This is a genomic window from Calditrichota bacterium, from assembly GCA_013152715.1.
GTDB lineage: Bacteria > Zhuqueibacterota > Zhuqueibacteria > Thermofontimicrobiales > Thermofontimicrobiaceae > 4484-87.
The window spans coordinates 2,501-60,171 of record JAADFU010000147.1 but is presented as its reverse complement, the minus strand read 5'-3'; the positions used below and the strand labels follow the sequence as shown (position 1 = coordinate 60,171).

Here is a 57,671-nt window from a genome sequence, read left to right as displayed (position 1 = left end):
GCGCGCAGAATGTTCATTGGGAAATTTCCGGAGCCTATACCGGCGAAGTTTCCGCAGAAATGATCGAAAGCGCTGGCTGCCAGTATGTGATCATCGGTCATTCTGAACGGCGCCAATATTTCGGCGAAACCGATGATACCGTGAACAAAAAAATCAAACGCGTCTTGCAGACCTGCTGTCTGACTCCCATCGTCTGCGTCGGCGAGACCCTGGAACAACGGAAATCCGGCAAAATGCAGGATGTCGTTTCGACTCAAATCAAAAACGGGTTAGCCGGGCTGAACGCGTCGCAGATGGAGCGAATACTTATCGCTTATGAGCCAGTCTGGGCAATCGGCACCGGAATGACAGCGACTCCGGAGCAGGCAGAAGAAGTGCATGCATTTATTCGGCAATTGATCAAATCGATTTTTGATGAAAATACGGCGGAAAACGTAGCTATTTTGTACGGCGGTAGCGCGAAACCGAACAATATCGAATCTCTTTTGAAACAAAACAATATCGACGGCGGTTTAATTGGTGGCGCCAGTCTCAAAGTTGATTCTTTTGTTCAGATGATCGAGATCGCGGAGAATATGGGAAATTAATTTTCGAGGTAAAGATGGAAACTTTTTTAATTGTTATTCATTTTATTGTATCAGTGCTGCTCATGATCGTCATTTTGTTGCAATCCAGTAAAGGCGGCGGAATGGCCGGTGTGTTCGGCGGCGGGGGCGGTGGCATGGGAACGGTTTTCGGAGGCCGCGGCGCCGCATCTTTCTTACAAAAAGCGACAACTGTACTCGCAGCCGTCTTTTTAGGATTAGCCTTGTTAGTGAGCTACATGGATAAAGGCAAACCCGTGGATCAGAACGTTGTCGCCGAGGAAATGGAGCGTCAACGCGCTTCGTCTCCGGCAGCGATTTTACCGACAGTGACTAATCAAAATCCGGCAAACGCAACTTTGCCAATGCAGCCGCCGGTGAAACAGGATACAGGAAAATAAGCTATTTTGAACCTGGCTGCCGAAGTGGTGGAATTGGCAGACACGCTATCTTGAGGGGGTAGTGCCCACCGGGTGTGCGGGTTCGAATCCCGCCTTCGGCACAATTATTAGTAAACCACGTAGTACGAATAAACAAGGAGATTTTTTCCATGCAGAAAAAATTTTTCTGTGCGCTGGTCAGTTTTCTCTTCTCTCTGATGATTGTTTTATCTCTGCAAGCTCAGGACCCACAACTCCAGCGACAGTACGACCAAAAAGTCGCAAAAGCGAAACAAATTCGCGATCAAATGAATCAGGAGGGCATCAGCAAAGCCCAATACGATGATTTGAAAGTGGAATTTGATAAGCTGAATGCAGAGATAAAATCATTGCGCGAAAAACTTATGTCCCAGGCGGATGTCAAAAAGCAAAAAAATATTGCTAAACAGGCCTACAACAACGGGAACGCTTTTCTGAAACAAGGCGATGCCGGAAAAGCCCTTGTCGCCTATGATAAAGCCATCAAATATGATCCGGAATATGTGCAAGCATATTACGGAAAAGGAGTGGCATTGGTAAAATTGCGGCGCTACAATGAGGCTTTGGCCGCCTATAATAAGGCCGTCGAAACCAACCCGCTTTATTCCCACGCCTGGTTAGCACTGGCAAAATTATATCGCAATATGGATCGGTTCGACGAGGCATTGACCGCGTGCCTTCAAGCGATTGACGCGGATTCTTCTTCGTCAAAAAATTATTACGAACTGGGATTTATTTATAACAAACGCAAAGAATACCAGAAAGCAGCGGACGCCTTTGCCCGGGTCACAGAAATCAGCCCGAAAAATTATCGCGCTTACAATGCCATGGGCGTCGCTCTTGACAAAATCGGCAAAACCGATGAAGCAATAGCCTCGTTTAAAAAAGCAGCCGAGATCAAATCCAATTACTACGAAGCCTATTATCGCATGGCTTCTTTGTTTAACAAATTGGGACGCCACAAAGAAGCGCTGCAAGCCGCCAAAAGCTGTCTAAAGTACAAGAGAAACTATGCGCCTGCTGCCTTTGAAGCCGGTTGGGCTCTTGAAAAAATTGGCAATTTCGGCGAAGCGGTTAAATTTTATCGAATCGCCGCTAAAAGCCGCAACTGGAGAAAATCGGCGCAATATCAGATTGACATGATCAAGCGCAAACAGGGTAAATAACGCTTTATTTATTAATTCAGAAGCCCTTGCCTGAATTCAGTGTAAGGGCTTTTTTTGTATTTTTAAAGTCTTCAAATCATTTTGCTACTTACTCATATCAAACTTCAAACTGCCATGAAAGAGATGCTTGAAAAACTTTACCATCTGATTACGAAAAATATCTTCATTTCGGATATTTTTTTCTTTCTCTCATGGGCTGGTCTCAATTACTATCGTGAAAATTTTGCCAGGCTCGTCCGCTGGGCGATAATACTAGTTCACTTATGGGCGAACATAAAATTCCACATCACGATTCGCACGCACATTGCATCAATTTACTATTTCTTAAATACAGACAAATTTCTCATGAATTTATTTGAAAAAAACACAGAGTGGGTGCGCGGTTTCATGGGAGGACTTGCCTATTTAACATGGCTACTGTTTTTTTTGGCGCCACCAATTGTGGAATTTATGCTTGACAGACGAGATCAACGGTAGACTCACATTGGACAACAGGACATGGAATTGGACAAAAAAGATTATTTAGAATAAGGAATTCAGAATTATGACTGATCTCGAAATCTTTTTGAAGTGCATGGATTACGAACCCGCTGAAAGAAGACCCAACCACGAAGTTGGCGTCTGGGCGCAAACCAAACAACGTTGGTTAAAAGAAAATCCCGAACCGTTGAAAAAATTTAAATGGACGGACTGGCTCTACGAGGAAGAAGCCATCGGGCTGGATAAAAGAGATTACATTCCCGTGGATTACGGCTTCATTCCGCCATTTGAAAAAAAAATTCTGGAAAGCACAGCGGACTACGACATTGTTCAGGACAAATATGGTATTGTCACCAAACGTCTCAAAGAGGGCGAAGTTGACGGTTTTCGTATGAGCATGGATCAATTTTTGAAATTTCCGATAGAAAAGCCAGAGGATTTTGCTGACATCAAACGACGACTGGTGGCGGCGATTCCCGAGCGATACCCGGACGATCTTGACGAGAAAATTGCACGCTGGCAAAAACGAGATTATCCCCTCATTCTTGGCGAGAATTGTGCCGCCAATGGTTTTTATTGGCGGGCACGAGAATTCATGGGCACAGAAAATCTTTCGCTCGCATGGTACGATTACCCTGAGCTCCTACACGAGATGATGGAATTTTTCGCGGATTTTATCATCGAGACCAGCAGACCCGTACTGGAAAAAATCAACGTGGAATATTTCACGCTCAACGAAGACATGTCCATGAAAAACGGCCCGCTTTTGAGCCCGAATACTTTCAAAGAATTCATTTTCCCGCATCTCAAACGCATGGTGGAGTTTTTCAAATCACACGGCGTGCGTTATTTTGCCGTGGATACGGACGGCAATCCCACGCAACTCATTCCTCTGCTGCTGGACGCCGGAGTTGACGTGCTGTGGCCTGTGGAGCGGGCGGCAGATTTTAATCCGGTGGAGATTCGGAAACAATTCGGCAAATCGCTGCGCCTCTGGGGCGGCGTGGACAAGCGCGTTCTGACTCAAGGACCCGCCGCGATTCGCGCCCATCTTCGGGAACTGATTCCGCTCATCGAAGAAGGCGGCTACATTCCCAGCGTGGACCATCTCGTGCCGCCGGATGTGTCCTGGGATAATTTTCAATATTATCTGGAATACAAACATGCATTGCTGCATTTTGAATTTGGGAAGTTGGAAGATTAAATTGGGAAAAGTCGTAAAGTTACGACACCTTTTAGGTGCCGCACACTTTAGGAAAATAGTTTTGGAGAATAAAAATGACTGAGTTAGTTTACCAAACAAATAGCTACGTCAAAGAATTCGACGCAAAAATTACCGAAACAGACACCGAGCAAAACGCTGTTATTTTGAACAAAACGGCCTTTTACCCCGGCGGTGGCGGTCAGCCAAACGATACCGGCCGGCTTGAATTTGCCGGTAAATCCGTTCCCGTCACGAAAGTCAAATCCATCGGCGGAAAAATTTACCATTTCTTGGATGGCGAGTTGCCCGCTGCAGGAACGGTAGTCGCAGGAAAATTAGACTGGGACAGACGCTACAAACTGATGCGCACCCATTCGGCGTTACACGTTTTGTGCGGCGTTGTGTGGCGCGATTATCACGCGCAAGTTACCGGCGGCAACATGGAACCGCTCAAAGGCAGAATGGATTTTGAGTTTGCGTCGCTACAAAAAGAATTAGTCAGCGAGATCGAAGACAAAGTTAACTTTGAGATTCAGCAAAGCAGAGAAGTACGTGTGAAAATTCTGCCCCGAGAGGAAGCGTTCAAAATTCCCGACCTGATTCGTACTAAGATTAATTTGCTGCCCGAGCACATCAAAGAAGTGCGTACAGTGGAAATCGTTGGGCTGGATTTGCAGGCTGACGGCGGCACCCACGTGGCGGACATCGCTGAAATTGGCACGGTGCGCATCGTGGATTACAAAAGCAAAGGCAGCATCAACAAACGAATTTACATTGAAGTGGAAGATTAATTTCGAGGCAAAGATGAATCTGAAACTCTACCAAATTGACGCTTTCGCAAATCAAGTTTTTGCCGGAAATCCGGCTGCTGTTTGCCCGCTGACCGAATGGCTCGACGACAGGACTCTGCTTGCCATTGCCCGGGAAAATAATTTGTCCGAAACCGCATTTTTCATGCCCGACGGCGAGAATTACCATCTTCGCTGGTTCACACCAAAAGCTGAAGTCGATCTCTGCGGCCACGCGACGCTGGCGACGGCCTTTGTCATTTTTGACATTTTGAAATTGAAGAAAGAAAAAGTCACTTTCCGCACGAAAAGCGGAACCCTGTCTGTGAAAAAAAAAGATTCACTTCTGCTAATGAATTTTCCCAGTCGAGAGCCCGTCCCTTGCTCGGCTCCCGATGATTTGCTGCGCGCGCTGGAAGGGAAGCCCGTAGAAATTTTGAAATCGCGAGACTTTTTAGTACTTTTCGAGAACGAAAAGGCTATTCGTCGCTTATCTCCCAAAATGGGTCTACTGATGAATTTGGACGCCCTGGGCGTGATCGTCACGGCTCCCGGCGAGAATGTGGATTTTGTCTCTCGATTTTTCGCGCCCAAAGTTGGCGTGCCCGAAGATCCGGTGACCGGATCGGCGCACAGCACGCTCATTCCTTACTGGGCGAAAAAATTAGGGAAAACAAAACTCCGCGCGCATCAAATCAGCGAGCGCGGCGGAGAGTTATTCTGTGAATTCCATGGCGAGCGCGTAAAAATCTCCGGCAGAGCTGTGAAATATCTGGAAGGGGAAATTTTTTTCTGACAGCTCACCGCACGATTGCCATCTTCCGCGTCTCCGAGGAATTGGTGGCTTTCAGTCGGTAAAAATAGATTCCCGCCGGAAGACCGCTGCCGTCAAAAATTATTTGGTGCTCTCCGGCACTGATTTTGCCCAACTTCATTTCCCTGACATGTCTGCCTTGGATATCGAAAACTGACACAGCCACCTTTTCCGCTTGCGGGAGAGAGAAAGAAATCGCAGTCGTCGGATTGAACGGATTGGGATAGTTTTGCTCCAGCCGGAATCGCGCGGGGTGTGCGAACATCTTCTCCTCGACTGCCGAAACACCATTTTTAAATTTGACCTCCATGCTATCAATTGAGGAATTGCCATTGATGTCCCGCGCTTCCACAAAAATACGATATTGCCCGTCAACGAAATCAGCGGTGTGCAATGCTAAATTTTCTTCGGTAAGATCCAAAAATTCGTCGCCGTTGTTATTGGTAAGAACGCAATAAAAATTTCGGCGCTCGCTCATCCAAGACGGCGGCAAAAGTTGCTCGTCGCGCTTGTAAATCAACGGCGCGTAAGGGGTGTATTTGCCTGAGGCATAAAAATCAAATTTGTGGTTCAAGCGCTGACCCAGTGTTTTGGGCACAACTATTTGACCCTCCGGCAATTTTTTGATCCAATAAAATGTCTCGTACGCCGGCTGATCCCAGGGAGAATCGCCGATTTTGTCGGTAATTTTAGCCACAATATCCACATCGCCGTAAAGTGAATCCGGGTTCAGATAATAATCAGCATTATTTGCAGGAAACGCAAATTTTGACTCGGTAAAAACATTCTCGATCTCAGGAGCGGTCGTATCCGGGATCGGACGCAGCACCTGAAGCGGATTGAAATTTATGCCCCACTCATTATCGTCGTAGCGCCAGACTTCGCCCGAATCGCTGATTTGCACAAAATGGATGTGCCCCCAAGTGTCTGTCCAGTCCACGATATCACCGATGTAGTCGTGTTGTTTAATTGTATCTCCGACAGCGACATTGATCGTTTCGTAAATCAGATGCGCGTAAAGCCAGCCATTGCTCCAACCTGCCGACTGCTCTTTTGCGATTGCCACGCGCCAGTAGTGAAATCCGCCCAGCGTGAGCACGCATTTTACAATACCGCCTTCCACAGCATAGACTGGCTCCGCGATGGGGACGATGATGTCCAGTCCCTGATGCAAATAAGAGTCGGAAAAATTTCCCCAACCCATGTGTTGCTCGTAATAATTCCAGGCAGTGCGCATACTGTCAAACGGGAAGAACATCCAGGGAATCGAATCGCCGCTCGCTTCCTGCGTTTTGTTTGCCTTTTTACCGCTTTCAAAAATGGGAAACTCGCGTTTCTGACCGGGAATAGTTTCCAACCGTTGCCCCTGCAAATCGTAAATTTGCATTTCGCCGCGAGAGCTCCCGCTTCCGCGCGTTTGGACTCCCACAATAATTTTTTCATCCAGAATTTTCAAATCGCAAAATGATTTCCCAATATCCGCTGATTTGCTGAAAATCAATTCGCCCGAATCCAACGAAAAAACACGAAGTTGTTTCTTCCCGACTGCCGCTACTGACTTCCCCGCCGAACTCATCGCCATCTTGCGCACATAGCCCAGACCGTGCTCAATTTGCCGCTGCAATTTGTTATTCTCGTAAATTGTTATTCTCTCGCGATAAGCCAACGCCAGGATTCTGTCATCCTTCGAAATGGCAAATTGATCCGCGGCGGGAAATTTTTTTATTTCACCGTCAGTGAGATCGATCAACCAGAACTCTTTTCCATTTCCGACACCATACTGATATCCGCGCGGCGAAAAACCGAACAGACTACCGCCAACGATTTTTTTTGAAAACAATTCCATCCCCTGTTTCGAATAAAAATGTAAAGTCAATTCCTGGCGAAAATGACAGCGGTGATCAAAAAATACGGCGTAGCCCTGATTAGAAATTTCCACGTCAGAGCCAGGAGCCTGTCGTAGCGAATACAATTGCTCTTCACCGCGAAAAAACTGAAAATCCCGCAGCGTACGGATTTCATCAGAAACTTCGGACACGCGATATTTGCAAGCAAAAAGTCGGTTTGGCGATTGCGCCCGCAAATCAAATTTTGCATCGGCAGAAACAAGCATACCAGCAGAAGTCACGCTCAAATTATTTATTTCGGCGGAAAAAATTATCACCGGGACGGCAACAAACATTAGAATAACAATCAAGGTTAGCTTATTTTTTTTCATGAATCAGTTTCTCCCCAACTGAGCAATGAATTTCAAAACAGCAAATTGGAAGTCAATTATTTACAAAATAACAAAGCGATGCCAATAATGCAAGCAAATTTGCATAAAAAAGCCCGATCTCGTTCAGAGACCGGGCTTGCTGTCACCAACCTATTTTGATCATAGCATCACAAAAATTTCTCCAGCGCCGCTTTCACGCGAGCAAATTCCGCTTTGACTTCTTCCACTTCTTCGCTCACGCCGTCGATGTCGCCTTCTCTGCCTTTCTTTTCCAACTTCTTATTCATTTCCGAAAGCGCCATCGCGCCCAGATTTGCGCTCGAAGATTTTAAAGTGTGCGCCGCGCGAGTGAATTCTTCCTTTTTTTTCAGTTTCATGGATTCCGTCAATTGAGCCAACAGCTTCGGCGTTTCTTCCAGATAAATTTGAATCATTTCCTTCAGGAAAGCGCCATCCTCGTCAAAACTTTTCAATTCATCAAGCGCTGATTGCACAATCACTTCTCTTTGTTCTTCCGTACTTTCTCCTTTTCGCGCTTTTTTTCGTGTGGCGCGTAGTTTTGTTTTTTCAGGAACCCTGACTCTTTTTAACGCCCCTTCCAGTTCATTGACATTAATCGGCTTGGTGACATAGTCATCCATGCCAGCTTCAAAACATTTATCGCGGTCGCTTTTCAAGGCGCCGGCTGTCATGGCGATAATTTTTGGACGGGAATCAGTCCAACGCTCATTAATGATGCGCGATGCCTCTAAACCATCCATTTCCGGCATCTGCACATCCATCAATATCACGTCATATTGCTGTCTTTCCAATGATTCGATAGCTTCTTTTCCGTTTCCCGCCACATCTGCCCGGTAACCCATGCGATCTAAAATCCGCAGCGCGACTTTCTGATTCACCAGATTATCTTCAGTCAATAAAATCCGCAGCGGAAATTTTTGCGCCATCTTTCTGTCAAATGTGCGGCTGCTATCTTTTTTCTTTTTGACAGAAACGGGTTTCCCGATAAATATTTCCTGCAAAATATTGAACAACTGTGACTGCTTAATTGGTTTTGTCATGAAGCTGACAAAATTAATTTGATCAAGGAGTTCTTTGTCTGGTTTTTTGCCGAGCGACGTCAACATGATAATTGGCAATTGCTTCGCATCCAGATATTTTCTAATTTCCCGCGACAGGCGGAGCCCATCCATCTCAGGCATTTGCATATCGACGATGGCGCAGTCAAACTTTTCCCCTTGCTTAATCCATTCGAGCGCTTTTATTGGCGTTTCCGCCGATGTCGGTTTCATACCCCATGATTTTGTCTGCAAATGCAAGATTTTACGATTGGTATCGTTGTCATCCACGATAAGAATGGTTTTGTTATGCAGCACGTCCAGAACGACTTCACGTTTTTCTCTTCTCAATTTTTCATGTTTTATTTCAGCCTTGATGACAAAGGAAAACGTCGTACCAACGCCGACTTCGCTCTCGACCCACATTTTTCCGCCCATCATCTCCGTCAATCTCTTGCTGATCACGAGCCCCAGACCTGTTCCGCCGTATTTCCGCGTTGTCGATGTATCGATCTGAGAAAATGACCTAAAAAGCCTGTCCATGCGATCTTTGGGGATTCCGATGCCTGAATCTTTCACTTTAAATAAAAATTTGCAGCGATTTTTTTCGCCGGGCAATTTTTCAGCGGACACGGAAACCACGACGCCGCCTTTCTCGGTGAATTTTACTGCATTCCCCAATAAATTTGTCAATATCTGCCGTAATCGAGTAATGTCGCCTACGATGTGCGTTGGCGTTTCCGGTTCGATGAAATATGCCAAATCAATTCCCTTGTTCAGCGCTTTGCTTGCCTGCAGATCAAGGCAATCTTCAACGCATTCTCGTAAATCAAACGGAATATATTCCAGATCAATTTTTCCGGCTTCTATTTTCGAAAAATCTAAAATATCATTAATCACGCCTAATAGCGCCTCGCCGCCGCTGCGAATCGTTTCTACAAATTCCAATTGTTCGTCGGTGAGAGGCGTGTCTAATAACAGGCCAGTCATGCCAATGACCGCGTTCAACGGCGTTCTGATTTCATGGCTCATATTCGCGAGGAACGCAGATTTGGCTTGCGTGGCAGCTTCGGCTTTCACCAGCGCTTTATCCAATTCCATATTTTTGATTTTCAGTTCCTCTTGAATTTTAATTATTTCTGACACATCGCGGGAGATACCAATGATACCCGTTATTTTTCCTTCAGCGTCGTGGAGCGGCACTTTTGTCGCAGAAACCCACATTTTCCAGCCGTCAGGGCGCTTCACCTGTTCAATGCGGTTGATTAGCAGCTTTCCTGTTCTCAGGATTTTTCGCTCATCTTCAGCCGCTTTTGCCACATGCTCTTCCGAGAAAAAATCCCGGTCATGTTTGCCGATCGCTTCGGCAGGGTCGTCAATCCCCAAATTGCGCGCCTGAGCCTGATTGACGCGCAGAAATTTTCCCTCGGCGTCTTTGAAATAAATTGCATCAGGCACATTGTCCATCAAAAGATGCAATAAATTTCGCTCGTAGGCGATTGCCTCTTCCATCTTTTTGCGCTCGGTGATGTCCGTAACGATCGCCAGCGTGCTTTCAAAATTGCCGTCAGCGTCAAAAAGGGGCGATGCGTTCACCCAAACATTGACCGGTGAACCATCGCTACGTTTCAGTACTGTTTCATAGGATGAATGCTCGCCCTTTTTACGTTGTCGAGTTTCTTTTGTGAACTTCTTATACTCAGCAGGGAAAGTGATATCCGCCAGACTTTTACCCACGACTTCATCAGGCTCGTAGCCGAGTATCTGAGCTAATCCCGGATTCACAAAAGTGAGCGTTTCATTTTTATCGGCGATGCCGATACCCGAAGAAGTTGTTTCGACAACCGCGCGGTAACGCTCTTCGCTTTCGCGCAGCGCTTCCAGAGCCATTTTTCTATCGGTAATATCGGTAAACACTCCCATAGTACCATTGAATGTGCCTTCTTTGTCGTACAGCGGCGAAGCCGAAACAAGTACATATTCCGGGTTTCCGTCTCGATCAATCAGCACAGTCTCATAAATACTGGATTTTCCCTGCTTGCGATGTTCTGTTTGCTCGCGCATACGTTCAAATTCTTCCGGATCGGTGAATTCCGAAAAATTCATGCCAATGAGTTCATCCGGCTCATATCCCAGCATCTCTGCAAATGCGTCATTAACAAAGACAAGATTTTCATCCGCATCCGCCATACAGATTCCATTCAACGACGTTTCCACAACCGCCCGATAACGTTGTTCGCTTTCGCGTTGGGCATCTTCGGCTTTCTTTCTATCAGAAATATCGCGCACCAGACTCAACCAGGCTTCTCGATCGCCGTAAATTACAGGTCCGGTATGAATCTCAACTTGCATGATCCTGCCGTCTTTTGTCACATGGTGATAGTAAGACTCCGTAGTATTCGTTTGAATATTTTTTTCAACAATATCATATTCCTCCAGCGGGTGCAGTTGATGTGGCGTCATTCTCAAGAACTCTTCTTTTGAATAACCATAAACTTGAACCGCCGTCTCGTTGCAATCAAGTATTTGGTGCGTCTTTTTGTCAAATATTATGATCGGATCCACGGCATTGTCGTACAACGCTCTGTACTTTGCTTCGGATTCTCTGATCACTTGCTCGGCGCGCTTCGTCTCAGTGATGTCGCGGAAACTCCACACGCGCCCTTCAACTTCATCGCCCTGGATTAAGGGACAGGAATATCGCTCAAGAACCCGCCCGTCTTTGAATTCAATTAAATCCAGCGAAGTTTCTTTTGACTGATAAAGCTTTTGCACTTTCTTCAAAAATTCATCGCTATTTTTTACCTGACTCATAACATATTCAAGCAACACTTTGTCATCATTGCTGTCCAATTGTTCTTGAGGAATTCGCCATAATTTGACAAAACGTTTGTTATAATTTTTTACTTCACCATATTTATCGACAACCAAAATTCCGTCAGCCGTCGATTCCAGTGTTGAACGCATTAACGCTTCATTTTTCTGCAGTAGTTTTTCCGCGCGCTTACGCTCGGTAATATCAATCAAAGAGGCGACGGCGGTCTTTGTCCCGGGCAATAATTCTACTGTCAAATACATATCCCTGATCTCTCCGGTCGCCGAAACGAATGAAAACCCGTAATTTCGCGGCGCTGATCCGCTTTTTTGCCTTCGCTGGCGATGATATTCTTCCATGCGCGGTCGGTCTTCCGGAAGAATAAAATCTGTGAACTTCTTGTGTTCGATTATTTCTGCCAGGGGCAGGCCGGCGAATTTCGCAAATTCGTTGTTTGCAAAGAGAATGGTTTTATCCTCATCAACCAGAAGCATCGCTGTCCCGGTGTTATTGAAAATCGTTCTGTATCGTTTTTCGCTTTCACGCAGCGCGTCTTCGGCTACTTTTCGATCAGAAATATCACGAATGATCCCAACGGTATGTCTCTCGTTGTCAATTTCCGCATTTGAAAGAGTCAATTCAACAGGGAATTCTGTCCCGTCTTTTTTGAACGCTGTCAACTCGAGCAGTTTACCAAATGCATCACCCTCCCTGGTTTTGCGATATTTTTTAAATCCTTGGCGATAGTTTTCATAATATTGGGGTGGAACTACTAATTTATGCAATTCCTTCCCGAGGGCTTCTTCAGGCTGATAACCAAAAATTCTGGTCGCCGCTTCGTTCCAAAAACTTATTTTTCCCTCAAGGTCCATCATTAAAATTGCGTCCTGAGCAGCATTGGCAATCGATTTAAATTTGTTTTCGCTCTCTCTCAGGGCAACAAGCGCTTTTTGTTTTTCGGTAATATCTTCCCCAGAGCTGAGAATCCCGGCTATTTCTCCATTTTCATCACGAATTACCGTATTATGCCATCCGACAATACGAATCTCGCCGCTGCGAGTGACGACTTTACCTTCGGAATACCTGTAAAATTCATTTTCACCATTGAGAATCTCGTAGAAAATTTCTTTCGTTCTTTTTGACAAGTAGTCTGGCACGAAATGATCGAACCAAGTCTTATTTAATATTTCTTTTTCCGAATACCCCAGCACTTCACAACCGCGTTTATTAATCATTTTGACGCTGCCTTGCTTGTCAAGAACCAGCATGATCACCGCCGCGACATCCAGGTACTGCTGAGTGCGATTTTTTTCCTGTTCGATACGCTTCAGAACTTCCACTCGCTGGGTGATATCGCGCAAAAATCCTTCAATGCCAATTACTTGCCCATTTTTTTCCTTCAAAAGACGGGCATTTACTGAAACGTGTACAATTTTGCCTTCTTCGTTTTTAAGCTGGACGACAAAATCCGCTACGCGCCCTTCAGCCTTTAGGGCTTTTAGAAATCTCACTCGTTCCCGGCGATCAAGATAGAAATCAGTTACGCGTTTCCCGATGATTTCTCCGTCGACCTCTCCGGTGTAGCGCGTTATTGAAGGACTAATCTCTAAAATAATTCCGTCCGCATCAGTCCGATAATACACATCCTGAATATTGTCAAAAATATCTCTCAATTTTTTCTCATTGATGCGCAGTTGTTCCTCGGCTTGCTTGCGCTCCGTGATATCTTTGTAATTTTGGACGATACCTCTTATTTTTCCCTCATGATCCTTGAACGGAACAGCCGTCAGAATTGCCCAAAAAGAGGACCCGTCAAGCCGCCTGATCTCGACTTCACGATCGACGCGCTCTGTTTCACCTGATAACAATTTTTTCAGCGAACAATTTTGCGTATGACAGCCGTCATGTTTCATCGTGTCATAACATTTTTTGCCAATAACTTTTTCGGCTTTCACATGCATGTTCTTTTCAAATGTCTGATTGATGCGTAAGGTTCGGAAATTCAAGTCAATGACCCGCATCGCATCGGCGGCTGTATTGAAAATTTGATTCAGTTCTTCAGATTGCTGTTTGATCTGCGTTGCCTGTTCTTTCAAAAGCCGAATATCGACAAGACTCTCGACAAAATGTTTCCGCCCATTTAATTGGATCTGCGTAATTGTCAGCAATATCGGGATGCTTTCGCCGTTCGCCGTTATCAGCTCTGTTTCCTGGCGGTCGATCTGCATGCCAAATTTTTTCATCGCGACATTATTTATGTTGACAAAATGGTGGCACACTTCCCCAATGATTCGATCCTTGGGAGCGCCAATCAATTGGATTGCATTCCGATTCACATCAACGATTCGACTGCTGGAAGCGTCAACGATCAAAATGCCGGTCTGGACATTTTCCAGTATTCGTTTTAAGGTGCGCTGATTTTCCAACAAAGCTTTTTCTTTCTCTTTCCGCAAAGAAATATCGCGAACTACATATTGATAAATCCGTTTTTTCACGTCTATCAGTTGAGAACTAACTTCCACCGGGATGACATTTCCATCGGCTTTGCGCATCGCGCTATCAAAAACAAGCTCGCCATTTTCTTTAATTTGTTTAAAATTATCCTCTAACTCTTCAAAATCCGAGGAGGCAAATAGCGATAAAAACTTTCCCCCAATTAATTTTCCGTTGCTACCGAATTGGGCTTTCGCCTGAGGGTTAGTTTTTAAAATTTTACCTTCCTCATCGGCAACGAAAATTGCATCTTTTGATTTCTCAAACAATGCCTTGAATAAATTTTCCATTTTTCCAACCTTGTTATTTGAATGGCGCTAATTTCGCTTTAAAATTTATGTTCAAAAGAGACAATGAAATTTGTCGAATGATACACTTTAGAACCGGTTTTCAGATAGCCGATGTAAAATTTATCAAAATCAGTAAATAAAAAAGATAACTTACCGCTAAAATTATTTGAATTGATGCTCTGTTGCCGGGTCAGACCATAACCTGCTTCAACATCCAAAAATCCAAACAGCGGCTGCTTCACGTTCAAACCAAGGGAAGAAGTCGAAAGCTCGTTCGGTGTCCAGTAAGGCAGCGATGTCGGGAAGATTTTTTCAAAATCTTCAAAAACATAATAGCCGTATGCCGCCAAATTCGGATTTTTCATCTTCAGCGTCAAATAGGTTGCCGCAGTGGCAGTTACTTTTTTGTTGTCGTCCGAATAATTAAAAAGCTGGTAATTTCCGGAAATTGCCCAGCGAGACAAAATCTGCCAGTACCCTTCCGCAACAAAACCATTCAGAATAATATGATCAGTCAAAGCGCGGACGCCTTCCTGATTCTCGTGTCTCTCGTAGCGCAATTGTGCGGTGAAACGGCCACGAATCGTCTGCGTCAGTTGAAGCACGGCGCTCAAAGGCGTCCAGTTGGAACTGTAGTTCACCGCGCCAATCTTCAGCGAGACTGTCGTCGACGGCTGTGGGTGGAAATTCACCGTCGACTGCGCGCCGTGACCAATGAGAGTCGAGTCCAGACGATCGTCGGTCACGCGATATTGAGCCGTCTGGAACCGGAAATCCCAGTACCGGTTTTGGAAACAAGCCGCACCGAGCGGTATTGATTCTCGTGTGATCAAATTGGAATCACTAAGTCTGGCGTATTTTATCGCAGCAGAATTGCCATAATGCTGCCGAATATCCCGTAGTAATTTTGCCGCCCGTTCATTTTGAGGATCGAAAAGTTTCAGTTTTTTCAATTTCGATTTTGCCGCGTCCCAGCGACCGGACCAGCGTTCAATCTCTGCCAGTGAAAGCAACGCCTCTTTATTCAGCGGCTGTTTCTGCAAAATTTCGCGCAGCGGTTTTTCTGCCTTTGCCGATTGATTGCTCCACAAATACGCATGCGCCAATTGAATTTTGTGGTTCAAGCTATCCGTTTCCAAAGCCGCCAATCTTTCGTAAAGCGGGGCAGCTTCGCCGGGCTTGTTATTCCACATGTATTGCTGCGCTAATTTTTTCAGAATTTCAAGATCATCGGGATTTTTTTCTAATATTTTCTCATATTGTTCAATGGCTTTTTCCGGCTGATTATTCCAGACCAAATGCTGTGCTAATTTTTTCCGATACTGCACGCTATCCGGCTCCAGCGCGATTACCTTTTCTAACATGCGTATGCCGTCTTCGGCTCGATTTGTCCAAAAATAATGATCCGCCAGCATTTTCATCGTCGCCGCATCCGTCGTATCTGTGCGAACAATCTGCTCGTACTGAGCTATCGCTTTCTCCGGCATATCGTTCCAGGAATAAAGCTGCGCCAACTTTTTGTGGATTTCAATATTTTTTGGTTCGAGCATTACGATTTTTTCGTACAAATCAATGGCGTCTTTCTGGCGATTATTCCACAAATAAAACTGAGCGAGATTTTTTTCAGCCGCTGTGTCCATGGGATTCAAACGGACAATTTGCTCGTAGGCGCCAATGGCTTTGTCAGCCATATTGTTCCACGAATAGAGCTGTGCCAACCGCTGCCATGACCGTAAATGATCCGGATTGGTTTTGACAAGCGACTCGTAAATAGAGATCGCTTCCTTTTGTTTGTCAGAAGCAATAAGCGATTCGGCCTCGGCAATTTTTTTCTCAAGGTCTTTATTCTCCGAGCGAAAAAAATTCTCCTGATTGCAAACCAACAAATATTCCTGCGACCATCCGATTTGAGCGAATAGAACAGAAGCCAAACTCAGTAATGCCAGCTTGAACATTGCTTTACTTTGAAGTTTCATCACAGACCCCCTTTTCCCTGAATCGGGTTCTTAAATTGAAGCATCATCACATGGTCCGTCGCCTTAATAATCAAATGGACGCCAAATGTCGTTTTGTGTTTGTGCACTAACTTGCAGCCTAAAACGCCTTCCAGTTCGTCAGGCTCCGCCAGATATACCGCAAAATAAGAAGGCACGACGTTGGTCTCCACATTAATAATGTTCTTCTGGCATGTCGCCCCCACTTTTGTCCGATCAAACATTCTCAATACTGGCAGCGCCTCGCGCCGCTTCAAATGGCGTAAATAGGGATAATTTTCTCGCGCGAAATCCAGCCACTTTCTCAATTGGTAATACAAACCGTCCTTTCGCGGCTCCCCGTACCAACTCAAGGAAGCGATATGTTCATCCGCCAACTCTTCTTGGCTGTAACGCTCGCCATTGGGGTACACGTCGTCGGGATGAATGAAATGCGCCCAGACGCCGTTGCAATTCAACAGGGAAATCATTGACTGCCGGAAAAAATCGGTCATAATATAACCCGACGTATTTCTGGGGATAACGTACAAATCTTGATTCCAGGGCTCGGGAGCAAATTCTCGAAATTGTCCCAGCTCGAATTTTCCCAGATACAGAGCGCCAATTTGCTGGATACTCGGAAATACCTGATGGAGCACAGCAACGCCGGTCGAGTCATAAATATTTAGCGGGGGCACATAGCTTTGGGGCAATTCCCCCAAATTTTCAATTTGCCAGCGTTTTTTGCCTGCCTGCAGAGCCGACTTCATGTTTTCCGCGCTGTGCCAAAACTTCATTGACAAAGATTGGTGATTGTACCCGTGTAAGCCCAGTTCTGTTGTCGGCGTTAAATTCTTGGCGGCATAAAGCGAAGCAGACACAGTTTTGCCGCCGAGGGTGATTTTTCCGTTGAGCCATTCAAAAAAATTAAACGGCGGTTTGGTCAGACCATTATAATTAAAAATCAACGCCGACGTATATTTTAAGCCATATTCCCGCGCCAATTTAATCAAATCAGGATACCATTTCAAAGTGTAGAATTCGGCGATGGTCATGTCAAACTCTGATTTTATTGGCTCCGATTTTACATTGTAACAGGCATTGGGAAAATCATCCAGATCAAAAATTGCCACATTCGCCAACGCCGCCACAGTAAATGGCTGCACCGCAGCGATCGAGCGGACGATAAACCCCCGATTTATCTTGCGAGCCAACATGCCGGTATTCCAATAAATCACTTTCCCTTTGCCGAATTCATGAAACCAGGCAATCGGATATTTGTCCGTTTTCGCAATCAACTCTGCCTGATTTTCCAACCGGTACGTGTAATTGGAGACGTCCTCTTTTTCCAGCGTCAGCTTTTCCCCGCCGGGTAAAAACGCTTCCACAAAGACCACACGCTGCTCGTTGTCCACAAATTGGGGCTCTCTTCGATTTTTCACGCCGAAAAGATCGGGCAGATATTCATTCCATGAGCGATAAAAAATAGCGAGACCGCCTCCGCCAGAAACATATTTTTTTAATTTTTGACTCTCAATTTCATCCAGTTTCCACAAATTTTCCGTGACCGTAACCACAGAGCGATAAACGCGCAAATCAGGCAATCTCACAGATCGCGACAGATCATATTCCACAAACGGAATTTTCGCATAACGCAACGCTGTCACTGCCTGATTGCGACACATCATGCCATATTTGTCCGAATGATCGGAGAGAAGCAGCGTCGGTTGCGTACGAATATCCAACGGCGTCGTCCGCACAGAAAATTTTATTTTCTCATCCGGCCCGCGCCCGGAACAGCCGGCGATGGCAACTATCAGAGCAATTAAAAACACATTTTTCAAATTATGTCGCATCATGCGAAACTGCTCTCCGCTTCGTCCAAAGTTTCAAACAATTGAAAATGTTTGTCCAATCGAGTCAATTGAATCACTTTCAGCACTTCCGGTTTGGCGCCGACAAATTTGACGTCACCGCTTTTCGCCTTGGCCATTTTAAAGGCGACTACAAAAATTCCCAGACCCGAACTATCAATAAACGGAACGTCCGCCAGATCGACCAGGATATTTTCCTGACCGCCGCCGATCAAATCTTGCAGCAGACTTCTCAATTGCGGCGCCACGGAAACATCAATTTCTCCGCTCAATTTCACCAATGTAAATTTTTCGCGTTGTTCGACTTTGTACTCCATCTCTTTTACCTCTAATTTTTTATGGGAAATGAGTTTTTCAATTCGTTCGAGCCATTCCTTGAAAATGAAACATTTATTACAGGATTCGTCGCCGTGGCTCGCGCAATTCACTTCAGGATTCATCCAGCAAAAATTATCAGATTTGAAAGCGGGACATTGCTGACAAACATCCCTCGGTTCACCTTTGAATTCCCAACAGGGCATAAACGGCTTGCTGGCGTCGCGATTTTCACTTTCCTCGAACCATTTGACCAAGGCGGCGACCACATCCGGATCAAATTGTTTTCCCGTTCGCAATTCCAACTCTTCCCGCAATTTGTCCGGCGTCAGCGGCTCGCTGAATCGAGTGTTGGCCGTCGCTTCGACAAAATACTCGGCGAGCGCCAAAATCCTGCCGGAAATTGGAATCTGATCGCCTTTCAGTCCGTTCGGAAAACCCCAGCCATCGTACCATTCGTGATGTGTGCGGACTGCCTCAGTCAATGCGCTGGCAATAGGCAGCGCCTCTATCATGCTGGCGCCAATTTCCGGATGATTGAAATCGGCTTGAAAGTCTTCTCCGACGTCCACAACGCCGCACATTCCCAGGTCGTGAATCAAGCCGGCTTGCCGAATGTGCTCTGTCAAACTCTTTTCCATTTGCATTTTCTGAGCGATTTTTACCGCCGCGTCGGAAACGCGGCGCGAGTGTCCCGCCGTTTCCGGCGAGCGATGATCGTAAGCTTCGCTCATCGCCACCAAAGTGGAGAAATAGCGACGCGTAAAATCATCGAATAAACGAGAATTATTCAACACCAACTTTATTTGTTCGGTGAAATTCGTCAAAACCGACAGGCTGAAATCGGAAAACATCTCGCTGCGAGTAAAATTGATCAGGGCGAACGCGCCGAGCAGTTTTTCATTTTCCACCAACGGCACTGCCAGAATAGATTTGACCTGAAATTCAGCGACGAAATCAAAATCCCGCAAAATCATCACAGCGCCGTCATCCGGCGACCATTCAAAAAGCCCGTCTTCGGCGCTGAGATTAATTTTTTCCAGAAACCCTTCGGGTAAATTTTTGTGAGCGCGAATTTTTAGCGTCTTTTTTTTCGGCTGGGTGATTGCCACAAATCCCGCCTCGGCGCGCGTAGCGGTGATCGCCAAATCCAATAACAAATCCACGAAACGATTTAATTCCAACGCCGACCCCAACATGCGACGGCTGACATTCATTTTGGAACGCAGTTGATTCACTTCTTCTCTCAGCCGCTCTATTTCTCTAAACCGATTGACGCCGTTCGCCGCCGCCACAGAAAACACGCGCAAAAAATGCTTATTTCTTTTCAAGCGGCGCGGCCGTAAAACAGGACCGACGAATAAACAGCCGATGAATCCTTTGCCTTTTAAATGAAGCGGAATATTGAGAATGTTGGTTCCCAACATTTCCAGTACGCCACTTTGTCGGAAAGTTTCCCTGTTTTTTATTACAATTTCCGGATCGCGCAATTCCGCTTCGGTGCGGCTGTCAAGTCCATTCTCCTGCGCCCAATCTTTTAAGTCAGAAAAATCCGCCACTGTCAAAACAAGCTTCTGCGACTCATCATCGCTCAAATAAAGGTAAGCGCACGGAGTCGCGACATTTTTTTTCACCATTTCAAAAATCGCTTTGTAGCCCTGGGCCGCGTCATTGATGGGAAAAATTTTCAATGCAAAATGGCGCCAGACCGCAATCTCAATTACGGTTTGCTTATTCCGAATAATTGAAAACAATTTCTTCTTTCCGCCGCTAAAAATTGGAATTTCGTTATTATCACTCATCACCGGAGAACATCCAAATTTTTATGAAAATCAAATATATTTTTCGGCTCGTCTGAGACATGAGCTTTAATTACTTTTCAATAAAAATTATACGGAGCTGTATCAAAAGTCAATTTTTTGAATCAAAATATTGAACTTACGTCCCAAAAAACGTCCGTTTTAGGGCTTTTGATACAGCCCCATCGTTCAAAAAAACCGATTGTACGAGGTTTGTAAATCAATCCTGCAAGCTAAGTAGCCGCTTCAGCGGCTTCCCTGACTGCCAAAATCATGCGCTCACAATTTCCCGGCCAAAAATCTGTCTGACTCGTTCCACAACTTTCGGCGGATCAAACGGCTTCATCAGATAGTCGTCCGCTCCCATTTGCAAGCCTTTTTCCACATCAGAATCCTGACCTCTGCCGGTCAAAATAATGACGATTGTGTCTTTCAACGAGTCATCGGCGCGAATCTGCCGACAAACTTCAAAACCGTCCATGACAGGCATCATCAAATCGGTAAAAATCAAATCCGGTTTAATGGCGCGCGCTTTTTCCAATCCCTCGACGCCGTTGCCGGCAATTTCGACGTCGTAGCCTTCCCTTTCCAACACAAAACTTAAAATTCTTTGCATGGTCAAAGAGTCTTCGATTATCAAAATTTTTTTCGTTCCGTTTTCCATTGCTGCACTCCCGTGAAGTTTATTTTCTCTTTACCACGACAACAGTAATGTCGTCGCGTTGCAATTCAGAATGTTGAAATTCCCGTACTGCCTTCATTAATTGATTCAAAATTTCGTTAGCTGACATGTGGATGGAGCCTCTCAAGACCGATTGCAGCCGCTTTTCTCCAAAAAAACTTCCGCTATCGTCGCGCGCCTCGGTGACTCCGTCCGTGAACATGACGAGTAGATCGTCTTCTGCCGTATCAATCGTTCGTTGCTCAAATTTTTCGCCGGCAAACATTCCCACCGGCAATCCGCCCTCATCAAGTCGCTCAAATTCTCCCCGTCCGTTTCGCCACAACAACGGAACCAAATGTCCGGCATTGCAGTATGTCAATGTTTTGTCCTCGGCGTTAAAACGCGCCAAAAATAGCGTGGCGTACATTCCTGTTTCCTCGGTATCCTGCGCCAAAAGCATATTAGCGCTTTCCACAACTTGTTTAACACTGCCGCGCAGCCTCGACTCCGAACGCAAAATGCTCCGCAACGAAGCCATTGTCATCGCCGCGCCGATCCCGTGACCCGACACATCCGCAATGACAAACTCCCACAGCGAATCAGACAACTGATTGACTGAAAAATAATCTCCGCCCACGTCTGCCGCCGGTTCACAAATGGCGTCCACGTCAAAATATTCTGTCTGCGGCAGCGAGCGCGGCAACAGACTTTGTTGAATATTCCGCGCTAATTTCATTTCATGTTGCAGCGCCTCGGCAATGCGCATCTGCTCTACCAGGCGATTGCTCTGAATCGTAATCCCGGCATAACCGGCAATAGCTTCCGCCAATTTGATATCGCCGGACTGAAATGTGTCATCGCCCAATTTCCCGATCAACACAAGGGTTCCCGTCATTTTATCGTGCGCATGAATGGGAACCGCCAGCAGGGAACTCAATTCCTTATTTTTCAAATTGTCAAAATATGACTTCGGAAATCGACCGGCATCGTCAATCAATATTTCCTTGCCGTCTCTGGTCACTTTTTCAGCATATTCCAGCAGCATTTGCGGATGAACCAGTTTCTGCACATCTTCGCGATCCGCGTGAAAAACAAGTTCCAGTTCTTTTGTTTTCTCATTTTCCAGAAAAATTACCCCGCTGCTCACATCGAGAACGCGCATGGCTTTCTTCAGCGTCAGCTCGCAAATTTTTTCTTCGTCGAAAAGCAAACTCAATTCGGAGATGAGATCATAAAGCAAATTGAGCTCTTCATATTTTTCCAACACTTCCTGAGCCAAACCCTGCGCTTCCTGCTCCTGCATGATTAAAAATTCGATATTTTCCTTGACCAGCGCCACCAATTTTTTAAGCCGTTCCCGATCCAATTTCAACGTCGTTGGTTTGCTCGCGAGTTGAAAACCACAACCCTGACAGGCAACATCCTCAAAATTCACATCGTACCGCCTGCTTTCAAACAGCCATTTGTCATCGAATTGTTCGCTTTTCACCAGCAAATTGCGTTCGCCATCCACAACCGCGGCGGCGAGGCCAACTGCGCTCTCCACTTTTTTTAAATAGCCTTCCAGTCTTGTTTTCAATACCGAAGAAAAAATCATCTGCAATGAATCCTCTCAACTCAATTGATCGGAAATGGTCTTTTTCTTTTTGGGAATATCTATCTGATAAACCTGCACTTGTTCATCTTCGTAAAAAACATGAATATTGTTATTCCTTTTGGCAAATTCAGCGCACCATTTTTGAAGTCTGTCATTTAAATCGGGAATCTTCGGCAATAACGCCGTGTCCACGTGATTCTGCGTTTTGTCTTTTTCAATAAAAATAAATAAATGACTCGCTGGAATGACGCTGCCCGATTTTTCATTGAAACTGCGCGGATTGTAATATTTCAGAAAATAGAGATAATCCATGTATTTGCCATAATTTTGCACTTCAACTTTGCTGCCGAAATGAGACACGACCATCCACTCAAAGGGATCGTATTTTTTTTCAATTTCATAAATAGCGCGCACATAGCCGTCGGGCTCGGTTTGGTATTGAAAACGGGCAATTGTCGGCGCCTTCAGAAACAAGAAAATTTCAAAAAAAATCAAAATGACGACAAGACCCCAGACGGTCACTCGCAAAGGAGTGACATTTTCTCTGCCAACACGTTTTTGCAGAAAACGGAAAAGCAAACCATACACGACTAATCCGAGAGAGATGCAAACAAATAGCGATAAAACGAAACCGACTTGCGCCCGATTCAAATCGATGGGAATTTCCAAATTTTCCCCGTACCAAAAAACTGCCAAAATGACGGTCATCAATCCCCAGACGAAATAATGAGCTCGCCACAGGCTTGTTTTCATCTTCAGGAATAGCAACATGCTCGAAATTCCCAGCCCAAGACTCACATAAAAAAATATATTTTTGCTCAACACCATTTCCTCTCGCGCGAATCGCATGAATAAATCATCGGTCACAATATTCTTGACGATTCCCACGAACATGGGATTTGCCGCCAACTGCCAATAGAGCAAATAAATGCCGGCAACAGATAGCGCGAATATCGCGCCGGAAAGAAATCGTCGCCTCCCATTTTTTCCATGAGAATTTGGGGCGAACATGGCGCACAGTGAAATCACCGGCACAAAAAGTATAAAAATGACTGCGCTGAAATAGCTGACCAAAACGCTCACCATCACTCCGAGGAAAGCCGCGACTCCGAAAAAAAGTGAGGGCGAACTGACAAAGTCGATAGTAAAAGACAGACTTAAAATCAAAAACAACGACGCCAGCACAATCGAATTCGCTTCAACCTGCTGCTCCAGACTCACCGGCAACAGTCTGGAAAAAACACCGAAAATTGCCGCTGCCAGCAATGCGCTGGGTCTGTTTGCTGTGACTCGAAAAACGACATGATGAATCGCTATCATCAATATTAAAGCCGTCACCGCGCCAAAAATGTGAACCAATGTTTGTGGGTTAACGCGGGAAAACTGGAAAACGACGTCGATAATCGCATGCAAACCTTTGGGGACAAACATTTGATCGTAAAAAAGGCTCTTTGTCCCCAGGGATTTCACATATTCCAGCGTTTTGTACGCCTCGACGGAAAATGGCGATGCGGTGCGAACGACAGGAATCAGCCGCATCCCAGCGGCGACGATCATCACGATCGCCAACATAATGTTCCACACAAAGGCATAAGGTTCTTGCCTTGCGTTTTGTCGCCGGCGTTTTCTGAAAATTAATCTTCTCAACCAATCAGAAGCATCTCTCTCCAAAAATTTCAATCCGTTGTAATTAAAACGGGTCAACAGATTACCGCCTTTGCCATAATCGCCCGTAAGAACGAAAATTGCCGAAAAAAGTCCAACGCCCAAATACAGCGAAATTGAATCATAAATTCGGATTATCGACAGAAAAAAGACGGCGACAATGACAAAGCTGCTCGTCAGAATGAATCCGGCAAAAATATTATCCGATCCGTGAGATAATTTTTCGCGCCCGAGCAACAATTTCGGTAGCGCAACAAATAACAGAAAAAGAAGAATCAGCGCGCGAAAAAATCCTGCGATAGTATTTTCAAGATAAGCATCCATCATCAATAGGCCGAATAATAAAAGTAATCCAGTTTTTTAAAAAATTCTGTTGAATATCTTGACGAAAGCGCCGCGAAAACAATCGATCCGGCAAGCAAGCCGAAAACGCCAAATTCGTAACCGAACCAGCGACTCAACAAAACCCCGGTAAAAATATTCACCAGCAAGCCGACGGCAATAGCCTTCACTGCGAAATTGAGACGAGATAATGTCAGAAAAAACAATCCGTTAAAAAGGCCTATTGCCATGAACAAATAGGAAATTGCCGCAACGTAAAATGCAAAAAATGTAATTCTGTTGCTGAAAAAATCTCTCACTTCGCGAATGTAATCGAAACGCCGCAGATACATTACTCCGAAATAGGTCGCGACAATACTCCCCATGCCCAAAACAATCAGCGCGACAAATTGCCGGCGCTGAAAACGTCGATAAATGTGAATAAAATGGTCCATGTCAAAAATCTGCAAATCGTCTTGCGTCGGAATGAGCGTCGCAGAAAAACGCTCAATCGTGAACTCCAGCAGCGCAATGGTGATGAACAGCGACAACAGCGCCCAATCCATCCCCAACTCGTACGGCGTGCGAAACCAAATGAGCGTTGTCGGACCGCCGGATTCGAAAACGGACCAACTGACAAGTCGATCGACGAATAGAAAGCAAAAATAGAGCGTCCCGTACACGAAATAAGGCGATGTGACGTACGCCATAATCGCGCGTTGAGGAAGACGTGCCGGATTTTTAATTTTTTGTCGGCGAATTTTGCCGCGAAACCAAAGCAAAGCATAAAGCCAACTCAACGCATTGGCAAACAACAGTCCGGCAAAATGCGCCTTGAATATTCCCCAATCCGTGAAATTCATGACCGCCCACACTGGCAAAATGCCGACAACAGTCACGAACAGAACAACAAAATAATGTTTGGCCAAATACAAAATAGTTAGTGCAAACCATAATTCTGACAAAAGAACAAAATAAATCAGGCTATTGATTGCCATTTCCGTTCTGAAAAACGGGAATAAAATATTGCTTGCGAAAAAGAAGATCGTCAGTCCAATCACAATCAACCCGTGGTAGCGGAACAATCTCAGATAACTCATCCTCGCCAGCAAATATTCTCCGGCGTTCAAGTAAAATAGTACATCCCTGCCCGCAGCTTGAACGAAGCCACCGCTGACGATAAAACTCAAGATCGTTCCCAAGGCAACTACCGTAGCCTGCGCTTCGGTGAATTCAATGTACGCCCACAAAGAATAGCGAAAGAGAAACAACAACGCAATTTGTCCCAAAACCGGAATCATGAAACTCAAGCCGCGGGAATAGTATTTAACAAAACTTTTAATTGTATTTTCAATCTTTTGTTTTTCTTTTAGTTGTGAAGCGAGCAAATTTTGAATTTCTCCATCGCGCTGGCAAATAGCATAGACTTCTTCCGCCAGTCGAAAAATCGTTTCTGTTCCGAACTCCTGACGCGCATCTTTGTCGCGTAATCCCATGGATTCCAAAATAGCGGCAACCGCCCACCTGTCAAGCGGTCGCTGAATATTTTCTACGACCTTGAATGTCAGTTCCCTTTTGCGGGGATCCGATTCCATTTCAAAAGTAAAATTCGCGCGTTCTTCATTTTTATTTTCAGCAGCTTCGCTCATCGCTCAATTAACCAATTCGTGTGATTTCTCATCAGAAATTAGCCGCTCGTCGGGCCTTAAAATTTTTTCAAATATTTTCTTCATCGGCGCGTCAGAAATATTTTTGAAGGCTTGGTTGCGTTTTCGCTTCAGTTTGCGCAATCGCTGATACGCTTGCCAGTAGTGATCTATCGAAGTCGAAATGCGAAATTTCAACAGCACCTGCTCGCGCGCCAGCCGTCCCAAATGCTGACGCAATTCAGGATCGCGCAAAAGTTGAATCACGCCCTCGCCGAACGCCGCCCCGTCTCGCGGTTTCACAATGACGCCGTAACCAGCCAACGCCTCTTTGACGCCGCCAACATCCGTCGCCACGACAGGCCTGCCGCACGCCATGGACTCCAAAACGGTGTAAGGAAATCCTTCCGAAATACTGGAAAGCGCGCTGACATCGCCCTCGTTGTAAATTTCCGTCGGTTTGTTGTGGTAGCCGCCTAACTCAAAATTTTCTTCCAGATTCAACTCCCGAATCAAATTTCTGCATTTGGCGACGTAATCCGGCGCCACCTCCAGCGATCCGTAAACCACATATTTCACATTGGGGATTTTTTTGCGCACGTAATCGCAAGAACGAATCATGGTCTCAATATCTTTGAGCGGCATCACATGCGCTGCCGCCACAACAGTGGGTCTGCCCCGCGACCTTTCTGGTTTGCTTTTCGGCACAAAAATTCCCGGGTCAATTCCATTGTAAATTGTTTCTATCTTTTTCATGTCAGCGCCGAACAGTTTTTCCCAGCGAATATTGAAGTTCGCCACCGGAGAAACCTGATCGGCAAAGATGTAACTCAATTTGCTCACGATGATCGACAAGTTCATGAGAAATTTTTTAGTAAAAAACGAAAAATCGGCATTGGAAATAGCAATGTAACGCTCCCGCACAAAAACGCCGTGATCGGTTACAATCATCGGAGTTCCGTACTCCAATTTGGAAATAATGCTTGCCAGTCCGCTGAACCCGGCGATGGTGGCGTGGGTAACGTCCGTCTCCGGAATAGGCGCATGAATTCCCATGAGATAAAAATAGAGCCAGCGCATGGTAGTCGTGATGTCAAATATCGAGGGAATTTCTTCGTCCAACGCGCGATCGTAATAATAATCCATGACTTCTTTTTTAAATGTCTCCCAAACAATCCTGGAGCGAAATGTTTCCTTATAATCATAACTGAGAAAATAGCGGTACATTCTGTGGAAGACGTCGGCCAACAAAATGACCCTTTCGTCAGGAAACAATATCTCGCGAATCAGCGTGCGGAAGTAGGGAATGAATTTTTCAGCAATAATATCTTCCGTGGTTTGTTTCCGCCGAGAATAAATCTCCGAGAACGGCACATCCGGCAAAATGTACTCTGACGGCTCAATAACGCCCCAGAGCGGAATCTGCTGGATTTTGCGTACATTTTTCGGCGGCGAATATTTCAATTTAAAAGTCGGCGCGCCCGTAATCGCGTAAACGTAAAAATCAACCTGACTCAATTCGCTGGCTAAAATATCGCACCAGGTGCTCACACCACCACCCGCGTACGGATATGTCCCTTCTGTCTCCATCAACACTGAAATGCGATTTTTTTCCATGACTCACCTGCTGAAAAATTCAATGGTTGCTTTTAGTCCTTCGTCGAGATCAAAATCCGGATTAATTCCTAATGATTTTAATTTGCTAATGTCCGCCTGCGAATGCTTCACGTCGCCGGCCCTTTCCGCCGCATATTTGATGCTGGACCTGGAACCGGTCAGGCGGATTATTTTTTCTGCCAATTCATTAATGGTAATTCTACCGCCGCGCGCGACATTGTACACGCCGCTCGCTTCCTGATTTTGCGCGACAGCGACGTTGGCTTTGACAATATCTTTCACAAAAACAAAATCGCGCGTTTGCTCGCCGTCGCCGTAAATAATGATATCCTTTTCGCGCAATGCCCGATCAATGAAAATCGGCACTGCCGCCGCGTACTGTGAACTCGGATCCTGTCGCGGGCCAAATACATTAAAATAACGCAAACACACGGTCGGCACGCCGAATTCGTCGTGGTACATTTTGAAATAATACTCGCCGTCCAATTTTGTGATCGCGTACGGGCTTTTGGGCTCTGGCAGCATGGTTTCTACTTTCGGAACAACGGGATTATCCCCATAAATCGCCGCCGAAGTTGACAGTACAATCTTTTTCACTCCATTTTCTCGCGCCGCTTCCAGCAAATTGAGCGTTCCGTTCACGTTAATACTGACTGTGGTTGCCGGTTCTGACATGGATTCCGGCACGCTCACCAGAGCCGCGAGATGAAAAATATAATCCACTCCCCGAGTGACTTTTTTCACCAGCCGCGCATCCGTGACGCTTCCCTGCACAAATTTTACATTGAAAGAATCAATATTTCGTTTGTAGCCGCTACGCAAGTTATCCAGCGCAATCACTTCATCGGTCTCATGAAAATGCTCCACAATGTGACTACCAATAAATCCGGCGCCGCCGGTGACTAATATTTTCGCCATTTTATTCACTCCTTGCTTTTGTAAAATAGTTTTCAGATTGTATCTTTACCGTGCTTGCTTTCTCGATCAATTGTCTGTAAGTTTGACGATAGCGCTGAATCATCTTTTCCGAACGATAAAATTTTTCGATTCTTTTTCTACCATTTTGCGCACATTCACGCCAGAGAGAGGGATTTTTCAATATCCGGAGCATGGCGGCGGAAATTCCGGCAACATCGCCCACACGACAGAGCAAACCCGCTTGTCCCAGACCGTCGTTTGCTCCGTTAATAATTTCATCACATCCGCCCACATCAGTTGCCACGACAGGAATTCCAGCCGCCATAGCTTCCAGAAGCGCGAATGGCTGTCCCTCACTCACACTTGTCAACGCAACAAGATCCAGATTGGCATAAAAATTCAACGCATTAATTCTACCAGTAAAAAATAAATTTTCCAGGCCTAATTTTTCCGCCAGATTTTTGCATTTCAAATAATAATCACTGTCCTGCTCAATGGGGCCTATGACGTAAAAACGCGCCTCAGGAAAAACACTGCGCACCCGAGCGCTGGCGCGAATGAATGTTTCAATATCTTTGATTGGCGTCACTCTGCCGACCAAGCCGACGGAGGGAGCCGCTGACTGTTGCCAGTTTGACTTGGCTGCCATCGGCGGGAGCTTGACGCCGTTGTGAATCACGCGACATTTTCCGGCATTTGCAGAAACAGACAGTTCCATTCTTCGATTCGTTTCGCAAACGGTCGTGATTAAATCCGCTTCCCGATAAGTTTGTTTGGCAATTCTTTTAAAAAATTGAAGCCAGGAAAACCAATTTTTTCCCAAAAATAATTCCGTGCGTTTCATCTTCATCACTTTGAAACCGCACTCGATTTCATCGGCGCCGAGTTCAATCTCATGCCAATAAATGCCATGTTCTGTGAGTAAAAGAGGCCTCATTCTCCTCCGCTTCAGCTCCGTCCCGATCCAGCCGGCAAATCCTGTGGACAAAGAATGATACAAATCAGCATCCGGAATTTGCGCCAAAATTGATTCGAAATCAGCGTGATCTTTATCGATCAAAATCGGCAGGCACAGCAGCTCGCGCACATTTTGCGGAAGCTGATATTTTTCCTGTTCCGGCGCTTTTCCGGAATACAAGTGCACAATAGAAAATTCCACATCAGTCATTCCGTTGACGATTTCGTGGACCCAGGAAGAAACTCCGCCCACAAAATAGGGATAAGTGCCCTCCAATATCAAGCAAACGTGCGTCATCATTTTCTCCGATCTTTCCACATCACAGTTTTTGTACCGACTTCCAGTGGCACATATTCCACGCCGTCGAGCAATGTTCGCATCAGATAAATGCCGTACCCGCCTTCAGACGCTTTTTCCAGATCAGGACTCGGGACATTGTTGGCGTCAAATTTTTTCCCAAAATCGCGCAGAACAATTTCCACTTTGTCGTCATCCACCTGCAATTTCACCCGGATCGGCTTGACTAACTCATCCTCATACGCATGGCGCAAGATATTCGACAAAGCTTCTGTCAGCGCAACTTTAATATCAATGATTTCTGAATCAGCAACCTTAAATTTGCCTAACTCATCAACGACCCAATTTCTGATCACTGGTATTTTGGTTAAATCGCCGTCAAAATTCCTTACACTTTTCCTTTTTTTCATTGACTCCGGTCTCTTTGGCAGTTTTTTCAGTTTTACGTGCAGCATGGCGCGACACACAAATCGGCGCAGACATCGGAAGCGGTGCGGTCCATGGTGCAAGGACTCATCAGAATCAGCAAAAAGCAAACTCTATTCCAACATTGATTTTACGGCTATCATTGCAATTTTATTTTACAATAGGAACACAAGTTTTATCTTTCTTGTTGATTTTATTAAACTTACATTTTCAATACCACAAAATTCCTTTTCCCTGATTTCCAAATAAAATCGGGAGTTAATAAAAGTCCATCATTGTGGATTTCAAAATGAAATACTTGCGGTTTCAATAACGGTAATGAACAGGGAGCGTTTTTTTGTGTTTTGCACCGGCGATAAATCGTGGTATTTTTACGATGGTCGTTATTATGTAGCAGTTTGTACAAGCGCCACAATACACTGCGTGTCCGAAAAGTAACGAATGCAAATTTGCATTCCCCACATACAGACATTTTTAATGAAAACAACACAACATAAAATGCAAAATTTGTTAATGAATATGTTTTTTTCCACCCTTGCAAAGGTTTCGAACCCTTGCAAGGATCTCTCATCCAATTCATTGTGGTGCGGAAATAAAATACAAAAAAAGGCTTCTCCCAGCCAAAATCAGCCGAAAAAAGCCTTTTTGAAAAATTTCTTTCAGTCCCGATTAATCCATTCGCCCAATAAAATCTGCGCCGACCTGTGACCTAATCAGCGTTCTTGTCCGGATGTAAAATTTTCTCCAGAGCATTGAGATAATTGGAAAACGCCTTTTTCCCGACTTCTGTGATAGAGATCGTTGTCAGCGGTCTTTTGCCGGCAAAAGATTTTTTTATTTTGACGAAACCGGCCTGCTCCAACTTCGACAAATGCACGCTCAAATTTCCGTCCGTGGCGCCAATGGTCTCCTTCAAAAAAGTGAATTCCGCTTCCTTCGATGAAATCAAAATGGAAAGAATTGCCAGCCTGACGCGGGAATGAATGATCGGATCAAGTCCGGGCAATTTTTCCGCACTCATTGCTCACCGCCTTTCTTGTACATGCGATTGATGATAATTCCTGGCAAAAGATAGCCGAAAAACGTCGCCGGAATGAACACCAGCGCCCGATAATTGGGATGGACGAAAATCATGACGACAGCGGCTGCCCACCAAACTACGCCGCACCATTTCAGGAAATTCCATTCGTAAATGCCGCCGGAAACAAAAACAGCCAAACCGGCGATCGTGGACACTAAAATGGAGATGACCTCGTAGGAATAGACGCCTGCGAGCGGAAAAATAAAACCCGTGAGAAAAAATGCAATACCGCTGCCAATCCAGAGATGTTTTAGAGTTTCTTCGGCGTATGTTTTGAAAGTCGCCCTTTTTTCCGCCTTCCTGGCTTTGAGACTGGTAAAAGCTGCGCCCAGTCCCATGAGAACAAACCAGTCCACCCAGATCAAATTGTACTTTTCCAGATAAATGAGCGCGTACATTACCGCAACAGCGAGAATGATCAGCAAACCCCAGACAACGAGGTACGCTCCTGACCCGGTCGTCGAACGCCGCGTCTTTTCGACCATCGCTTTGATGAGCCGAATCTCTTCTTGAATTTCTTCTGCCTTCATCGTTCCTCCAATTTTTAAAGTTATTGTTTTTACAAAGTACTTTGTATTACAAAGCAAATATACAAAAAAAATAGTCGGAAGTCAAGTTTTTTTTTATTTTTTTAAGAAAATTTTGTTTGGCAGGGAATAGCGTCCTGTCGGAAATTTTTAGTTTTTCCAACGATAAAAAAAATCAAGGGCAACAATATCTGACAAAACAATGCCATTACTGGCAATCCACGGTAAATTTGTTCAGAATAATCATACTTTGCCACTTGATTTGACTATGTCATAAATTTCGCGAGAATTTCTCACTTTTCTTCTAAAAATTTAAACTTCTTCTCCCGATAAAATTTCAAACAAATATCGACAATCTCGCTGTCGTAATAAATCCCTCTGCCCGATTTTATTTCCTTAATCGCTTCTTTGATTCCCTTTGCCGGCCGGTACGGTCGATGCGACGCCATCGTTTCCACGACATCCGCCGCCGCGATAATTCGCGCTTCCACGATGATTTCCGGGCCGAGCAGTCCATCCGGATAACCGCTGCCGTCCATTCGCTCGTGGTGCTGCAAAATTGCCTGCGCAATGGGCCAGGGAAAATCGATAGATTTCAAAATGTCATAACCAGCCCGGGGGTGAATTTTGATCAGATCAAATTCCGAATCAGACAATTTACCCGGCTTGCTCAAGATTTCCGTGGGCACGTAAATTTTCCCAATATCGTGCATTAAGCTAGCAATGCGAATGCCTTCGATTTTATCTTTTGAAAGCCCCATTTCTTCGGCAATCATGCACGTCAATTCCGATACGCGCCGCTGATGACCAGCAGTGTAAGGATCGCGAATCTCAATCGTCGCAGTGAGCGCAGTGACAATTCCCTGCAGCGTTTTCTGCATTTTCTCATAACTCTGCCGCAGTTTCACGTCTGCCAATTTTCGTTCCGTCACATCCATAGCAATGATGAGCGCGGAATCGACATCATGATTGCTACGCAACGGATAAATTCGCCATTCAAACCAACGACGGCCGCCGTTTATCTTCGCGGAATTTTCCGTAATCAGCGGGGCGCGCGATTTGATGACCTGACGGATATTTTCTGACAAAGCGTAGCCAAGCTCTCGCGGAAGAATATCTTCCACTTTTTTTCCGTAACCGTGCGTTGAAGGTAAATTCAAAATTTTTTCCGAAATTCTATTCAGAAATAAAATCTTCCCGCTGCGGTTCACTGAAATAATCGCCTGTCCCGAGCCTTCCACCAATGTCCGATATCGTTCTTCGGAAGCGCGAAGGGAATCTTCCATCGTCTTTCGGTCGGTGACGTCTTCGCCCGACGCGAGAATACCGATGCGATTTCCCTGTTCGTCGTCCAGGGGCGTGTTGTGCCAGGCGATGATGAGCGGAGACCTGCTGCCTTTGTTAGGAATAACGGCCATCTCCGTATATTGAAATTCGCCCTCCGGGCTCGCCAACAATTTCTTAAATATCTGGCGCGCCCGCGCGCGTTCCGATTTCGGCACAAAGGTAGCAAACCAGTCGCTTCCGACAATTTCCTCTTCGCTGCAATTTAAAATTTCCCGCCCTTTTTTGTTAATCATCGCCACTTTTTCATCCACGCCAATTACCACAAAAATCACACCGGCAACATCCAGATATTTTTGCGCCCAATCGCGCTCGCGAACAAGTTCCTGTTCGAACTGTTTTTTTTCTGTTACGTCCGAAACAATTTCAACGACGTGGGTTATCTTGTCTCCATTTGCCCGGTAAGGGATATTCGCAATTTCGTAACAGCGACGCCCGTAGTTTTTTGTCTCAAGCCACGCTTCGTAGGTGACCTCTTTGCCCTGCAAACACAGATCCAGTTTGGGCTTCATGATTTCTTGAAAAACTTTCTCGCCCCAGATTTCTGCCACACTGCGGCCAGTCACCTGTCCTGGAATTAATTTGTGCGCCTGACAAAACGCGCGATTGATTGCTTCGTAACAATATTTTCGATTAATGAGCAGCATGAAAGAGCGAGAAGTATTGACAATAAAATCGTAGCGATTTCTAATTTCTTCTGAAATCCGTCGTTTTTGTAGTTGTTCGTTTTCTTTTAAAGCGCGCCGAATAGCGGGAATGAGCCTGGCAAGACGTTGCTTGAGGACGTAATCGGTAGCGCCGTTTTTGAGCGTTTCGATGGCGGACTCCTCGCCGAGTGTCGCGGAAACAAAAATAAAAGGCACTTCCGGAAAATCGTGACGGACTAATTTCAGCGCATCTGCGCCGCTATAGGCAGGAATGGAGTAATCGCACAAAATAAGATCGAATGACTCTTGCTTTAATTTTTTCTTGAACATCTCCGGCGTCGACGCCTGCACTAAATCAACAACGAGGCCCTCCTCTCGCAAGAGAGAACGGACTAATTCAAAATCATCGGCGTTATCTTCCAGATACAATATTTTTACTTCTTTCATTCACGAATACCATTTTTCGTTACCATGCGCGCCGTCGACCTTTGCCCCATTATTGGCGCAATTGGAAATTTAATTCCATCGTTTCATTATCGTTATCCCCCATTATTATATTAAAAAACAGAGCACAAATATTGAAAATTTTTTCAGTATCTCCTTTAATAATGAGATTTTTTTGGATAATTTTGTGTGATTTAGATCACGTCACCTATCAATTTGCCTGAGAAACACAAAAAACATTTCTCCACGGATCCGCTTTGTCATCATTTCTCTCCCTTTCCCAGAAGCATGTCGCTGTAGGAATTCGCCAATAAATCGCTTTTCTGAATGCCAAACCATCTCAAGTATCTCTCGCATTGTTCACGTAGCTCCGTTTCAGAAAAACGCCCTTCGCTGTCAATCGCTTCGATTTCAACAAACGCGCCCAAGCCGGCAACCCGGTCGATATGAAATTTCACATTGTCGATGAAATAAATTTCGCGTTTCTTTTTCACGACAACCTTTATGCCATAGGCATCGGCGAGAATTTTTTTGAGCACGGATCCTTTTTTTGTGGAGAACAGCGTCACTTGCGACGTTTTGGGATTTGATGAATTCTCCCGAAAATAGTGAATCAAATTATTTTCAATTTTCCCCTCGCGAAGTTTGAGCCGACCGTTCGGGCAATGGAAATAAGTGTCAACTTGCTCATCTGTCCCGTGGAAATCCGCATTTTTCGCAGCGAGAATCCGCCTAATTTTTTCTGCATCAGGGCAAATGGCTTTAATTTCAACATTGAGATGAGTCACGTTCGCCTCTCAAATTTTTTAAATAGTGTAATTTGCCGCAAAATAAAATCAAAAATTCATGTCGATTCCGGCCTGAAAAGCGTACCCGCCAATGTTGTGCCCCACAAATCCGGGAGTGCCACCTTCTCCGGCGGAGGTAATTTCAAATTCCAGAAATAGCCCGAGATGACTCAGCAAAGTTCTGTGGGAGCCAATTTCAAAATAAAAGCCATTACCTTTTGTTTTTCCGTTGGTGTCATTTTCGAAAACAGACAGGCCTGGCGTCTCATCAATGGAGATGAATGTCAATCCCAATCCGGTGTAGAAATTCCATCTGCCCACCATTTCTGCGTAGCGCCGAATGCCGACGTTAATGAATCGCTCATCCCAGTTTGCGGTTTTCACCGTTTTAATCCCGGACTTCATGTTTTCATTCAAATAGCGCGAATATTGCACGGAGAGATAAATTCCCCGATAAACGCGCACGTCAAAATGGCCGCTGTAAATTTTGTCCCATCGCGTGGTGTACTTGGCGCGAAAATCGTCCAGAGCGACGTAAAAATAGCCAGCAGAGCCGCCAGTCACCACAGTGGGCAATCGAAAAGAATCCCAGCACTTTGCCTGTCGGGGGTGGAACAGAAAAATGGCAACAAAAATTATCATCAAAAAAATTGATCGTTTCATCTACGCCTCCACATTTTTTTGTCAAAGAGACAACCTTTTCTGGTTTTGTGCTGTCTAAACAAGTAGAGAGAAACCCAAGGAGGGAAAAGCACTTGTCAGCCGTTGTCATTATTTTTTTGGCATTCGTTGTTATTTTTTGGCGCGCTCCGTTTCCGCTGCCTGCCACGCTAAAAAAACCGTTTCGCCCGACATATCTCGTAGCGCTGCTCTTTTTGCTGTTGCTTTTGCTGGCGCTGGATTCGGATTATCGCAAATTCGCCGACAACGATCAGCAATTGAGTTCCGACCAAAACACCAAAGTGATTGAAAAATCCTTTTCTTTGTGAACCAAAGCTTTGCCTCGATTCGATTTTTCTCCCATCGTTTATGCCATACGATCTCTTTTATTACCGCCAAGTACACGCGCAACAACGATTACGATGATCACGCCAGCGATATCAGCCGCCACGTCGAAAATATCCGCCGTCCTTCCCGGAACGAAATATTGATGAATTTCATCCAACATCGCGTAGCTTGCACCGACGATAAGCGTCAAAGATAACGCGCGAAAACTAAAATTTCCGCAAGGCAGATATTTGAAAGCCCGCAGCAACAACGCCGCCAAGATCGCATATTCAATTGCATGAGCAACTTTGTCCTGCATTTTAAAGCCCATGTCCGGCACAGACAATCTGGAAATGGACGATTGAACGAAAATCGCCGTCATCCAGAAAATTGCCGGAAACTGATAGCGAAAAAATCTCCCGTATTTTTTCATCGACCCCGTCTTTTTGCATTTTGATGCAAACCAATTGTTATTATCCTGAAATTCATGTGAGAAATATTCACATCTACAAAGATAACATTATTTTTTTATTATTCAATGATTTTCTCCTTGATTGTTAAAAAATTTTGCCGTACATTTTTTGATTAATCATTTGTACAGCAAAACACAGGGAAATATGAACGAGCCAACAACCGACAGCGACTTGATCAAACGCGCGCTTATGGGGGATCAGCAAGCATACAAGGAAATCCTGCGCCGCTACAGGCCTCCTCTGTACAATTTGCTCTATCGCATGGTTCGCAATAAAATGGACACAGAGGATTTGGTGCAAGAAGCGTTCATCAAAGCATTTTCCTCGCTTGCCAGCTTCAATCATAATTACGCGTTCTCGACCTGGCTGTACAAAATTGCCATCAACAATTGCATTGATTATTTTCGCAAGAAAAAATTGAAAACGCTCTCCATCGACACCCCCATCGATTCCAAAGACGGAGAAATCAAACGTGAACTGCCGGACGTGAGTTTCCGGCCTGACAAAAACATACTCAACGAAGAAAAAGATCGCATGATTCAGGAGGCGATTCAAAAACTGCAGGAGAAATATCGCACGCCGATCATTTTGCGCCATCAGGAAGAAAAGTCTTACGAGGAAATTAGCGAAATCATGGGGATACCGCTGGGCACAGTCAAAGCGAGAATCTTTCGCGCCAGAGAGATGTTGAAAAAAGAATTGAAATCAAAACTTTTTCCCAAGTAATCTCTTGTGAGCGCAAGAAATCGGAAACTTTGTTCTTTCTGATAAATCTCAAAAATAAGGCGTCTGCCCCACCATTTAAGGATTATTTTTCAAGCAGGTCTGACTGTTCTTCGAGATAAGTTTCCAAAAAATAAATTACATCCAGCTTCCCGATCAATTTGCCGTGGCCATCCAAAACCGGCACTTCATAAATATCGCGTTCCATCATCATTTTTAGCAGATCCTGAATATTATCATTAGGCTTTGCCAAGAGCACGTCCTTTACAAAAATTTCTTCAACGTTCTCTGCAGTGGCTAATTTGTAAAGTTCGCTGATTCGCGCTGACGGCGGCAAATAGTGATGAAAAAGACTGCGAAAAAGGAGTTTGCGATTGATGAGGCCAAGCAACTTGCCCTTGTTATCGACAATGTAAAATTGATGCGTCACCGGCAACTCAATAAACTTTCGGATGAGTTCAATGACGGACGTCTCCAGCGAAACTGTTATCGGCTTTTTCAATCCTTTGATATCTCTAATTCTAATCGGCTTCATTTTGTTCTCCGTGGAAAATTGCTACTTCACATGTTCAGGGATTTCACCCGCCTTCTTAATCGCGTATTTTACTGATGGCGGCCCGATAATTTGCACCAATAGCGTAGTGGCGGCAATGACATTAATGACAGTGTGTCCCAACAGGCGACCCGCATCGCCCATTTGACCGAAATGCTGATAAATATCCAGCGCCAAACCGATTGCCACACCGGCTTGAGAAAAAAGCGCAAACCCCAGATATTTCTGTACGCTCTCATCCGCGCCGGAAAATCTTGAGCCAAGATAGGCGCCGATCCATTTTCCCGCGGTTCTGCCCATAACATAGAGCAAGCCGAGCATTCCCATTTTGGGAAGCAAACCTAATTGCAGTCGCGCGCCGACAAAAATGAAGAAAATGATGTAAATCGGCGGGACAAACGATTTGACCAGATCAAAATTCGGCTCATTTCTGTCAGTGTGCAAATTGGTCAAAACCAACCCTACTGCCATGTTTGTCAAAATCAAAGAAAACTCAAAATGACTTGCCAGCCCACTTGCCAAGAGAACGGCCCCGATATTCACGACCAACTTATCATCTTTCAGCTTCACAACGCGCAAACCATAATCCAGCAATAATCCAATCGCTCCCCCTAAAAACAGAGAACCGAAAATCTCCGTCAGCGGCTGGACAATCATGACGCTCGCATCGAGACTTCCTCCGGCGACGAGCACGTTAGCAAAGGCAAAAGCAAAACCGTAAAGTATCAGCGCCAAACCGTCATCGAGAGCCACAATAGCGAGAATTGTCGTCGTCAGAGGGCCTCGCGAGTGATATTCCCAGAGCACATCTACTGTGGCAGCCGGCGCGGTCGCGGAACACAAAGCGCCCAACAGCAGAGCCAGCGGCAGATTCTTTGTCAACAAAAATGTCAAAACTGCCACTAAAAACATGGCCAATAGCCCCTCGGAAAGCAGAATTGCCAAAAATTGTTTGCCGTATTTTTGAAAAACCGATTTTTTCAGTTCGCCGCCGACCATAAATCCGATGAACGCCAGCGCCAATTGCGTCAACGGAACAAGTTTGTCCAGCAACTGTTCAGAGACGAAATGGGTTACTGAATCCCCTAAAATCACTCCGGCAACGATATAGCCCACAACCTGCGGAATGCCGATCTTTTCAAATCCTCTTCCGAACAGCAAACCGACAATGACGATCACGCCAAATAAAAATAAAATATTCATCTTAATTTTCTCAATTTAAAAAAGCATTAATAAAAATTCCTGCTGCCATCTTTTCAATCGCAGCAAGAATTTTCTCTTTTCTCAAACGACAAATCACTTTGCTAATTTCACAAAATCCTTAATCGCATCTTTGTGCACTAAAAAAGTCAACATTTTCAACTTAACAAAATCATCGCGAAAAAAATAGTAGCCTTTAAACTTCCCCTTATAGGCGCTGGAGGCAGAATCCTTGATGAGGAACCAATCGTGTCCTTTGAAATGTTTGTAACCAACCAAATGAATGCCGTGGTCATCCGTCGAAGTGTGATTGTACCAGCGAAATTCGCGGGAATCCTGATTGATTTTATTTGCGGGAATATCAAACGCCGGAATCACCGCAATGTCCTCTTCGCCGTAACGGCCAGGTTCCGAAACATCGCCGCCGATGGCTACGGAATAGCCGTTGCGAATAGCATGTTTCAGGGCTTTGTACCAGACATCCAGCGGCACGTTGAAATAAGCTTTGCTATGCCACCAATTGTCAGGGACTTTGTATTCGCCCCAACTGTAAAAAGGCTGATCCTTAAAAGACATCAAGTCAACGTAATCATCCAACGGCAACGCGACCACTTTTTCGGCGAACTCTTTGGGAGTCATCTCTTTTCCATCCACAACAATTTTTTCCGGCGGTGCGCCCATGTATTTATTGAGAATCATTTTTACCGTGTTCAACGCAATGTCTTCATCCCAGTAATTCTTCTCTTTCAGAAAATTGAGATAATCGCGAATCTCGCGCACCATTTTAGAATGGTTGTAATGCTCCTGGCCGGGAAGCAAGCCGTCGTAATCAGATCGCCGAACAATGCCGTACTGTTTCATGCGTTCGATGACGGCATTGTCTTCTGAACCTTCATCGACGAGAGACTTCCCTTTTTCCCGAATAAAACGGCGCGCTTTTTCCACATATTCCCAGTAAACAGTGTACATTTCTGATAATTTGATTTTTTTCTTGTGAATGCGGTAAATTTCCGATTCCAAAAATGACGTCGTGGAAAAGCACCAGCACGTGCCGGTAGTATCCTGACGAATGGGGGGAAAATGAAAAACTTGCTGAAAAACTTCCGGCGACGCCGGCTTTTTGATTTTTGAAAAATCCGCCGACAAAATCGTATCCGGCTTGCCGTAAAAATTGGTGGTCGGCTTGTAGATTACAACATCCTGAGCAAAAGAAGTGCTGACAAAAAACAATATCAGCAGTAACGAAAAATATTTTGCAGATTTGGTCATTTTCAATATTCCTCATTTTTAGTGTCTGTGAAATTTTTCCTGAACTTCGTAATCACGATCCTGAAGTTCGTTTTTGGATAATTGGTCCATAATTTCTTTGACCGTTCCCGAAGCCCCGCGGACGACATGAATTCCCAATTGCTCAAAAAAACCAATGGCTCTGCCGCCGATGCCGCGCGCTACAAGCAAATCCACATTTTGTTGAGCCAGATAATTCGGGATATCGCCAGGCCCGTGATCTTCCAACGGATTGACGATGACATCAACGGAATAGCTGCCCTCGTCTTTTCGGTCAACGAAAGCAAAAAACGGCGCATGACCGAAATGCTCGCTGATGGGCGAATTCTCACCCAAATTTTCCAGCACAGGAATTGCGATTTTCATTTTTTTATTCCTCCGATTACTAATTTGATAAAGTCAATAATTGATCGTTCACAAAATAACAAATTTTATGATACGAAACAAGAATTATTTTTCTCTGTCGCGATCGGCACAAGAAAGTAATTAGACAGGATGAACAGGATTTTTTTGAAGAAATCAGGATTATCTTGTAAATCCTGTCACTAATTTTTTTAACTAAAATTCGATAGGGCAAAAAATCATTTGCTCAGCACGGCATTCAGCACCATGATGATCGATGCCGCAAGCGTCGTGTAGGCAAACAGCAATTTCAATTTCGCCGGTTTGGTTTTCATCGCCATTTTGCCGCCGATAATTCCGCCAACCGCTCCGGCGAGCGCAATGGGCACTGCGAATCTCGCATCGAAATGGCCGGAAACCACGTGTCCGGTAAAGCCCATCAGTGCCGTAATGGAAACAAGCGTGGTCGCGGTTCCCACAGCGATGCGCATGGGCACGCTGCACGCCAAAACCATCAACGGCACCAAAAATGAACCGCCGGAAACGCCGACCATGCCGGCGCCGAAACCCGTGGCAACGATGATGGGAACAGCAATTTTGATATCGACCATAAAATCATTTTCCCCGGATTTGAGGTACCAGACCATTTTCTTTCTGGCTTTTATTTTCTCTTCAGCTTCTTTCACTGGTTTCAGCATGAGAAATGCGGCGATGAGCAGAAAAAATGAGAACACAAATTTCAAAGTCTTTCCCGAAAAATAGGAAGAAAAATAACCGCCGCAGAAAGCCGATACTGCCGTCAACGTACCGATGAAAAATACCAATTTCCACTCCACGACGCGTTTCTGTCCGTAAATCAGCGTCGCCGCCAGTGAAGAGATGAAAAGGATAAACTGTCCCGTTGTGGCTGCCTCATGCATGCCGACGCCGAAAAGAACGAGCGTGATCACGTAAAAATTCCCGCCGCCTCTGCCGGTCATCGTCATCAGTGCCGCAATCAGAAAAATCGCCAGTGCCACTAACCCGATTTTCATTTCCGTCTCCGTTTTCCGCTTACAACATCAGCGACTGCCAAACAAGAAATATTGCAACTGCACCACAAACTCATCATTCTTCATTTCGTCCGCGGCTTCAATTTTGTGGACGTAATTCAACAAAATTCGATTCCATTTATTGTTGAAATAATAATCCACGCCAATTGTCAACCACGACAGGTCGTGCGAGTTTTTTATACTTCGATTCGGGTCAAAATGTTCGTAACGCAACACACATTGCCAGCGATCTGTCAAAAACTGGGAATATTGGCAGAACCAGCCGCTGGCTCGGACAGTTGCTATTTCTGCGCCGTCAAATAAAAATACTGCCGACAAATATTCCGCTGCGAGCTGCGTTCCACCGGAAGTAAGCGCCACAGCGTAATCCTTTCTCCGGTCATTGCCGGCGAAATGCTGAAAATAAGATTTGTCGCAGCCGGGAAGCTGTTTGACAAAATTGTTGTCTCCATTTTGTCGATACGAGCAAGCGAATTGAGACAAAAATTGTACTTTTTTTCTCCACGCTGGGAAATTAAGATTTCTTTTGTAACTCAGCCGCGCTACGACGAGCGGAAAATTTTTGTCAGCAAAACCGTTGTTCGCGCCGTTGCCCGTCATGAGCGCAAATTCATATTGAAAAAAAGACGCGACTTTCCCGAAAAACTGAGCGCCATAATCCCGCACGAATGACTCGCCGAGAGAGCCATTCGGAATGAGGCGGTTAATTGCCTGGCTTCTCTCCGTAGTCGGCAGGCGAGAATCCGCCTGAAATCGCTCCCAACCAAACGGCGGCTTGAATTGGCCTATTTTTAAATTTAAACTTTTGCCAAACGAATATTTGAAATAGGCATGTTCTAAAAAAAATTCATCGTCAGTTGCACTGTAATTATTTGTCTTGTAAGTCGCCTGTGCGTAAAAAGTGACTTTCTGATTGATCTGCCAATCCGCCGCTAACTTAAAACGTCGTAGGCTCCAGTGATCCTCGCTTATTTTGTTCTTGACATCATTTTCAATAAAACTGTAACGAAGATGAAAGTAGCTTTTGCACTGGAATTTTCCGGGCAAAAAAGATGGCGGCTTCGCCGCAACCGGAAAAATATTAGAGAAAAAAATGAAAAATAAAATGAGCAAACGCTGCACTGAACGCTCCTTTCTATTCATAGAACCCACCTCTATCTTTAATAGATTCAGTTAATCTTGTAAACCCCGTCTAAAATGTCTCTATTTTCAGCCGATCAATCCCCAGATCATTTTCACCGCAATGGCGTAAAGCACAATTCCGATAATCAGTTTCACCTGCCTGCTTTTCAGTTTTGCCTGCATTAAATGGGCGCCTAAAATTGCTCCGCCAATTGAACCGATCGTGGCAAAAAGCAGCAATTGCCAATTGATATGCCCCAGCGACGCGTGACCTAAAAATCCGGCGAAAGATGAAAAAATAACAATAAAAGCCGTTGTTCCGCTCGCTTTTTTAGCATTAAAGCCGAGCCAGACCAGTACAGGAACGATGAAATTTCCGCCGCCCACGCCGAGCAATCCGCCCAGATACCCGGCGACCACACCAACACCCATACCGTAGCCTAATTCCTGTTTTGCAGTTCGGGGTTTTTCCCGTTCTTTGGCGCGGTAAAAAATCATCATGGAACCGGCAAAAATCAAAAAACCGATGAACAACCAGAGCAGAACTTCTCTGTTCACGAACTGGCTGCAATAGGCTCCCAGCGGGGAAAAAATAACGGCAATTATGATGATTGGGATTGCCGTTTTGAAGACAACTAATTTATGTTTGACGTAAGTCCGCGACGCGAAAATCATGCTGATTGAATTGAGCAGCAACGCCACTGCCATCGCTTGCTTCGCGTAGCGGAATTCCCAGCCAATAAAAAGCCGGAATGAGAATAAACGCAGCTCCCACACCGGCGATAGTCAGCACCGTGGTAAAAATAAACACAATGAGCGCAGCTACCAAAAATGTCACCATCGTAAGTTCCTTTCGTTCGGAAGCAAGACAGGACTGGCAAAACTTTTTCTCACAGAATTTTTTTCATCGTGCAAAACATCTCATTTTGCCAACCCTGTCCGGAATCAATGTTATCATAATTTTTCAAAGCACGGGATGCACACTGGCTTTCCGTTCACCATTTTCGTTGTATTTTCAAATACAATCTCATTGCAAATATCGCACTCGTGCCAATTGAAAGTGCCTTTGGGAGGTTCCACGTCTGCTTCGTGAATTTCGCCCAAGACGAACAAATCTTCATCTTTGGCATTGAAAATATTTTCCAACAACGGATCCAAAACTTCTGACGAGATGTCTTTGGGTTCCACTTTCTGGCGCCGCAATTCCACGAACTTCGACGCCAGACCTTTTTTTTGAAAATCCGGTTTCATGGCAACGCGCACAGCTCTTTTTGTCTTCAAATCGACAAGAGTAATCGCATTTTTGCCGTAATTTTTCTTCTCGGCATTGCCTTTGCCGTAAGTGCAACCGGTCGCCGCCATGACGCCGTCCAAAAAGCAGGCGGTCGCATGGGCAGGACCATTTTCACAAATCAAGTAGAGCTCTTTGTTGCTGGCTCTCTCCACGCCCAATTTTTTCATCGCTACTAATCCGGCGCGGTAGCCAATGGGCATGGCCGGGCATCGGTGCCCGTGAAATTTAAACACCCAATCAGGAATCTGTACCATATTTCACTCCTTAGTTTTAATGATTAATTTTTGTAACAATTCGGGTTTAATTTTTTTTAATTTTTTGACAGGATAAACAGGATTGAAAGAATTAAATTTATGTTGTCAGTCCTGTCGAAAAAGCAACTTGGTACTATTTTTGCCAAATTAAAATTTATTTTTTCTGCCGCTTTTGAAATTCTTTTTCCAATTGGCCATTCAATGCCATGCCAACGACACAGACGCCGTTCTCGCGCAAAAACAACCGTTTTTTTAGCCGTTCCGGATCATCAGGATATTGCTCTGCCAGATGTTTTTTCAATAATTCAAAAAAAGAACGCAGGAATTCAGAATCGTCATTAAGAAAATTGTAAACCCAGGTCCCCTGCCGGCCTGAGCGTAAAAGACCGGCATTTCTCAAAATTCCCAGCGCTTTAGAAACGGTGTACTGCGGCAATTGCAGAGAATCTACCATTTCGCAGACGCAGAGCCGCTCGCCGGATTGCACAAATAAATTGACAATTCGTAACCGCGTCTCATCGCCTAATGCTTTGAAAACTGAAACATAATCCATCTCCCCTCTCCTTTTGTCTATATGCGCATATTTGCATATAAAATAACGTTTGTAAAATTAAAAGTCAAGCTTTTTTTTGACTTTTCTAAATTTTTTTTGTACTTTGCCAGAAAAAGAAAGCGTTGCCGCTGCGAAATGAATCAACTAAACAATGAAAAATTCCAAATTCAAAAAATATCATACAATAATTTTCAGCATGATTCGTCTTTAGGAGTGTGATGAGTCAATCAAAACTTAAAATAGCTTCGCTGTTCAAAAGTCAATATGCAGCATTGTTGAATTACGTTCAGGGCCAAATTTCTTCATTAGAGGATGCCGAAGATTTGATTCAGGACGTTTACTTCAAGGCAATGAAAAATCTAAATGCGCTGGAGTCAATTGACAATTTGACCGGTTGGCTTTTCACTGTTATTAAAAATGAAATCATTGATTGGTATCGCCGCAAAAAGCCAACTCAACTTTCTTTGGATGATGAGAACAAAGAAATCTGGGAAAAATTGCTGGCGGAAATGCCAGTTGACGTTGCCGATCGGGAGGAGCAAGATATTCTTCTCGAAGCAATCTACCGAGCCATTGAAAACCTGCCGCAGGAGCAGAAATTTGTATTCGTGGAAAATGTCGTCCAAGGCAGGACATTCCGTCAATTGGCTGAATTGACTGGCGAATCAATCAATACTTTGTTAGCGCGGAAAAGGTATGCGGTGATAAATTTACGGAAACAGTTGAAAAATTTGCGTGAAAATTTGGAATGACAGACTAAATTTATGAAAGAGTATAGAATGCTAAAAAATGGAATAAAGATCATCGACAAAAAAGGATTACATTACATTGTCGAAAATGACGGCAGTCTGAGAAAATTTAAGCCTTGGCTCGGAGACGCTTTTTCATTTCTATATGATTTCATCATGAAAAGTTCCATCTTTCCCAAGAAATTTGGTGGAGATATGAGCAAACATTATGAAATTCTCAGACAAGAGTTGAAAAGTGTTCTCGGCAAACAAGTTCTCGAAGTAGCAACAGGTAGCGGCAGTGCTGTTAATTTCTTACCAAATGCCAATCACTATATTGGCACAGATGTCAGCCCTGGCCTTTTAAAAAAAGCAGTTAAGAACTTCCGTAATTCGGGATTCAAACATGCCGAATTTTATGTGACGAGCGCAGATGCTCTTCCTTTTAGCGATAACATTTTTGATATTGTCCTTTGTATTCTCTCCCTCAATTTTTTCGACAATATCAAAAATGTTTTCAAAGAGATTAGACGAGTTTCGGCTCCAGATTCTATTCTCATTTGTAGTGTGCCCGTACCAGAGCGAAACAAATTGAGAAGTACAATCAATGGCAGATTATATTCAGAAAAGGAATTAGAAAAAATAGGCCAAGAGAATGGTTTTAGTTACGAAAGGATTCCTGTTGAAAATGGTGCTCTGCTATATTTCAGAGCAAAATTACAGCAGCGAAAGCGTTGTTAGTAAAAAACCTGCATAGCACATCACTAAATTGGTTTTTTGCTCTGCTGCGCTCCATAAAACCAGTGATTTCAATTGATTAATTGAGCACAAAATAAATTCAGGAAGGAGACAAGATGACACATGAATGCTTTTGGGAAAATGCACCCAAGCCGGTGAAAATTGTTTTAATTGCGCTTGGCGGAGTTTTAGTCGCTGCAGTCGTGGCGCTGTTTTTCGGTTTTGTCGTTCTGTGGCTCTGGAACTGGCTCATGCCGGCCATTTTCGGACTGCCAACCATCACATTCTGGCAGGCATGGGGACTGGTTTTGCTGTCGCATATTTTTTTCAAATCAATCACTCACCCGAATCACAGCCACCACGAACATTTTGGCTACCAAGCGCGTCACGAGGAATTTTTTCAAAAAATCAAAAGGAAATTTGGACCAGGGCCAGAGGCAAATTGAAGAGACATAGGGCGGCGCAAATCACGCCGCCTTTTCTGGCAGCCAATTTTTAATTTGATTGTATCCGGGCACTCTACCGGCGCTCTTGAGCTTGCCGTCAATGATCAAACAGGGCGTCTGGATGACGTCGTATCTCAAAATTTCATCAATTTCTTGTTCCGAAATTTGAGCTATTCATTACCGTTTGAAATCAATCCCACGCCCTGGCACTGATTGCATTCAAACTGCAGCGTTACATGGCTAATCTCAAATTCGTGTTTTAACTTTTCTTCAATTTTTCTGCCTAAATCATTGCTTTCGCTCACCAGCATGTCGCGAATATTCACATGCCCTTCCAGATGGACATCATTTTCTCCGACCAGCCACAAATGTAAATGATGAAAATCTTCCACGCCTTCAAATGATTCAATCGTCTCTTTGATTTTTGTCACTGGGATATTGGTGGGCGCGCCTTCCATTAAAATATGAATTGCGCCGATCAAAATGTGGTAGCTCTCTTTTAAAATGTACAAGCCGATCAAAATGGTCAAAATCGGATCGAGCCAGTAGATTTTCCAGAAATAAATCGCCAGTCCGCCGAGCAAAACGCCCAGCGACGAAAGTGCATCAGAAAAAAGATGCAAATAAGCGGAGCGGATATTCATGCTGGAATCTGAATCACGCCGCAGCAGCAATGTTCCGATGACATTGGCAATTAATCCGACCGCCGCGATTCCGGACATCAGACTCCCCTGAACTTCAGTTGGATGAATCAATCGAAGTGCGGATTCATAAAATAGATACAGCGAAATGACCAGCAGCACCGAAGAATTGATCACCGCCGCCAAAATTTCCGCGCGTTTCAGGCCGAAAGTGTGCCGTTGGGAGTTATCGCGCTCACGCAGACGCAGCGCGATGTAGCTGATGATCACCGCCACGCCGTCGCTGAAATTGTGCAACGCATCGGAAATCAGCGACAGACTCCCGGCAATGATGCCGCCGACAATCTCAACAACGGTAATCAGAAAATTCAACAAAATCGTGATGATAAACCTAACGCCCGTGTCGGCGGGTATTTCGTGATGATGGTGTTCAGTGCTCATTTTTTTCCTTCGAAATTAAATAATTTTTTTGAGAGGATAAGCCAAAAGAATAATAAACACGAAAAGCACTGCCAATAACTTTTTCCGTTAACTCTTCGTATTTCATTATTTTCTCGCCCCCATTCTGATTTTTTTTGACTTATTGGCGGCGGAAAAATAAATTTTTTATCCTGAAAATCCCGTAAATCCTGTCAAAATATTTATCCTAAAAATATCACTTCTTTCACAATAAAAACCATTCCAATCAAAATCAGCAATACCCCCAGCAAAACAGACATTAACTTTTCAGGTAAACGTTTTGTCATAAATCGCGCCCCCAACTGCGAACCGACGATTGCCGCCAGAGCCGTGACAACGACAATTATCAGCGGCACAGTCCCCATTTTCCAGTGCGCGGCGCTTCCGGATAGCGTAGAGATACTCGTAACGAATGCCGAAGTCGCTGCCGCGTGTTTGGGCGTCAAACCCAGCAACAGCAAAGCCGGCACAACAAGCGAGCCGCCGCCGATGCCCAAAAGTCCGATCAAAAATCCGATAGCGCTGCCGGCAAAAAAACCGAGCACTATTTTTTGCTTGCGGCTGCGAGCAATCGGCTTGACAGCCGGTTTGTAAATTCTCTGTAAACCAAGTGCAATCAAAAACAATCCGATGAACAGAGCAATGAAATGATCCGGCACTTTGTACGTCAAATGCGCACCGGCAAAAGTCATGGGAATCGCAGCAACGATTAGCGGAATCCCTATTTTGAATTCTACCAGTTTTTTTCGGCGATAGTAAAGAAATGCCGAGGTCTGCGTGACAAAATTGATGGTGAGCGCCAGCAAAATCGCCTCGCTCTTCAGGGACATTCCCAGCCAATAAAAAATCGGCACGTACAATTGAGCGCCGCCCAGGCCAAACATGGACAATAAAAACGAAATCAGTAACACAATCCCGATTAACGCGAGCGGCATGGCTCCCAGGCTTGTCAATTAACTATTTTCCCAGTCATTTTATTTATTTGCAATTAAGTGTTTTTAACTAATCTTTCCTGTAAAAGTTGCACCAATCCCACCAGTCCGACGCGGAAACCGGCAATGACAACCATTGTGATTTCTTCGCTCATGGCGCGCAATATTTTTTTGCAATCTGAATCAATGCATTCACCCAAAGCGCATCAGCAAAACTTCTCCTTCATTTTAGGCTATTCCGATAAATCACAACATTCATCGCCAGCAAAACAATATCTTCCGCCAATTTTTGCATCCCGATCTTTGTCTCTTCTGCGCCGACAGCAAAACAGCCGCAGCTAATATCCAGCCCGCGCACCAGCGCCGAAGCAATCGCCACGATGAAAATGAAATTCAACACTAACAAAATCAACGCCGAAGCAGAAAGACAGCGACTCGTCAAAAGCAACATGCCGCAAATCAGTTCCAGCCACGGCAGAACCACAGCCGTAATGACCACAAAAAAATATGGCAAAATGCGATAATTATCCACTTGTTCGGCAAACCCGGCCGGATTGGCGATTTTCACGGCGCCGGCGTAGATGAAAATTCCGGCGATGATGATCCGCAACAGCCAATTGATGAGCCTGCTTTTTCCTTTATCTGTCATTTCTTGCCCCCTTCGACTTGCCATGCGCTTTCCAGTCATTCAGACCACCCTCGTAAACTGCCACTTTCGCGAAATCTCTCAATTTGAGTTCTTCCGCCAGCAATGTGCCCAAATCGCATGGCGACCCGTCGCAATAGCAAACCAGCCATTTGTCGTGCGGCAATTTTTGGATTATTTCTTCAAACTCAAAATATCTCTCGTAGGGAATATTTATTGCGTTCGGTAAATGTCCCGCCTGAAATTCGACTTCTTCTCTGGCGTCGATTAACAATGCTTTGTTTTCGCTAATGATCCGATTAAGCTGATCAAATCCGACAACTGGCAAATCGTCGCCTTCGGAAAATCCGTTTTTTTCATCGGTTTCAATTGACACCGGCGGAAGTTGTTCGGCAAAGACCGAATCTGACGCGTACGCCAGGGGAGGCCGCTGAAAGGAAATTTTAACAGCGCGCGGGTGAAAAAAATTGACAACAAAACTCACGATGATAGCAAAAAGAATAATTAACAAAACCTGTTTACCGAGCAATTTTTTTCTATTTTTCATCATGCTCGTCTCCTCTCCCATTCCCGGATAAATTCAATACGAATGAATTTCATTGATGCGCTCCCTGCTTTTCGCCGCTGACAGACTCAACAATGTATCGGCTGAAGCTATTTTCGATGATTTTTCAGAAAGCTCCTCGTTGTTTCTTCTATGCTAAAAATCTAACAACACCAATAACAACCAAGCCAGATAAAAATGCCACCAGCCGCACGTAGCGGTACTGGAAATGCCGGTGCACTTCCGGGATTAAATCATCTGCAGCCACGTGAAGAAAAGTACCAGCCGAAAATGCAATCAGATAGCCGATCGCAATCAAGGATGTTCCCTGAAGCACAAAAAAAGTAATAAAAGCGCCGATGGGGACCATCACCGAAAAGAGCAAGGTCAACAGCATGATAGATTTATTGGAGTAATGTTCCTTGATGAGCAAACTGGACAAAGACAGCGACGCCGGAAGTTTGTGTAGCACAACTGCCAGGAAAACAACCATACCGAGATGGGGCACAAATATGCCTGCTCCCAACGCCAGACCGGTAATTAAGCTGTGAACCGACAAGCCAACAAAAGCGGAAATTCCCACAGAATGGAACTCACATCCTTCCGATGGACACGGGTGGGTCATAATAAATTTTTCAAAAATATAGAGCGACAAAAAACCAAGAAGAATAGGCAGCCCCAGCCGGGGGCCGATGTACTTTGCGGCGTCAGGCGTCATGTGCAAAAGAGCGGCGCCCAGCAAAACGCCAGCGCCGAAACTGATAAAAAGATGGATAACGAACGAATTTTTCCTGAAATAAATCGGAATCGCGCCACCAATCCAGGCGATCACAATAATGAAAAAAGAATAAACAAGTAAACTGGTCAACATTGAAAATCCTTTCAATTTGCTAAAACGTCATGCTGATGAAAATTTTGAAAAAAAATTATCACTCCGCCCCCAGCAATTCTTCTAAAAATTGTTTTGTCCCCGCCGGATTCTTTATCTGACAATTTTCAATTAACTCATAGGGATTGACAACTTGCCCGTTCACAACAATTCCCGGTGACGAAAGTATATTCAGCTTTTTGGCGATCTGCTGCGCTTCCGGATCAGTTTCCAGAGATTTTACCTCATGCGGGATGTTGTTATTCTGCAAAAATCGAATGACCAAATTGCTCTTGCGACAGTTGCGAGTGCGCAAAATGAGAATGGGTTTGTTACTCTTTTTTGCCATTTCTGCGTTACTTTTCGTCATTAAAATATTTTTCCTTAAATTTCAAAGACACATTTACCAACCCAATCAGGACCGGCACTTCGACCAGGGGACCGATGACCGCAGCGAACGCCTCTCCCGAATGAATCCCAAAAACTGCCACTGCAACGGCAATGGCTAATTCAAAATTGTTGCTGGCAGCGGTAAATGAAAGCGTGGCGGACTGTTTGTAATTAGCACCGACCTTTTTACTCATATAAAATGAGATCAGAAACATCAACACAAAATAAATGAGAAGCGGAATGGCGATACGCACTACATCCAGCGGGAGTTGCACAATATATTCGCCTTTCAGAGAAAACATAACGATAATCGTGAACAACAAAGCGATGAGTGTGATGGGGCTGATTTTCGGGATAAATTTTGTCTCATACCATTGTTTGCCCTTTAATTTGAGCAATGAAAAACGGGTGATAATCCCGGCGATAAATGGAATGCCGAGATAAATGAAAACGCTCTTGGCGATTTGTCCGATAGTAACCTGAACCAGCGTCCCTTTCAAGCCGAACCAGGTAGGCAAAATTGTGATGAAAACATAAGCATAAACCGAATAAAACAGCACTTGAAAAATAGAATTGAAAGCCACCAGACCGGCGGCATATTCGGAATCGCCCTTGGCCAGTTCGTTCCAGACAATGACCATGGCAATACATCTCGCCAGCCCGATCATGATTAACCCGTACATGTATTCCGGATAGCCGCGCAGAAAAACAATCGCCAACAGAAACATCAGCATGGGGCCGACGATCCAATTTTGAATCAGAGACAATCCTAAAATTCGCCAGTTTCGAAAAACCTCACCCAGTTCTTCATATTTTACCTTTGCCAGCGGCGGGTACATCATCAGAATGAGCCCGATGGCAATGGGGATATTCGTCGTTCCGACCTGAAAATAATTCCAGAAGTCAACTATTCTCGGGTACAAATACCCAGAACCGACGCCGACAGCCATCGCCAAAAAAATCCACAAAGTTAAAAATCGATCGATGAATGACATTTTTTTCGTTTCTTCAGCAACCACTTTTCCTCCAAACATTTTACTGAATTTTTTGCACTACAAAATTAAATTAAGCAGTCGTCTCAACGTCCATTTTTTCACAAATTAATTTCAGCTCCCATTTCGATGTTATTCGAAATAGCTGCCAAACTATCTTTTGATTTGCAGACAAAATTACGGTCCATCTTTTCTAATTTCTCCCAATCGTTTTCTGCCTGAGAGTCCGTTTTCAACTGGGACAAAATAAGCGGCATCAAAACCGTAATCAGGACGTTGTCGTAACACACATTCAGGGAATAGTTCACCCATTTCCTGTCCTTTTTATCTTTAATAATTCCAATATTTTTTAAAATACTTAAGTGCCGCGACACCGTCGATGGCGCCAGTTTCAATATTTCTGTAATCTCACAAACGCACAACGACCGCTGTTTGAGCAAATTGATGATGCGCAGCCGATTTTTATCCCCCAGGGCTTTGAATAATTCAGAAAGCTCGTCCATTTTTTCTCTCCATTTTCATTTCGATAAATATAAAAATGAAAAATAAAGAAGTCAAGTCTTTTTTTATTTTTCTGGTAAACTTAAATCAAAAAAAGAGGAACATCAACTATTCCGGATGGAATTAAGAATTAGAAGAAAGAAAATTGTTTTGAAATTTGAGAAATCAAAGCTTCAATTGAGGGAAAAAATTAATCGAAACAAAATCACCGGAATCCCAGCAGACCGGCGCCCTGATAAAGCACAAAACTGGCAGTCCACGCCAGAGTCAGACCCAGCGTTACAGAAAAAATAGTGATTTTCCACGATTGGGATTCAGCTTTGATGGCAGAGATAGTGGCAATGCACGGCGTGTACAGCAGTGTGAAAATCATGAAGCTCAAGCCCTGCAGCGGCGTAACGTGAGCAGCGATTTGTACGGCTGTGTTTCCGCCGGCATAAATCACAGCGAGTGATCCGATGACAATTTCCTTGGCGATAAATCCGAAAATCAAGGCGACAATTTCCTGCCAATTAATTCCCAGCGGCTGAAACAAAGGAAGCAGCCAGTGGCCGATGAGGCCAGCCCAGGTGCGGGAAATGTCATCTCCGGCACTCATGGGGACGTGCGTCAAAAACCAGACGACCAGAACGCCGCCGACAATCAGCGTCGCTGCGCGGTAGAGAAAATCTTTGATTTCCTGCCAGGCGCGCAAGGCGACCGTGCTCGCCTTGGGCAGCCGATAGGGCGGAATTTCCATGATAAACGGCTCTGCTTTTCCGGCAAATTTAAACACGCGCAAAGCCAGCCCTATTAAAATGACAGCAGTGAAGCTAATCACGTAAAACGCAAATACCACCCAGGGAGCGACCGCCGGGGCGAACAAAATCCCGGCGAAAAAGATGAACACCTGCAATCTGGCGCTGCACAGCGTGAAAGGTAGCAAGAGCATGGTCACAATGCGGTTGTGCCGACTGGAGAGAATTCGCGTGCCCATGACCGCGGGCACGTTACAGCCAAATCCCAACAAAATATTGATGAAGGCTTTGCCGTCCAGACCGAGCGCGTGCATGAGCCGATCCATTAAAAAGGCAGCCCGCGCCATGTATCCGCTGTCTTCGATGATGGACATAAAAACGAAAAACAGGGCGATGATGGGAAAAAAACTGATGACAACGCCCAATCCCATCACAAGTCCGTCAATGATCAAGCTGGCAAAAAACGGCGGCAATTTTTGAAAAAGCGCCCAGTGCTGGAGTGTAGCTTGCAGATAGCTGAAGCCGTCGCCGATCAAATTCTGCAAAGGCGTACCAAGGGCGTAAATTCCCTGAAACAAAAGAAAAATAATCAAAAAGAAAAGCGGCAGCCCCAGGTATTTATGCAGCAAAACGCTGTCGATTTTTCGCGTGATTTCGTCATGTTCGACGGTCGGCGCGGAAGTGGCTTCGCGAATAAGTCCCTTCACAGCATTGAAACGGCAACGGGCGAACATCACCGACAAATTTTCCTTCGTTATTTTCTCAATGTGTTCGCGCAGTTCAATTGCTTCCCGCTGAATTGTCGCCAGTTTCTCATCTTTCACCCGTGTCAGCAGTAGGGAATCTTCGCTCTCCAGCAACCGGCTCGCCAAAAACACTTTGCTCAAACTCGGATCGTGCTCAATTTTTTCCAATTTTCTGGCGAGATGAATGAGCGCATTTTCCACGATCGGGGGACAGGAAATATTCGGCGGCTTTGCCGAAACCGGCTGCTGCACTAATTTCAAAATTTCTTGTTTGAGCGAATTAATCCCCTCGCCCGAGCGCGCGACAATGGGAACGACTGCCATGCGCAAATGTTGGCGCAGCGCCTCGAAGTTAATTTTCACTCCCAGACGTCGGGCTTCATCCATCATGTTCACAGCCACAATCATGGGAATGCCGCTCTGTGCCAATTGCAGCGTCAAACCCAGACTGCGGTACAAATTGCGCGCATCGACAATGTTGATGATGATGTCAGGCGGGGTTTGCAGCAAAAAATCCCTGACGACCTGCTCTTCCAGCGAAGTGGGCACGATAGAATAAGTGCCGGGAAGGTCGATGAGCGTGAAGTTGTAGCCATCTATTTTGAACCGGCCCATCTTTTTTTCCACGGATACGCCAGGCCAATTTCCGACCATCTGATGGGCGCCGGTCAGTTGATTGAATAGCGTGGATTTCCCGGTGTTGGGAATGGAACTGATGGCAATGGTGATTCTTTTATTCTTGCCCATTTTCTTCCAAAGGCTCTAAAATTATCTTTTCCGCTTCGCCGCGTCCGATAACAACCGTCTGATTATTTTTATTTTTTAATCGCAATCCTCGTACATCGAGAATTTCAACCTCATCCCCGAGGTCAATTCCACGATTCTTCATTTTCTGCTGAAAAAAAATGCCGCCGAGAAATTTCAGAACCCGATAATGCTTATCGCTGCAAAATTTTATTTGCGACAGGGGAATCGCCGCCAGCCTGCAATTCAACTGCTTCAACTCTTCAATGCGAATCGCCAGACTTTCGGACTGATCAATGACTACCTCCACAGTGCCGCCCAGCGGACTAACGCGGACAATTCTCAATCGCGAGCCCGGCAAAATTCCCATTTGCGCCATGCGTTCCGTGAGGTTCCTGTCTCCTTCCAGCGCCGTGATGACGCATTCGGTATTTGCTACAAAAGGTATCCTGGTCATATTTCTCTGGTTTCTTTTAAAATTTGACAATTCAACGATTAAAATTCATAATAGGTCTTTTAACAATCTTGCAGGGGAAAAAGTTCAATATTTAGGGGAGAATAGCAGCGAAATCAAATGTGCGCTTCAAATTCGGAGAAAAAATATCTGGCGCGAACTTTGCGACTTAATTTCGGAAAAATAATTTTTAGCATAACCAATAGCTTCGGTTAGTTTGTGGTTCAAATATCAATCATTCGACAAAACTATTTTGAATTTGAATTAAAAAAAAATTATTGGAAAATTACTCACTTTTTTCTGTGATTTCGGTGTCTCGGTGGCTAATTACTTAATTTAAGTTTAAGAAACTGCTGAAGCAGTTCCCTATTTTTTTCTTTTTATTCTCTCACACCACAATAAATTGTGATGCTCATACAATTCCTTAAGACACAATGTGTTACATTGTACCAGTCACGAAATCAACATTGCGATAGCTGCTTCAGCAGCTTCATAATCTACGACAGGAACAGAAGGCCACTCCACAATAAACAGGTTGTCCGAAAAGCAAGGAATGCAAATTTGCATTCCCTACATACCGACATTTGAAAGACGCGAAGATTTATTATGATGACAAAAAAAGCCTCAATCAATAAGACTGAGGCTTTTTTTCAAAATTTAAATCCGGCAACGACCTACTCTCCCACCCCGTCGCCAGGGCAGTACCATCGGCGCTGGCAGGCTTAACTTCTCTGTTCGGAATGGGAAGAGGTGTTTCCCCGCCGCTATGGTCACCGGAATTTTTATTTACAATTTGAGAATAAGCTTAACTTACGAGTTAGCATTTTTTCCAAGCTTCTAACCATCTGCTGCCAAAGAGGCATACAGTAAGCCTCACGGCTTATTAGTACCACTCGGCTGAACACATTACTGCGCTTACACCTGTGGCCTATCACCTTGTAATCTCCAAGGAGCCTTTAGACCGCCTAATGGCGGTGGGATATCTCATCTCGAGGTGGGCTTCGCACTTAGATGCTTTCAGCGCTTTTCCCTTCCGAACGTAGCTACCCAGCCGTGCCGCTGGAGCGACAACTGGTACACTAGAGGTTCGTCCATCCGGGTCCTCTCGTACTACGGACAGCTCCTCTCAGATATCCTACGCCCGCAACAGATAGGGACCGAACTGTCTCACGACGTTCTAAACCCAGCTCACGTACCGCTTTAATTGGCGAACAGCCAAACCCTTGGGACCTTCTCCAGCCCCAGGATGCGATGAGCCGACATCGAGGTGCCAAACCAGGCCGTCGATGTGAACTCTTGGGCCTGATCAGCCTGTTATCCCCGGAGTACCTTTTATCCGTTGATCGACGGCAATTCCATTCTCAACCGCCGGGTCACTAAGTCCTGCTTTCGCACCTGCTCGACCTGTATGTCTCGCAGTTAAGCTCCCTTATGCCTTTGCACTCTGCGCACGATTACCGACCGTGCTGAGGGAACCTTTGAGCGCCTCCGTTACATTTTGGGAGGCGACCGCCCCAGTCAAACTACCCACCTAGCATGGTCCTCGAACCGGATTCACGGTTCGGAGTTAGGATTCCAATATAACAAGGGTGGTATTTCAAGGGCAACTCCATGAGGACTAGCGTCCCCACTTCACAGTCTCCCACCTATCCTACACATGCAATATCAAAACCCAATACTAAGCTGTAGTAAAGGTTCACGGGGTCTTTCCGTCCCGTTGCGGGTAACCGGCATCTTCACCGGTGCTACAATTTCGCCGAGTCTCTGGTCGAGACAGTGCCCAAGTCGCATTCGTGCAGGTCGGAACTTACCCGACAAGGAATTTCGCTACCTTAGGACCGTTATAGTTACGGCCGCCGTTTACTGGGGCTTCGGTTCACTGCTTCTCCCTTGCGAACAAAGGATAACACGTCCCCTTAACCTTCCAGCACCGGGCAGGTGTCAGTCCCTATACATCGTCTTACGACTTGGCAGAGACCTGTGTTTTTAGTAAACAGTCGCCCAGGCCTTTTCACTGCGACCACTTTCGGCTCCT

Annotated in this window: 49 protein-coding genes, 1 tRNA gene, 2 rRNA genes and 2 pseudogenes (2 of these 54 running past the window's edge); 13 read left to right on the top strand and 41 right to left on the bottom strand. The window is 45.0% G+C overall.

The window, feature by feature from the left end; translation table 11 throughout:
• The 8 genes from GXO74_11850 to GXO74_11815 form a co-directional block, all read left to right on the top strand.
• Positions 1–587 carry the 3' portion of a triose-phosphate isomerase gene (locus tag GXO74_11850; GenBank protein ID NOZ62360.1) on the top strand. The gene continues 184 nt to the left of window position 1, outside the view, so the window shows 587 of its 771 coding nt (coding positions 185–771); its start codon lies beyond the left edge, outside the window; its stop codon occupies positions 585–587.
• Positions 588–601: 14 nt separating this feature from the next.
• The gene (gene secG, locus GXO74_11845; protein NOZ62359.1) at positions 602–985 is read left to right on the top strand and encodes a preprotein translocase subunit SecG; all 384 of its coding nucleotides are present in this window, start codon (positions 602–604) and stop codon (positions 983–985) included.
• An 18-nt stretch (positions 986–1,003) separates the two neighbouring features.
• Positions 1,004–1,086 (top strand) — tRNA-Leu (locus GXO74_11840).
• A 48-nt stretch (positions 1,087–1,134) separates the two neighbouring features.
• Positions 1,135–2,169 carry a tetratricopeptide repeat protein gene (locus GXO74_11835; GenBank protein ID NOZ62358.1) on the top strand — a complete coding sequence of 345 codons (1,035 nt, stop codon included), beginning with the start codon at positions 1,135–1,137 and terminating at the stop codon, positions 2,167–2,169.
• A gap of 114 nt (positions 2,170–2,283) precedes the next feature.
• Positions 2,284–2,646 carry a hypothetical protein gene (locus GXO74_11830; protein NOZ62357.1) on the top strand — a complete coding sequence of 121 codons (363 nt, stop codon included), beginning with the start codon at positions 2,284–2,286 and terminating at the stop codon, positions 2,644–2,646.
• A 67-nt stretch (positions 2,647–2,713) separates the two neighbouring features.
• Positions 2,714–3,853 (top strand): hypothetical protein, encoded by a 1,140-nt coding sequence (locus GXO74_11825; protein NOZ62356.1) that lies wholly within the window; start codon positions 2,714–2,716, stop codon positions 3,851–3,853.
• Between the two features lie 74 nt (positions 3,854–3,927).
• On the top strand, positions 3,928–4,644 hold the full coding sequence (locus tag GXO74_11820; GenBank protein ID NOZ62355.1) for an alanyl-tRNA editing protein: 717 nt from the start codon (positions 3,928–3,930) through the stop codon (positions 4,642–4,644).
• A gap of 13 nt (positions 4,645–4,657) precedes the next feature.
• Positions 4,658–5,437 carry a PhzF family phenazine biosynthesis protein gene (locus GXO74_11815; GenBank protein NOZ62354.1) on the top strand — a complete coding sequence of 260 codons (780 nt, stop codon included), beginning with the start codon at positions 4,658–4,660 and terminating at the stop codon, positions 5,435–5,437.
• Positions 5,438–5,441: 4 nt separating this feature from the next.
• Here the strand turns inward: GXO74_11815 and GXO74_11810 are convergent, their stop codons facing one another.
• The 18 genes from GXO74_11810 to GXO74_11725 form a co-directional block, all read right to left on the bottom strand.
• Positions 5,442–7,673 (bottom strand): T9SS type A sorting domain-containing protein, encoded by a 2,232-nt coding sequence (locus GXO74_11810; GenBank protein ID NOZ62353.1) that lies wholly within the window; start codon positions 7,671–7,673, stop codon positions 5,442–5,444.
• 167 nt (positions 7,674–7,840) lie between these two features.
• On the bottom strand, positions 7,841–14,329 hold the full coding sequence (locus GXO74_11805) for a PAS domain S-box protein (protein NOZ62352.1): 6,489 nt from the start codon (positions 14,327–14,329) through the stop codon (positions 7,841–7,843).
• A 38-nt stretch (positions 14,330–14,367) separates the two neighbouring features.
• Positions 14,368–16,305 (bottom strand): tetratricopeptide repeat protein, encoded by a 1,938-nt coding sequence (locus GXO74_11800; GenBank protein NOZ62351.1) that lies wholly within the window; start codon positions 16,303–16,305, stop codon positions 14,368–14,370.
• On the bottom strand, positions 16,305–18,161 hold the full coding sequence (locus GXO74_11795) for a DUF2194 domain-containing protein (protein NOZ62350.1): 1,857 nt from the start codon (positions 18,159–18,161) through the stop codon (positions 16,305–16,307). Before GXO74_11795 ends, GXO74_11800 begins: the two co-directional genes overlap by 1 nt.
• On the bottom strand, positions 18,158–20,293 hold the full coding sequence (locus tag GXO74_11790; GenBank protein NOZ62349.1) for an anti-sigma factor antagonist: 2,136 nt from the start codon (positions 20,291–20,293) through the stop codon (positions 18,158–18,160). The genes GXO74_11795 and GXO74_11790 overlap by 4 nt, the downstream gene beginning before the upstream one ends.
• A 268-nt stretch (positions 20,294–20,561) precedes the next feature.
• Positions 20,562–20,954 (bottom strand): response regulator, encoded by a 393-nt coding sequence (locus tag GXO74_11785; GenBank protein ID NOZ62348.1) that lies wholly within the window; start codon positions 20,952–20,954, stop codon positions 20,562–20,564.
• A gap of 19 nt (positions 20,955–20,973) precedes the next feature.
• Positions 20,974–22,557 carry a SpoIIE family protein phosphatase gene (locus tag GXO74_11780; protein ID NOZ62347.1) on the bottom strand — a complete coding sequence of 528 codons (1,584 nt, stop codon included), beginning with the start codon at positions 22,555–22,557 and terminating at the stop codon, positions 20,974–20,976.
• A 9-nt stretch (positions 22,558–22,566) separates the two neighbouring features.
• Positions 22,567–24,543 (bottom strand): hypothetical protein, encoded by a 1,977-nt coding sequence (locus GXO74_11775; protein ID NOZ62346.1) that lies wholly within the window; start codon positions 24,541–24,543, stop codon positions 22,567–22,569.
• Positions 24,543–26,186, bottom strand: coding sequence for a hypothetical protein (locus GXO74_11770; GenBank protein NOZ62345.1), 1,644 nt, complete (start codon positions 26,184–26,186; stop codon positions 24,543–24,545). The genes GXO74_11775 and GXO74_11770 overlap by 1 nt, the downstream gene beginning before the upstream one ends.
• A 3-nt stretch (positions 26,187–26,189) precedes the next feature.
• Complete coding sequence (locus tag GXO74_11765; GenBank protein NOZ62344.1) at positions 26,190–27,800, bottom strand: DUF3492 domain-containing protein; 1,611 nt, start codon at positions 27,798–27,800, stop codon at positions 26,190–26,192.
• Positions 27,801–27,803: 3 nt separating this feature from the next.
• Positions 27,804–28,718: an SDR family oxidoreductase gene (locus GXO74_11760; GenBank protein ID NOZ62343.1), complete on the bottom strand. Its 915-nt coding sequence runs from the start codon at positions 28,716–28,718 to the stop codon at positions 27,804–27,806.
• A 1-nt stretch (position 28,719) separates the two neighbouring features.
• Positions 28,720–29,976: a DUF3492 domain-containing protein gene (locus tag GXO74_11755; GenBank protein NOZ62342.1), complete on the bottom strand. Its 1,257-nt coding sequence runs from the start codon at positions 29,974–29,976 to the stop codon at positions 28,720–28,722.
• On the bottom strand, positions 29,973–30,383 hold the full coding sequence (locus GXO74_11750; GenBank protein NOZ62341.1) for an ATP-binding protein: 411 nt from the start codon (positions 30,381–30,383) through the stop codon (positions 29,973–29,975). Before GXO74_11750 ends, GXO74_11755 begins: the two co-directional genes overlap by 4 nt.
• 725 nt (positions 30,384–31,108) lie before the next feature.
• Positions 31,109–31,420, bottom strand: coding sequence for a transcriptional regulator (locus GXO74_11745; protein ID NOZ62340.1), 312 nt, complete (start codon positions 31,418–31,420; stop codon positions 31,109–31,111).
• Positions 31,417–32,010 carry a hypothetical protein gene (locus GXO74_11740; GenBank protein NOZ62339.1) on the bottom strand — a complete coding sequence of 198 codons (594 nt, stop codon included), beginning with the start codon at positions 32,008–32,010 and terminating at the stop codon, positions 31,417–31,419. The genes GXO74_11745 and GXO74_11740 overlap by 4 nt, the downstream gene beginning before the upstream one ends.
• 290 nt (positions 32,011–32,300) lie before the next feature.
• Positions 32,301–34,445: a PAS domain S-box protein gene (locus tag GXO74_11735; GenBank protein NOZ62338.1), complete on the bottom strand. Its 2,145-nt coding sequence runs from the start codon at positions 34,443–34,445 to the stop codon at positions 32,301–32,303.
• A gap of 260 nt (positions 34,446–34,705) precedes the next feature.
• Positions 34,706–35,230: a class IV adenylate cyclase gene (locus GXO74_11730; GenBank protein NOZ62337.1), complete on the bottom strand. Its 525-nt coding sequence runs from the start codon at positions 35,228–35,230 to the stop codon at positions 34,706–34,708.
• A gap of 48 nt (positions 35,231–35,278) precedes the next feature.
• Complete coding sequence (locus tag GXO74_11725; protein NOZ62336.1) at positions 35,279–35,893, bottom strand: hypothetical protein; 615 nt, start codon at positions 35,891–35,893, stop codon at positions 35,279–35,281.
• A 92-nt stretch (positions 35,894–35,985) separates the two neighbouring features.
• Here GXO74_11725 and GXO74_11720 point away from each other — a divergent pair, with 92 nt between their 5' ends.
• On the top strand, positions 35,986–36,219 hold the full coding sequence (locus GXO74_11720; GenBank protein NOZ62335.1) for a hypothetical protein: 234 nt from the start codon (positions 35,986–35,988) through the stop codon (positions 36,217–36,219).
• A 38-nt stretch (positions 36,220–36,257) separates the two neighbouring features.
• Here the strand turns inward: GXO74_11720 and GXO74_11715 are convergent, their stop codons facing one another.
• Positions 36,258–36,650: a VanZ family protein gene (locus GXO74_11715; protein ID NOZ62334.1), complete on the bottom strand. Its 393-nt coding sequence runs from the start codon at positions 36,648–36,650 to the stop codon at positions 36,258–36,260.
• A 184-nt stretch (positions 36,651–36,834) separates the two neighbouring features.
• Here GXO74_11715 and GXO74_11710 point away from each other — a divergent pair, with 184 nt between their 5' ends.
• Entirely contained in the window at positions 36,835–37,416 is a 582-nt protein-coding gene (locus GXO74_11710) for a sigma-70 family RNA polymerase sigma factor (GenBank protein ID NOZ62333.1), read from the top strand.
• An 82-nt stretch (positions 37,417–37,498) separates the two neighbouring features.
• On the opposite strand, the gene GXO74_11705 is transcribed toward GXO74_11710, so the two are convergent.
• The 9 genes and pseudogenes from GXO74_11705 to GXO74_11665 all read right to left on the bottom strand — a co-directional run bounded on the left by GXO74_11705 (position 37,499) and on the right by GXO74_11665 (position 45,070).
• Positions 37,499–37,948, bottom strand: a complete 450-nt coding sequence (locus tag GXO74_11705) for a CBS domain-containing protein (GenBank protein NOZ62332.1) — start codon at positions 37,946–37,948, stop codon at positions 37,499–37,501.
• Positions 37,949–37,969: 21 nt separating this feature from the next.
• Complete coding sequence (locus tag GXO74_11700; protein ID NOZ62331.1) at positions 37,970–39,169, bottom strand: cation:proton antiporter; 1,200 nt, start codon at positions 39,167–39,169, stop codon at positions 37,970–37,972.
• A 93-nt stretch (positions 39,170–39,262) separates the two neighbouring features.
• Positions 39,263–40,435: a peptidase C1 gene (locus GXO74_11695; GenBank protein ID NOZ62330.1), complete on the bottom strand. Its 1,173-nt coding sequence runs from the start codon at positions 40,433–40,435 to the stop codon at positions 39,263–39,265.
• Positions 40,436–40,453: 18 nt separating this feature from the next.
• A complete protein-coding gene (locus tag GXO74_11690; GenBank protein ID NOZ62329.1) occupies positions 40,454–40,819 on the bottom strand; it encodes a dinitrogenase iron-molybdenum cofactor biosynthesis protein in 366 nt (121 codons plus the stop codon).
• A 215-nt stretch (positions 40,820–41,034) separates the two neighbouring features.
• Positions 41,035–41,829, bottom strand: a complete 795-nt coding sequence (locus GXO74_11685) for a sulfite exporter TauE/SafE family protein (GenBank protein ID NOZ62328.1) — start codon at positions 41,827–41,829, stop codon at positions 41,035–41,037.
• Positions 41,830–41,856: 27 nt separating this feature from the next.
• A complete protein-coding gene (locus GXO74_11680; GenBank protein ID NOZ62327.1) occupies positions 41,857–42,990 on the bottom strand; it encodes a hypothetical protein in 1,134 nt (377 codons plus the stop codon).
• 66 nt (positions 42,991–43,056) lie between these two features.
• Positions 43,057–43,807, bottom strand: a pseudogene (locus GXO74_11675) (sulfite exporter TauE/SafE family protein).
• Positions 43,808–43,923: 116 nt separating this feature from the next.
• The gene (locus tag GXO74_11670) at positions 43,924–44,517 is read right to left on the bottom strand and encodes a formylmethanofuran dehydrogenase (protein NOZ62326.1); all 594 of its coding nucleotides are present in this window, start codon (positions 44,515–44,517) and stop codon (positions 43,924–43,926) included.
• A gap of 154 nt (positions 44,518–44,671) precedes the next feature.
• A complete protein-coding gene (locus GXO74_11665) occupies positions 44,672–45,070 on the bottom strand; it encodes a winged helix-turn-helix transcriptional regulator (GenBank protein ID NOZ62325.1) in 399 nt (132 codons plus the stop codon).
• 218 nt (positions 45,071–45,288) lie between these two features.
• Here GXO74_11665 and GXO74_11660 point away from each other — a divergent pair, with 218 nt between their 5' ends.
• The 3 genes and pseudogenes from GXO74_11660 to GXO74_11650 all read left to right on the top strand — a co-directional run bounded on the left by GXO74_11660 (position 45,289) and on the right by GXO74_11650 (position 46,871).
• Positions 45,289–45,822 (top strand): sigma-70 family RNA polymerase sigma factor, encoded by a 534-nt coding sequence (locus GXO74_11660; GenBank protein NOZ62324.1) that lies wholly within the window; start codon positions 45,289–45,291, stop codon positions 45,820–45,822.
• A gap of 12 nt (positions 45,823–45,834) precedes the next feature.
• The gene (locus GXO74_11655) at positions 45,835–46,539 is read left to right on the top strand and encodes a class I SAM-dependent methyltransferase (protein ID NOZ62323.1); all 705 of its coding nucleotides are present in this window, start codon (positions 45,835–45,837) and stop codon (positions 46,537–46,539) included.
• A 113-nt stretch (positions 46,540–46,652) separates the two neighbouring features.
• A pseudogene (locus GXO74_11650) lies at positions 46,653–46,871 on the top strand (hypothetical protein).
• Between the two features lie 132 nt (positions 46,872–47,003).
• Here GXO74_11650 and GXO74_11645 read toward each other — a convergent pair.
• The 13 genes from GXO74_11645 to GXO74_11585 all read right to left on the bottom strand — a co-directional run.
• On the bottom strand, positions 47,004–47,120 hold the full coding sequence (locus GXO74_11645) for a thioredoxin family protein (GenBank protein NOZ62322.1): 117 nt from the start codon (positions 47,118–47,120) through the stop codon (positions 47,004–47,006).
• Positions 47,121–47,152: 32 nt separating this feature from the next.
• Positions 47,153–48,064: a cation transporter gene (locus GXO74_11640; GenBank protein ID NOZ62321.1), complete on the bottom strand. Its 912-nt coding sequence runs from the start codon at positions 48,062–48,064 to the stop codon at positions 47,153–47,155.
• A 200-nt stretch (positions 48,065–48,264) separates the two neighbouring features.
• Complete coding sequence (locus tag GXO74_11635) at positions 48,265–49,017, bottom strand: sulfite exporter TauE/SafE family protein (protein ID NOZ62320.1); 753 nt, start codon at positions 49,015–49,017, stop codon at positions 48,265–48,267.
• Between the two features lie 220 nt (positions 49,018–49,237).
• On the bottom strand, positions 49,238–49,663 hold the full coding sequence (locus GXO74_11630) for a DoxX family membrane protein (protein ID NOZ62319.1): 426 nt from the start codon (positions 49,661–49,663) through the stop codon (positions 49,238–49,240).
• Complete coding sequence (locus GXO74_11625; protein NOZ62318.1) at positions 49,653–50,210, bottom strand: rhodanese-like domain-containing protein; 558 nt, start codon at positions 50,208–50,210, stop codon at positions 49,653–49,655. Before GXO74_11625 ends, GXO74_11630 begins: the two co-directional genes overlap by 11 nt.
• Positions 50,211–50,355: 145 nt before the next feature.
• The gene (locus GXO74_11620; GenBank protein NOZ62317.1) at positions 50,356–51,075 is read right to left on the bottom strand and encodes a ZIP family metal transporter; all 720 of its coding nucleotides are present in this window, start codon (positions 51,073–51,075) and stop codon (positions 50,356–50,358) included.
• A gap of 58 nt (positions 51,076–51,133) precedes the next feature.
• Positions 51,134–51,442: a glutaredoxin gene (locus tag GXO74_11615; GenBank protein ID NOZ62316.1), complete on the bottom strand. Its 309-nt coding sequence runs from the start codon at positions 51,440–51,442 to the stop codon at positions 51,134–51,136.
• Positions 51,429–52,496 carry an ACR3 family arsenite efflux transporter gene (gene arsB / locus GXO74_11610; protein NOZ62315.1) on the bottom strand — a complete coding sequence of 356 codons (1,068 nt, stop codon included), beginning with the start codon at positions 52,494–52,496 and terminating at the stop codon, positions 51,429–51,431. Before arsB ends, GXO74_11615 begins: the two co-directional genes overlap by 14 nt.
• Positions 52,497–52,555: 59 nt before the next feature.
• The gene (locus GXO74_11605) at positions 52,556–52,957 is read right to left on the bottom strand and encodes a winged helix-turn-helix transcriptional regulator (protein ID NOZ62314.1); all 402 of its coding nucleotides are present in this window, start codon (positions 52,955–52,957) and stop codon (positions 52,556–52,558) included.
• Between the two features lie 203 nt (positions 52,958–53,160).
• A complete protein-coding gene (gene feoB / locus GXO74_11600) occupies positions 53,161–55,185 on the bottom strand; it encodes a ferrous iron transport protein B (protein ID NOZ62313.1) in 2,025 nt (674 codons plus the stop codon).
• A complete protein-coding gene (locus tag GXO74_11595; protein NOZ62312.1) occupies positions 55,172–55,639 on the bottom strand; it encodes a ferrous iron transport protein A in 468 nt (155 codons plus the stop codon). The genes feoB and GXO74_11595 overlap by 14 nt, the downstream gene beginning before the upstream one ends.
• 658 nt (positions 55,640–56,297) lie before the next feature.
• Positions 56,298–56,414: ribosomal RNA gene (gene rrf, locus GXO74_11590) — 5S ribosomal RNA — on the bottom strand.
• Between the two features lie 83 nt (positions 56,415–56,497).
• Positions 56,498–57,671 (bottom strand): 23S ribosomal RNA (locus GXO74_11585); it runs 1,834 nt beyond the window's last position.

Excerpts from the sequence above, each read along its gene's own strand:
- secG (NOZ62359.1), top strand. The coding sequence starts at position 602 with ATGGAAACTTTTTTAATTGTTATTCATTTTATTGTATCAGTGCTGCTC.
- GXO74_11690 (NOZ62329.1), bottom strand. The coding sequence starts at position 40,819 with ATGAAAATCGCAATTCCTGTGCTGGAAAATTTGGGTGAGAATTCGCCC.
- GXO74_11745 (NOZ62340.1), bottom strand. The coding sequence starts at position 31,420 with ATGAGTGCGGAAAAATTGCCCGGACTTGATCCGATCATTCATTCCCGC.
- GXO74_11615 (NOZ62316.1), bottom strand. The coding sequence starts at position 51,442 with ATGACGAAAAGTAACGCAGAAATGGCAAAAAAGAGTAACAAACCCATT.
- GXO74_11685 (NOZ62328.1), bottom strand. The coding sequence starts at position 41,829 with ATGAAAATCGGGTTAGTGGCACTGGCGATTTTTCTGATTGCGGCACTG.
- GXO74_11595 (NOZ62312.1), bottom strand. The coding sequence starts at position 55,639 with ATGACCAGGATACCTTTTGTAGCAAATACCGAATGCGTCATCACGGCG.
- GXO74_11635 (NOZ62320.1), bottom strand. The coding sequence starts at position 49,017 with ATGCCGCTCGCGTTAATCGGGATTGTGTTACTGATTTCGTTTTTATTG.
- GXO74_11695 (NOZ62330.1), bottom strand. The coding sequence starts at position 40,435 with ATGACCAAATCTGCAAAATATTTTTCGTTACTGCTGATATTGTTTTTT.
- GXO74_11665 (NOZ62325.1), bottom strand. The coding sequence starts at position 45,070 with ATGGATTATGTTTCAGTTTTCAAAGCATTAGGCGATGAGACGCGGTTA.
- GXO74_11630 (NOZ62319.1), bottom strand. The coding sequence starts at position 49,663 with ATGACAGATAAAGGAAAAAGCAGGCTCATCAATTGGCTGTTGCGGATC.
- GXO74_11680 (NOZ62327.1), bottom strand. The coding sequence starts at position 42,990 with ATGAATAGAAAGGAGCGTTCAGTGCAGCGTTTGCTCATTTTATTTTTC.
- GXO74_11700 (NOZ62331.1), bottom strand. The coding sequence starts at position 39,169 with ATGAATATTTTATTTTTATTTGGCGTGATCGTCATTGTCGGTTTGCTG.
- feoB (NOZ62313.1), bottom strand. The coding sequence starts at position 55,185 with ATGGGCAAGAATAAAAGAATCACCATTGCCATCAGTTCCATTCCCAAC.
- GXO74_11670 (NOZ62326.1), bottom strand. The coding sequence starts at position 44,517 with ATGGTACAGATTCCTGATTGGGTGTTTAAATTTCACGGGCACCGATGC.
- GXO74_11715 (NOZ62334.1), bottom strand. The coding sequence starts at position 36,650 with ATGAAAAAATACGGGAGATTTTTTCGCTATCAGTTTCCGGCAATTTTC.
- GXO74_11660 (NOZ62324.1), top strand. The coding sequence starts at position 45,289 with ATGAGTCAATCAAAACTTAAAATAGCTTCGCTGTTCAAAAGTCAATAT.
- GXO74_11790 (NOZ62349.1), bottom strand. The coding sequence starts at position 20,293 with ATGAGTGATAATAACGAAATTCCAATTTTTAGCGGCGGAAAGAAGAAA.
- GXO74_11640 (NOZ62321.1), bottom strand. The coding sequence starts at position 48,064 with ATGAGCACTGAACACCATCATCACGAAATACCCGCCGACACGGGCGTT.
- GXO74_11770 (NOZ62345.1), bottom strand. The coding sequence starts at position 26,186 with ATGAGCGAAGCTGCTGAAAATAAAAATGAAGAACGCGCGAATTTTACT.
- GXO74_11705 (NOZ62332.1), bottom strand. The coding sequence starts at position 37,948 with ATGAAGCCGATTAGAATTAGAGATATCAAAGGATTGAAAAAGCCGATA.
- GXO74_11760 (NOZ62343.1), bottom strand. The coding sequence starts at position 28,718 with ATGGCGAAAATATTAGTCACCGGCGGCGCCGGATTTATTGGTAGTCAC.
- GXO74_11775 (NOZ62346.1), bottom strand. The coding sequence starts at position 24,543 with ATGATGGATGCTTATCTTGAAAATACTATCGCAGGATTTTTTCGCGCG.
- GXO74_11605 (NOZ62314.1), bottom strand. The coding sequence starts at position 52,957 with ATGGACGAGCTTTCTGAATTATTCAAAGCCCTGGGGGATAAAAATCGG.
- GXO74_11800 (NOZ62351.1), bottom strand. The coding sequence starts at position 16,305 with ATGAAACTTCAAAGTAAAGCAATGTTCAAGCTGGCATTACTGAGTTTG.
- GXO74_11735 (NOZ62338.1), bottom strand. The coding sequence starts at position 34,445 with ATGAAAGAAGTAAAAATATTGTATCTGGAAGATAACGCCGATGATTTT.
- GXO74_11740 (NOZ62339.1), bottom strand. The coding sequence starts at position 32,010 with ATGAAGGCAGAAGAAATTCAAGAAGAGATTCGGCTCATCAAAGCGATG.
- GXO74_11725 (NOZ62336.1), bottom strand. The coding sequence starts at position 35,893 with ATGAAACGATCAATTTTTTTGATGATAATTTTTGTTGCCATTTTTCTG.
- GXO74_11755 (NOZ62342.1), bottom strand. The coding sequence starts at position 29,976 with ATGATGACGCACGTTTGCTTGATATTGGAGGGCACTTATCCCTATTTT.
- GXO74_11620 (NOZ62317.1), bottom strand. The coding sequence starts at position 51,075 with ATGTTGACCAGTTTACTTGTTTATTCTTTTTTCATTATTGTGATCGCC.
- GXO74_11830 (NOZ62357.1), top strand. The coding sequence starts at position 2,284 with ATGAAAGAGATGCTTGAAAAACTTTACCATCTGATTACGAAAAATATC.
- GXO74_11710 (NOZ62333.1), top strand. The coding sequence starts at position 36,835 with ATGAACGAGCCAACAACCGACAGCGACTTGATCAAACGCGCGCTTATG.
- GXO74_11795 (NOZ62350.1), bottom strand. The coding sequence starts at position 18,161 with ATGATGCGACATAATTTGAAAAATGTGTTTTTAATTGCTCTGATAGTT.
- GXO74_11655 (NOZ62323.1), top strand. The coding sequence starts at position 45,835 with ATGAAAGAGTATAGAATGCTAAAAAATGGAATAAAGATCATCGACAAA.
- GXO74_11805 (NOZ62352.1), bottom strand. The coding sequence starts at position 14,329 with ATGGAAAATTTATTCAAGGCATTGTTTGAGAAATCAAAAGATGCAATT.
- GXO74_11835 (NOZ62358.1), top strand. The coding sequence starts at position 1,135 with ATGCAGAAAAAATTTTTCTGTGCGCTGGTCAGTTTTCTCTTCTCTCTG.
- GXO74_11750 (NOZ62341.1), bottom strand. The coding sequence starts at position 30,383 with ATGAAAAAAAGGAAAAGTGTAAGGAATTTTGACGGCGATTTAACCAAA.
- GXO74_11820 (NOZ62355.1), top strand. The coding sequence starts at position 3,928 with ATGACTGAGTTAGTTTACCAAACAAATAGCTACGTCAAAGAATTCGAC.
- arsB (NOZ62315.1), bottom strand. The coding sequence starts at position 52,496 with ATGTTTGGAGGAAAAGTGGTTGCTGAAGAAACGAAAAAAATGTCATTC.
- GXO74_11815 (NOZ62354.1), top strand. The coding sequence starts at position 4,658 with ATGAATCTGAAACTCTACCAAATTGACGCTTTCGCAAATCAAGTTTTT.
- GXO74_11765 (NOZ62344.1), bottom strand. The coding sequence starts at position 27,800 with ATGGAAAAAAATCGCATTTCAGTGTTGATGGAGACAGAAGGGACATAT.
- GXO74_11785 (NOZ62348.1), bottom strand. The coding sequence starts at position 20,954 with ATGGAAAACGGAACGAAAAAAATTTTGATAATCGAAGACTCTTTGACC.
- GXO74_11810 (NOZ62353.1), bottom strand. The coding sequence starts at position 7,673 with ATGAAAAAAAATAAGCTAACCTTGATTGTTATTCTAATGTTTGTTGCC.
- GXO74_11625 (NOZ62318.1), bottom strand. The coding sequence starts at position 50,210 with ATGATGAAAAATAGAAAAAAATTGCTCGGTAAACAGGTTTTGTTAATT.
- GXO74_11825 (NOZ62356.1), top strand. The coding sequence starts at position 2,714 with ATGACTGATCTCGAAATCTTTTTGAAGTGCATGGATTACGAACCCGCT.